Annotated in this window: 51 protein-coding genes (1 of these 51 only partly in view); 36 read left to right on the forward strand and 15 right to left on the reverse strand. The window is 68.8% G+C overall.

The features are described from left to right. Together U4Z64_RS17740 and U4Z64_RS17745 are read right to left on the reverse strand one after the other, a co-directional pair. Positions 1-1,886, reverse strand: the 5' portion of a protein-coding gene (locus U4Z64_RS17740) for a beta-galactosidase (protein WP_321809955.1). It extends 109 nt beyond the left edge of the window; the window shows 1,886 of its 1,995 coding nt (coding positions 1-1,886); the start codon lies at positions 1,884-1,886; the stop codon falls past the left edge of the window. 9 nt (positions 1,887-1,895) lie between these two features. Further along, positions 1,896-3,044, reverse strand: coding sequence for a sn-glycerol-3-phosphate ABC transporter ATP-binding protein UgpC (locus tag U4Z64_RS17745; RefSeq protein WP_321809954.1), 1,149 nt, complete (start codon positions 3,042-3,044; stop codon positions 1,896-1,898). A gap of 190 nt (positions 3,045-3,234) precedes the next feature. On the opposite strand from U4Z64_RS17745, the gene U4Z64_RS17750 reads away from it, so the two are divergent. Continuing rightward, positions 3,235-4,293 (forward strand): LacI family DNA-binding transcriptional regulator, encoded by a 1,059-nt coding sequence (locus tag U4Z64_RS17750; protein WP_321809953.1) that lies wholly within the window; start codon positions 3,235-3,237, stop codon positions 4,291-4,293. Between the two features lie 8 nt (positions 4,294-4,301). Then, positions 4,302-4,442, forward strand: a complete 141-nt coding sequence (locus U4Z64_RS17755; RefSeq protein WP_321798052.1) for a hypothetical protein — start codon at positions 4,302-4,304, stop codon at positions 4,440-4,442. Between the two features lie 54 nt (positions 4,443-4,496). On the opposite strand, the gene U4Z64_RS17760 is transcribed toward U4Z64_RS17755, so the two are convergent. Further along, positions 4,497-5,153, reverse strand: a complete 657-nt coding sequence (locus U4Z64_RS17760; RefSeq protein ID WP_321809952.1) for a GntR family transcriptional regulator — start codon at positions 5,151-5,153, stop codon at positions 4,497-4,499. Positions 5,154-5,247: 94 nt separating this feature from the next. Between U4Z64_RS17760 and U4Z64_RS17765 the strand changes: the two genes are divergently transcribed. Then, positions 5,248-5,724, forward strand: coding sequence for an OsmC family protein (locus U4Z64_RS17765; protein WP_124485997.1), 477 nt, complete (start codon positions 5,248-5,250; stop codon positions 5,722-5,724). Between the two features lie 118 nt (positions 5,725-5,842). Here U4Z64_RS17765 and U4Z64_RS17770 read toward each other — a convergent pair whose 3' ends face one another. Continuing rightward, positions 5,843-6,793 (reverse strand): LysR substrate-binding domain-containing protein, encoded by a 951-nt coding sequence (locus U4Z64_RS17770; protein WP_044847384.1) that lies wholly within the window; start codon positions 6,791-6,793, stop codon positions 5,843-5,845. 114 nt (positions 6,794-6,907) lie between these two features. Here U4Z64_RS17770 and U4Z64_RS17775 point away from each other — a divergent pair, with 114 nt between their 5' ends. From U4Z64_RS17775 to U4Z64_RS17850, 16 genes are all read left to right on the forward strand, one after another. Beyond that, complete coding sequence (locus U4Z64_RS17775; RefSeq protein WP_321809951.1) at positions 6,908-8,659, forward strand: IlvD/Edd family dehydratase; 1,752 nt, start codon at positions 6,908-6,910, stop codon at positions 8,657-8,659. 280 nt (positions 8,660-8,939) lie between these two features. Beyond that, positions 8,940-10,298, forward strand: a complete 1,359-nt coding sequence (locus U4Z64_RS17780) for an MFS transporter (protein WP_321809950.1) — start codon at positions 8,940-8,942, stop codon at positions 10,296-10,298. 50 nt (positions 10,299-10,348) lie between these two features. Continuing rightward, positions 10,349-11,278 carry a dihydrodipicolinate synthase family protein gene (locus U4Z64_RS17785; protein WP_044847381.1) on the forward strand — a complete coding sequence of 310 codons (930 nt, stop codon included), beginning with the start codon at positions 10,349-10,351 and terminating at the stop codon, positions 11,276-11,278. A gap of 24 nt (positions 11,279-11,302) precedes the next feature. After that, a complete protein-coding gene (locus U4Z64_RS17790; protein WP_321809949.1) occupies positions 11,303-12,232 on the forward strand; it encodes a Gfo/Idh/MocA family oxidoreductase in 930 nt (309 codons plus the stop codon). Between the two features lie 87 nt (positions 12,233-12,319). Next, entirely contained in the window at positions 12,320-13,333 is a 1,014-nt protein-coding gene (locus U4Z64_RS17795) for an arabinose ABC transporter substrate-binding protein (RefSeq protein WP_321798033.1), read from the forward strand. Between the two features lie 20 nt (positions 13,334-13,353). Continuing rightward, entirely contained in the window at positions 13,354-14,916 is a 1,563-nt protein-coding gene (gene araG / locus U4Z64_RS17800) for an L-arabinose ABC transporter ATP-binding protein AraG (protein ID WP_321809948.1), read from the forward strand. Positions 14,917-14,946: 30 nt separating this feature from the next. Then, positions 14,947-15,966, forward strand: a complete 1,020-nt coding sequence (gene araH, locus U4Z64_RS17805) for an L-arabinose ABC transporter permease AraH (protein WP_044847378.1) — start codon at positions 14,947-14,949, stop codon at positions 15,964-15,966. 51 nt (positions 15,967-16,017) lie between these two features. Beyond that, positions 16,018-16,920 carry an SMP-30/gluconolactonase/LRE family protein gene (locus U4Z64_RS17810; protein ID WP_321809947.1) on the forward strand — a complete coding sequence of 301 codons (903 nt, stop codon included), beginning with the start codon at positions 16,018-16,020 and terminating at the stop codon, positions 16,918-16,920. Positions 16,921-17,101: 181 nt separating this feature from the next. Continuing rightward, on the forward strand, positions 17,102-17,605 hold the full coding sequence (locus tag U4Z64_RS17815; protein ID WP_044847376.1) for a MarR family winged helix-turn-helix transcriptional regulator: 504 nt from the start codon (positions 17,102-17,104) through the stop codon (positions 17,603-17,605). 230 nt (positions 17,606-17,835) lie between these two features. Then, positions 17,836-18,666, forward strand: coding sequence for a p-hydroxycinnamoyl CoA hydratase/lyase (locus tag U4Z64_RS17820; protein ID WP_044847375.1), 831 nt, complete (start codon positions 17,836-17,838; stop codon positions 18,664-18,666). A 59-nt stretch (positions 18,667-18,725) separates the two neighbouring features. Further along, positions 18,726-20,174: an aldehyde dehydrogenase gene (locus U4Z64_RS17825; protein WP_044847374.1), complete on the forward strand. Its 1,449-nt coding sequence runs from the start codon at positions 18,726-18,728 to the stop codon at positions 20,172-20,174. Continuing rightward, positions 20,171-22,072, forward strand: coding sequence for a feruloyl-CoA synthase (locus tag U4Z64_RS17830; RefSeq protein ID WP_321809946.1), 1,902 nt, complete (start codon positions 20,171-20,173; stop codon positions 22,070-22,072). Before U4Z64_RS17825 ends, U4Z64_RS17830 begins: the two co-directional genes overlap by 4 nt. A 214-nt stretch (positions 22,073-22,286) precedes the next feature. Next, positions 22,287-23,492, forward strand: coding sequence for a 3-(3-hydroxy-phenyl)propionate transporter MhpT (gene mhpT, locus U4Z64_RS17835; protein WP_044847372.1), 1,206 nt, complete (start codon positions 22,287-22,289; stop codon positions 23,490-23,492). Positions 23,493-23,558: 66 nt separating this feature from the next. After that, the gene (locus tag U4Z64_RS17840) at positions 23,559-24,707 is read left to right on the forward strand and encodes a porin (protein WP_321809945.1); all 1,149 of its coding nucleotides are present in this window, start codon (positions 23,559-23,561) and stop codon (positions 24,705-24,707) included. A gap of 28 nt (positions 24,708-24,735) precedes the next feature. Next, positions 24,736-26,460 (forward strand): tannase/feruloyl esterase family alpha/beta hydrolase, encoded by a 1,725-nt coding sequence (locus U4Z64_RS17845; RefSeq protein ID WP_321809944.1) that lies wholly within the window; start codon positions 24,736-24,738, stop codon positions 26,458-26,460. Between the two features lie 231 nt (positions 26,461-26,691). Next, complete coding sequence (locus U4Z64_RS17850) at positions 26,692-27,309, forward strand: 3'-5' exonuclease (protein ID WP_321809943.1); 618 nt, start codon at positions 26,692-26,694, stop codon at positions 27,307-27,309. Positions 27,310-27,319: 10 nt separating this feature from the next. Here U4Z64_RS17850 and U4Z64_RS17855 read toward each other — a convergent pair whose 3' ends face one another. Then, entirely contained in the window at positions 27,320-27,796 is a 477-nt protein-coding gene (locus U4Z64_RS17855) for an Lrp/AsnC family transcriptional regulator (RefSeq protein WP_044847368.1), read from the reverse strand. A 181-nt stretch (positions 27,797-27,977) separates the two neighbouring features. On the opposite strand from U4Z64_RS17855, the gene U4Z64_RS17860 reads away from it, so the two are divergent. Continuing rightward, the gene (locus tag U4Z64_RS17860) at positions 27,978-29,312 is read left to right on the forward strand and encodes a pyridoxal-phosphate dependent enzyme (protein WP_321820586.1); all 1,335 of its coding nucleotides are present in this window, start codon (positions 27,978-27,980) and stop codon (positions 29,310-29,312) included. Between the two features lie 38 nt (positions 29,313-29,350). Next, positions 29,351-30,535: a M20 aminoacylase family protein gene (locus tag U4Z64_RS17865; RefSeq protein ID WP_321820587.1), complete on the forward strand. Its 1,185-nt coding sequence runs from the start codon at positions 29,351-29,353 to the stop codon at positions 30,533-30,535. Positions 30,536-30,594: 59 nt separating this feature from the next. Here U4Z64_RS17865 and U4Z64_RS17870 read toward each other — a convergent pair whose 3' ends face one another. Beyond that, positions 30,595-31,308, reverse strand: coding sequence for a GntR family transcriptional regulator (locus tag U4Z64_RS17870; protein ID WP_321809940.1), 714 nt, complete (start codon positions 31,306-31,308; stop codon positions 30,595-30,597). Positions 31,309-31,480: 172 nt separating this feature from the next. Here U4Z64_RS17870 and U4Z64_RS17875 point away from each other — a divergent pair, with 172 nt between their 5' ends. The 4 genes from U4Z64_RS17875 to U4Z64_RS17890 all read left to right on the forward strand — a co-directional run bounded on the left by U4Z64_RS17875 (position 31,481) and on the right by U4Z64_RS17890 (position 36,254). Continuing rightward, complete coding sequence (locus U4Z64_RS17875; RefSeq protein ID WP_044847365.1) at positions 31,481-32,779, forward strand: MFS transporter; 1,299 nt, start codon at positions 31,481-31,483, stop codon at positions 32,777-32,779. A 51-nt stretch (positions 32,780-32,830) separates the two neighbouring features. Then, positions 32,831-33,559 carry an aspartate/glutamate racemase family protein gene (locus U4Z64_RS17880; RefSeq protein ID WP_044847364.1) on the forward strand — a complete coding sequence of 243 codons (729 nt, stop codon included), beginning with the start codon at positions 32,831-32,833 and terminating at the stop codon, positions 33,557-33,559. 10 nt (positions 33,560-33,569) lie between these two features. Beyond that, positions 33,570-34,985 (forward strand): dihydropyrimidinase, encoded by a 1,416-nt coding sequence (gene hydA, locus U4Z64_RS17885; RefSeq protein WP_321809939.1) that lies wholly within the window; start codon positions 33,570-33,572, stop codon positions 34,983-34,985. Positions 34,986-35,054: 69 nt separating this feature from the next. Beyond that, on the forward strand, positions 35,055-36,254 hold the full coding sequence (locus U4Z64_RS17890; protein ID WP_321809938.1) for a serine hydrolase: 1,200 nt from the start codon (positions 35,055-35,057) through the stop codon (positions 36,252-36,254). A gap of 163 nt (positions 36,255-36,417) precedes the next feature. Here the strand turns inward: U4Z64_RS17890 and U4Z64_RS17895 are convergent, their stop codons facing one another. The 4 genes from U4Z64_RS17895 to U4Z64_RS17910 form a co-directional block, all read right to left on the reverse strand. After that, on the reverse strand, positions 36,418-37,776 hold the full coding sequence (locus tag U4Z64_RS17895) for an aspartate aminotransferase family protein (protein ID WP_321809937.1): 1,359 nt from the start codon (positions 37,774-37,776) through the stop codon (positions 36,418-36,420). A 577-nt stretch (positions 37,777-38,353) separates the two neighbouring features. Further along, positions 38,354-38,860: a GNAT family N-acetyltransferase gene (locus tag U4Z64_RS17900; RefSeq protein ID WP_257772781.1), complete on the reverse strand. Its 507-nt coding sequence runs from the start codon at positions 38,858-38,860 to the stop codon at positions 38,354-38,356. After that, positions 38,857-39,135 (reverse strand): hypothetical protein, encoded by a 279-nt coding sequence (locus U4Z64_RS17905; RefSeq protein ID WP_321797996.1) that lies wholly within the window; start codon positions 39,133-39,135, stop codon positions 38,857-38,859. Before U4Z64_RS17905 ends, U4Z64_RS17900 begins: the two co-directional genes overlap by 4 nt. A gap of 375 nt (positions 39,136-39,510) precedes the next feature. Next, complete coding sequence (locus U4Z64_RS17910; RefSeq protein ID WP_321809936.1) at positions 39,511-40,125, reverse strand: glycine zipper 2TM domain-containing protein; 615 nt, start codon at positions 40,123-40,125, stop codon at positions 39,511-39,513. A gap of 451 nt (positions 40,126-40,576) precedes the next feature. Here U4Z64_RS17910 and U4Z64_RS17915 point away from each other — a divergent pair, with 451 nt between their 5' ends. From U4Z64_RS17915 to U4Z64_RS17925, 3 genes are all read left to right on the forward strand, one after another. Further along, positions 40,577-41,776 carry an amidohydrolase family protein gene (locus U4Z64_RS17915; protein ID WP_321809935.1) on the forward strand — a complete coding sequence of 400 codons (1,200 nt, stop codon included), beginning with the start codon at positions 40,577-40,579 and terminating at the stop codon, positions 41,774-41,776. An 88-nt stretch (positions 41,777-41,864) separates the two neighbouring features. Beyond that, entirely contained in the window at positions 41,865-43,049 is a 1,185-nt protein-coding gene (locus U4Z64_RS17920) for an amidohydrolase family protein (RefSeq protein WP_321797992.1), read from the forward strand. Between the two features lie 65 nt (positions 43,050-43,114). Beyond that, positions 43,115-43,612, forward strand: a complete 498-nt coding sequence (locus U4Z64_RS17925) for a nuclear transport factor 2 family protein (protein ID WP_321809934.1) — start codon at positions 43,115-43,117, stop codon at positions 43,610-43,612. 61 nt (positions 43,613-43,673) lie between these two features. Here U4Z64_RS17925 and U4Z64_RS17930 read toward each other — a convergent pair whose 3' ends face one another. Further along, complete coding sequence (locus U4Z64_RS17930) at positions 43,674-44,540, reverse strand: LysR family transcriptional regulator (protein ID WP_321809933.1); 867 nt, start codon at positions 44,538-44,540, stop codon at positions 43,674-43,676. Positions 44,541-45,142: 602 nt separating this feature from the next. Between U4Z64_RS17930 and U4Z64_RS17935 the strand changes: the two genes are divergently transcribed. Further along, positions 45,143-45,946, forward strand: a complete 804-nt coding sequence (locus tag U4Z64_RS17935) for an ABC transporter substrate-binding protein (RefSeq protein ID WP_321809932.1) — start codon at positions 45,143-45,145, stop codon at positions 45,944-45,946. A gap of 55 nt (positions 45,947-46,001) precedes the next feature. Beyond that, positions 46,002-46,850, forward strand: a complete 849-nt coding sequence (locus tag U4Z64_RS17940) for a phytanoyl-CoA dioxygenase family protein (RefSeq protein WP_321809931.1) — start codon at positions 46,002-46,004, stop codon at positions 46,848-46,850. A 171-nt stretch (positions 46,851-47,021) separates the two neighbouring features. Here the strand turns inward: U4Z64_RS17940 and hutC are convergent, their stop codons facing one another. Then, positions 47,022-47,759: a histidine utilization repressor gene (hutC, locus tag U4Z64_RS17945; RefSeq protein ID WP_044844967.1), complete on the reverse strand. Its 738-nt coding sequence runs from the start codon at positions 47,757-47,759 to the stop codon at positions 47,022-47,024. Positions 47,760-47,803: 44 nt separating this feature from the next. Next, a complete protein-coding gene (locus U4Z64_RS17950; RefSeq protein ID WP_124486033.1) occupies positions 47,804-48,568 on the reverse strand; it encodes an SDR family oxidoreductase in 765 nt (254 codons plus the stop codon). Positions 48,569-48,968: 400 nt separating this feature from the next. Here U4Z64_RS17950 and U4Z64_RS17955 point away from each other — a divergent pair, with 400 nt between their 5' ends. After that, on the forward strand, positions 48,969-49,679 hold the full coding sequence (locus U4Z64_RS17955; protein ID WP_257772772.1) for a YceH family protein: 711 nt from the start codon (positions 48,969-48,971) through the stop codon (positions 49,677-49,679). Positions 49,680-49,738: 59 nt separating this feature from the next. Here U4Z64_RS17955 and U4Z64_RS17960 read toward each other — a convergent pair whose 3' ends face one another. Then, complete coding sequence (locus U4Z64_RS17960) at positions 49,739-50,293, reverse strand: hypothetical protein (protein WP_321809930.1); 555 nt, start codon at positions 50,291-50,293, stop codon at positions 49,739-49,741. A gap of 433 nt (positions 50,294-50,726) precedes the next feature. Here U4Z64_RS17960 and U4Z64_RS17965 point away from each other — a divergent pair, with 433 nt between their 5' ends. The 5 genes from U4Z64_RS17965 to trhA all read left to right on the forward strand — a co-directional run bounded on the left by U4Z64_RS17965 (position 50,727) and on the right by trhA (position 56,113). Further along, positions 50,727-51,857, forward strand: coding sequence for a 3-deoxy-7-phosphoheptulonate synthase (locus U4Z64_RS17965; RefSeq protein ID WP_014900794.1), 1,131 nt, complete (start codon positions 50,727-50,729; stop codon positions 51,855-51,857). 395 nt (positions 51,858-52,252) lie between these two features. Then, positions 52,253-52,681, forward strand: a complete 429-nt coding sequence (locus tag U4Z64_RS17970) for a PRC-barrel domain-containing protein (protein WP_044844971.1) — start codon at positions 52,253-52,255, stop codon at positions 52,679-52,681. A gap of 284 nt (positions 52,682-52,965) precedes the next feature. Further along, entirely contained in the window at positions 52,966-55,044 is a 2,079-nt protein-coding gene (locus U4Z64_RS17975) for a carbon starvation CstA family protein (protein ID WP_124520108.1), read from the forward strand. Between the two features lie 12 nt (positions 55,045-55,056). Continuing rightward, complete coding sequence (locus U4Z64_RS17980; RefSeq protein ID WP_011881067.1) at positions 55,057-55,263, forward strand: YbdD/YjiX family protein; 207 nt, start codon at positions 55,057-55,059, stop codon at positions 55,261-55,263. 229 nt (positions 55,264-55,492) lie between these two features. Then, on the forward strand, positions 55,493-56,113 hold the full coding sequence (trhA, locus tag U4Z64_RS17985) for a PAQR family membrane homeostasis protein TrhA (protein ID WP_044844973.1): 621 nt from the start codon (positions 55,493-55,495) through the stop codon (positions 56,111-56,113). A gap of 90 nt (positions 56,114-56,203) precedes the next feature. On the opposite strand, the gene U4Z64_RS17990 is transcribed toward trhA, so the two are convergent. Beyond that, entirely contained in the window at positions 56,204-56,635 is a 432-nt protein-coding gene (locus tag U4Z64_RS17990) for a nuclear transport factor 2 family protein (protein WP_321809929.1), read from the reverse strand. Between the last annotated feature and the right edge of the window lie 87 nt (positions 56,636-56,722).

Below are 56,722 nucleotides of genomic sequence, written 5' to 3' on the forward strand. Positions count from 1 at the left end.
TTGAATACGTAGGTCAGGCCGCCGCGCCGGCTCACGCGCACGCCGTCGCCGAGCGGCGACGGTGTCAGGCCGGCTTCGGCCGCGACGTCGGCGAACAGGCGCGCGGTGGTCGCGTCGTCGAACAGCGCGGCCCAGTAGTGCAGCGTGCCGTGCGACACGCAGGCCGGATGACCGTCGGCGAAACGCGCGCGCACGACGCTGCGCGCGTCGTCGTCGCGCAGTTCGACGAGGTCGCGCCAGTGACGCGCGTCGCCGGTGAGCGGCGCGCCGTCGCGCAGCGTGCCGTCGATCCGCTCGGTCACGTTCGGCCGCAGCGATTCGACGCGCCACACGCGTACCGGCAGGATCGACGCGAGCGGGCCGGGCGGCAGCGTCGGCGGAATCCGCAGGTCGGCGGTCTTCGAGCCGGTGCGTGGGCCGAACACCGCATGCGCGCCGGATGCGGCGAGCCGTGCCGCGAAGTCGTCCGGCACGACCGGCAGCGGCGGCACGACGACGAGCCGGTAGCCGTCGAGCGGCGCGTGCGCGGATACGATGTCGACGTCGAGGCCGAGCGAACGCAGCGCCGAGTAGTACTCGAACGCGAAGCGCGGGTAGTGGAAATCGGCGCCTTGCGGCTGCACTTCGAACAGCCACTTCGCTTCGTAGTCGAACACGAGCGCGACGGGTGCACGCACCGCGCCGTTCGCGTCGGCATCGGCACCTGCGTCGAGCACGCCGGCGATCTCCTGCGCGACGCGCTGCGCTTCGCGGCCGCCTTCGTCGAGCCGGTCGTCGGGCGTGTGCAGGCCCGCATGCATCTGCTCCTGCGCGAACGGCGCCTGCCGCCAGCGGAAGTACGACACGCAGCCGGCGCCGTGCGCGAACGCTTCCCAGCTCCACAGCCGCACCATGCCCGGCAGCGGCGCGGGGTTCCACTGCGCCCAGTTCACGGGGCCCGGCTGCTGCTCCATCACCCAGAACGGCAGCTTCGACATGCCGCGATAGAGGTCGTGATTGAACGACGCGAAATCCGGATGGCCGGTGCGCAGCCAGCGCGCCTTCACGTCGGGCGCGAACCATTGCTCCTCGAGCGCGCCGAGCGGATAGCTGTCCCAGGTCGCGACGTCGAGGTCGCGCGCCACGTCGTAATGATCGAACTCGGTGAAGAGCTGCATGAAGTTGTGCGCGACCGGGCGGCCCGGCGAATGCGCGCGGATCACGTCGACCTGCATCCGGTGATAGCGCGCGACTTCATCCGACGCGAAGCGCCGGTAGTCGAGGCGGTGCGACGGATGCGCTTCGGTCACGGTGCCGACCGGCGCATCGATTTCGTCGAAATGCCGGTACTCCATGCTCCAGAACACGGTGCCCCACGCACGGTTCAGCGCGTCGATCGTGCCGTAGCGCGCCTGCAGCCATGCGCGAAAACGCACGAGCGCGGCGGGCGAGTAACTGACGACAGTCTGGTGGCAGCCGAGCTCGTTGTCGGTCTGCCAGTAGCGCACGGCCGGGTGGCGGCCGTAGCGTTCGGCGACCGCGGTGCAGATGCGGCGCGACGCTTCCAGATAGGTCGGCGACGAGAAGTCGTAGTGGCGGCGCGAGCCGAACTTGCGCGGCCGGCCGTCCGCGCCGATCGCGAGGATGTCGGGGTGACGGTCGACGAGCCATTTCGGCGGTGTCGCGGTCGGCGTGCACATCACGATCTCGAGGCCGGCCGTGCCGAGCACGTCGATCGCGCGGTCGAGCCAGCCCCAGTCGTATTCGCCCGGCGACGGCTCGATGCGGCTCCATGCGAATTCGGCGATCCGCACCTGCGCGATGCCGAGGGCCTTCATCCGGCGGGCGTCGTCGGCCCACATCGATTCCGGCCAGTGTTCCGGGTAGTAACAGACTCCGAGGCGCATGCCCGATCCTTATGCGTAGTGGTGGACGGGAAGGTCGGCGCACGCGGGCACCGCGCGGCCGTCTTCGGTGAAGAGATGGCAGGCGGCGGCCGGCGCATGCGCGTGCACGCGTTCGCCGCGGCGCAGCGGGGCGTCGCCGGGCACCTTCGCGATCAGCGGCGTGCCGCCGGCCTGGTCGAGGTGCACGTAGGTCTGCTCGCCGAGGCGTTCGACGAGCGCGACGTCGCGCGCGAGCGTCGTCGCGTCGTGCGCGGCGCCGAGCGTCAGGTGTTCGGGGCGGATACCGAGCGTGACGGCCGCGCCGACCGCGAGCGCGGAACCGTCGCGCGGCAGCGTGAAGGTTTCGCCGGACAACACGACGGTGACGATCGTGCGCCGCGCGTCGCAGGCGGTGACGACGGCCGGCAGGAAGTTCATCCGCGGCGAGCCGATGAAGCCGGCGACGAAGCGGCTCGCCGGATGGTGATAGAGGTCGAGCGGCGCGCCGACCTGCGCGATGCTGCCGTGCCGCGCGGTGTCCGCGCCGGCGTGCAGCAGCACGATCTTGTCGGCGAGCGTCATCGCTTCGGTCTGGTCGTGCGTCACGTAGACGACGCTCGCGCGCTCGAACTGCCGGTGCAGCTTCGCGATCTCGATGCGGGTCTGACCGCGCAGCGCCGCGTCGAGGTTCGACAGCGGCTCGTCGAACAGGAACACGCCGGGCTCGCGCACGATCGCGCGGCCGATCGCGACGCGCTGCCGCTGGCCGCCGGACAGCGCCTTCGGCTTGCGCTCGAGCAGCGTGTCGAGCTGCAGGATCCGCGCGGCGTCGCGCACCTTCCGGTCGATCTCGGCCTTCGGCACGCGCGCGAGCTTCAGCCCGAACGCCATGTTCTCGTAGACCGTCATGTGCGGAAACAGCGCGTAGCTCTGGAACACCATCGCGACGCCGCGCTCGGCGGCCGGCACGTCGTCGACGCGGCGGCCGTCGATCGACAGCTCGCCGTCGCTCAGGTCCTCGAGGCCCGCGATCATCCGCAGCAGGGTCGACTTGCCGCAGCCGGACGGGCCGAGGAACACGCAGAACTCGTGCGCGCCGATCTCCAGATCGACGTCGCGAATGACCGGCGCGTGCTCGCCATAGGCTTTCTGCACGCGTCGCATCGAGATGCTCGCCATTGTCTCCGCTCCATGTTCTAATGCGCCTTCGTCGATGCTTAAGCGCTTAAGCAACGCGATCAAAAAAAGAGCCGATCGCGATCGCGGCCGAGTCGCGCCCGTCGGTCGGGCGGCAGGGTGTGCGGCGATAGTGCGCCGCTTCGGTGAGCGAAGCAAATACTGGATCGACGTTTCATATAGTGGGCAAATCATGGCGACACTGGATGAAGTGGCCCGTCGCGCCGGCGTGACGGCCGCGACGGTCTCGAACGTGCTGCGCGACCGCGGCCGGGTCGGCGAAGCCACCCGCGCGCGGGTGCTCGAAGCGGTGCAGGCGCTCGGCTACCGGCCGCATCTGGCCGCGCGGGCGCTGGCGGAAGGGCGCGCGCCGACGGTCGCGCTGATGGTGTCGAGCATCGCGAACCCGTTCTATCCGGAGTTCGCGCTCGCGGTCGAGCGCGCGGTGCGGCGCAACGGGCAATTCCTGATCGTCTGCAATACGAACGAAGATCCGTTGCAGGGGCGCGCGTATCTCGACCAGATCGCCGGCACGATTTCCGAGGGGATTCTCGTGACCAACGCGAACCTGCACCTGCCGGATCTGGTCGACGTCGCGCGGCGCGGCGTGCCGGTCGTGCTGTGTCTGTGGGAGCGGCCCGATGCGCCGCCTGAAGGCTTGCCGTGCGTCGCGGTGGATTTTCGCGAGGCGGGGCGGATTGCGACGCGGCATCTGGTCGAACTCGGGCACAAGACGATCGGCGTGATCGTCGGCGGCTCGGCGAGCGGCGTGCAGGCGGCGCGCTACGACGGCTTCGTCGACGTGATGCGCGATGCGGGGCTCGACGCGTCGATCGTCGCGGCCGAGCCCGATTCGATCGAAGGCGGTGTGCGTGCGGCGGGCCGGCTGCTCGACGCGCATCCCGGGCTGACCGCGCTGGTCGCGACCAACGACCTGCCCGCGATCGGCGCGCTGCACGCGGCCGCCGATCGCGGCCGGCGTGTGCCCGACGATCTGTCGATCGTCGGCATCACCGATATTCATCTGGCGAGCGATACGCGTCCTACGTTGACGACCGTCGCGATTCCGACCGCCGAGGCCGCGGGGCTCGCGGTCAAACTGCTCAACGCGTTGCGCGAGGCGGGCGGTCAGGTCGACGATGCATCGCGCGTGCGGACGGCGTCGGTGCCGCGGCTGGTGGTGCGCGGGACGACGGGGGCGGTGCGCGATGGCTTAGCGGGAGAAGGCGGCCACGCGGGGCGTGTCGCGTAGTGTCATGCTTGCCGAAGCCGAAGCCGAAGCCGAAGCCGAAGCCGAAGCCGAAGCCGAAGCCGAAGCCGAAGCCGAAGCCGAAGCCGAAGCCGAAGCCGAAGCCGAAGCCGAAGCCGAAGCCGAAGCCGAAGCCGAAGCCGACGGGCTAAGCCTGAGTAGAGGCCGGCCGCGGGCCGGTAGATGGAATCGCAAGAGTGGCGCGATCACGCCCCAAGGCGCAGATCGTCCTCGACGAGCCGCATCACGATGCGCCGGGCCGAATCGAGGTGCGCGACCGTCATCGCGCGCGCGCCACGTGCGTTGCGTTCGCGGCACGCGTGCAGGATTTCTTCATGCTCGACCTGGAATGACGGCGTATCCGCGAGCAACGTTGTCTGAAGTCGCTCGTAGCGCTCGACCTGGCTGCGCAGCTCCGCGATCGCCTTCAACTGCCGCTCGTTGCCGCAGCATGAATACAGCAGCGCATGGAATTCGCGGTTCAGCTCGCCTTGCCGGCGCGGCACGTTCGATTCGCCGAGCAGCCTGTGCACGAGTTCGGCGCGCGCGAGTGTTTCGTCGTCGAGCCGCTTCACGCTGCGGTAGATCGCGTCGCCTTCGAGCAGCGTGCGCATGTCGTAGATCTCCTGCACGTCGGATGCGCTCAGCATCCGCACGACCGCGCCGCGATTCCTGAATATATCCAGTAATCCTTCGCGTTCGAGGCGCTGGATCGCCTCGCGCATCGGAATCCGGCTGATGCCGAAGCGTTCGGCGAGGTCGCGCTCGACGAGCCGCTCGCCTGCCTGCAACTCGCCGTTGATGATCATCTCCCGCAACGATGCAGCCACCGCGTCCGCCGTCGAATCGAGTCTGGCTTCCATGTTCCTGCGCTCCTCATTTTGGAATAATGGTATACCAAACCGCATTCCGGTGCCACAATGATGACCTCACGTTCCGATATCGAAGGAGAGCGAGATGGCGCATGGCGAACACAAGTACCGCGTGGCAGTGGAGTGGACCGGCAACCGGGGAACCGGCACGTCGGGGTATCGCGAATATGGCCGCGATCATGTGATCCGCGCGGGTTCGAAGCCGGACATTCCGGGCTCGTCGGACGCGGCGTTCCGCGGCGATGCGGCGCGCTGGAATCCGGAAGACTTGCTGCTCGCGTCGGCCTCGGCGTGTCACAAGCTCTGGTATCTGCATCTGTGTTCCGATGCGGGAATCCGCGTGCTGGCGTATGTGGACGATGCGGAAGGGACGATGCTCGACAGCCCCGGGCCGGGGCGCTTCACCGAAATCGTGCTGCACCCGCGCGTGACGATCCAGGCGGGCGACGATCGTGCGCTCGCCGAGCGGCTGCATCACGACGCGCATGCGAAGTGCTATGTGGCGAACTCCGTGAACTTCCCGATCCGGTGCGAGCCGGTGATCGAGGTCGCGGAAGCGTGATGCATGCCGCGGAACGGGCGGGGTTCGCTGCGTACCGGGCGTAACCGAAACGCGGGACGCGAGCGCACGCGTGTCTTTCGACAGGCGAGCAGGCTCGACGAAACCGGGCCGCGTCGCCTCACAACACGACCCCGTACACCTCCCGAGCCGCCGCCCGAATCGCATCGGCCATCACCTCGACAGCCGGCGACGGCAGCCGGTCCGTGCGCGTGATGATCCCGAAATCGTCCATCCGGCAATCCATCTCCAGCGGCAGCACCGTGACGATCCCGTGGCGCGCGTAGTACAGCGCGACGTCCTCCGCGAGCACCGCGATCATGTCGCTCTGCTCGATCAACTGCGTGATGAACAGCAGCGCGGCCGTCTCGACCACGTTCGCGGGCGGCGCGAGGCTCGCGCGCTGGAACACCAGCTCGAAGCGGTGACGCAGCACGCTGCCGGCCGGCGGCATGACCCAAGCGGCGCGCTGCACGTCGGCGAGCGACAGCGGCGCCTGCGCGAGCAGCGGATGGCCCGGCCGCACGACCGCGGCGACCGGCTCGCCGGTCAGCGGCTCGTAGCGCAGGTGCAGCTTGTCGTGTTCGGCGGACAGCCGGCCGAGCACGATGTCGAGCTTGTCCTGCGCAAGGTGTTCGAGCAGCACGTTGCTCGTGTCGATCGTCACCGACACGCGCACGTTCGCATGCGTCCCCTTGACGGCCGCGACGGCCGGCGGCACGAGCCGCAGCCCCGGCGACGTGATCGCGCCCACCGCCACATGCCCGAGATGGCCGGCCTTCAGCGCGGCCAGCTCCTCGCGCGCCTGGTCGAGGCTGCCGAGCGCCGCGCGCGCGTGGCGGATCAGCGCATCGCCGTACAGCGTCGGCCGCATCCCGCGCGGCAGCCGCTCGAACAACACCGCGCCGATCGATTCCTCGAGTTCGCGCAGCAGCTTCGACGCGGCCGGTTGCGTCATGCTCAGCGCGGCCGCCGCGCGGTGGATGCTGCCTTCGTCGGCGAGCGCGACGACCAGCAGGAGCTGGCGGGTCTTCAGGCGGCTGCGGTTTCCCCACGGGCTGGCTTCGGGCATCGTACGGGTTTATATCGATATCGGAATCGATATCGTAATCGCCTAAAACGTCATTAGCCAGTTATCAAAATTCTGCCTAGACTCCGCCGGTATCCCGTCACCACAGGACTGACGATGTCGGCAACGAAACCCAGGCTGCGCTCCACCCAATGGTTCGGCACCAACGACAAGAACGGCTTCATGTACCGGAGCTGGATGAAGAACCAGGGCATCCCCGATCACGAGTTCGACGGCCGGCCGATCATCGGCATCTGCAACACGTGGTCCGAACTGACGCCGTGCAACGCGCACTTCCGCAAGCTCGCGGAGCACGTGAAGCGCGGGATCTCCGAGGCGGGCGGGTTCCCGGTCGAGTTCCCGGTGTTCTCGAACGGCGAATCGAACCTGCGGCCGTCGGCGATGCTCACGCGCAACCTGGCGTCGATGGACGTCGAGGAAGCGATCCGCGGCAACCCGATCGACGCGGTCGTGCTGCTAGCCGGCTGCGACAAGACGACCCCCGCGCTGCTGATGGGCGCGGCGAGCTGCGACGTGCCGGCGATCGTCGTGTCGGGCGGCCCGATGCTGAACGGCAAGCTCGAAGGCAAGAACATCGGCTCGGGCACGGCCGTGTGGCAGCTGCATGAAGCGCTGAAGGCGGGCGAGATCGACCTGCACCACTTCCTGTCGGCCGAGGCCGGCATGTCGCGCTCGGCCGGCACCTGCAACACGATGGGCACCGCGTCGACGATGGCGTGCATGGCCGAGGCGCTCGGCGTCGCGCTGCCGCACAACGCGGCGATTCCGGCGGTCGATTCGCGCCGCTATGTGCTCGCGCACATGTCGGGCATCCGCATCGTCGAGATGGCGCTCGAAGGGCTCGTGCTGTCGAAGGTCCTGACGCGCGCCGCATTCGAGAACGCGATCCGCGCGAACGCGGCGATCGGCGGCTCGACCAACGCGGTGATCCACCTGAAGGCGATCGCGGGCCGCATCGGCGTGCCGCTCGAACTCGAGGACTGGATGCGCATCGGCCGCGACACGCCGACGATCGTCGACCTGATGCCCTCGGGGCGCTTCCTGATGGAGGAGTTCTATTACGCGGGCGGGTTGCCGGCCGTGCTGCGCCGGCTCGGCGAAGGCGGGCTGCTGCCGCATCCGGACGCGCTGACGGTCAACGGTAAGTCGCTGTGGGACAACGTGCGCGAAGCGCCGAACTACGACGACGAGGTGATCCGCCCGCTCGACCGGCCGCTGATCTCCGACGGCGGGATCTGCATCCTGCGCGGCAATCTCGCGCCGCGCGGCGCGGTGCTGAAGCCGTCGGCGGCGAGCCCCGAGCTGCTGAAGCATCGCGGCCGCGCGGTGGTGTTCGAGAATCTCGATCACTACAAGGCGACGATCAACGACGAAGCGCTCGACGTCGACGCGAGCTCGGTGCTGGTGCTGAAGAACTGCGGGCCGCGCGGTTATCCGGGGATGGCCGAGGTCGGCAACATGGGGCTGCCGCCGAAGCTGCTGCGCCAAGGGGTGAAGGACATGGTGCGGATCTCGGATGCGCGGATGAGCGGCACCGCATACGGCACGGTCGTGCTGCACGTCGCGCCGGAAGCGGCCGCGGGCGGGCCGCTCGCAGCCGTGCGCAACGGCGACTGGATCGAGCTCGACTGCGAGGCCGGCACGCTGCATCTGGACATTTCGGATGACGAACTGCAGCGGCGCCTGTCGGACGTCGATCCGACCGCGGCGCCGGGCGTGGCCGGGCAGCTCGGCAAGGGCGGCTATGCGCGGCTGTATATCGATCACGTGCTGCAGGCCGACGAAGGGTGCGACCTCGACTTCCTGGTCGGCACGCGCGGCGCGGACGTGCCGAGCCATTCGCATTGAGCGACGCATAGCCGTGCAGGGACGCGGATTGTGGCGGGGCCTGAGGGAAACGAGTTGACGCGGCGGCCTTGGTCGAGCGGGAAGCATGGGGCCCCGCAAGCGCGAAGCGCTAACGGGGGCGACCGCGAAGCATGGGGCGCACGTAAGCGCTAAAGCGCCGACGTACGCCGACCGCGAAGCATGGGGCGTACGTAAGCGCTAAAGCGCCAACGTACGCCGACCGCGAAGCATGGGGCCCCCGTAAGCGCTAAAGCGCCAACGGTGGTCGACAGGAGACAAGATGACGACGCAGTACCCCCCCGCGCACGCCGTGGCGGACCAGTCCGATTCGCCGACAGCCGTCGACGAACGGCAACTGACCCGCCTGCTCACGCGCAAGCTCGTGCCGTTCCTCGCGCTGATCTACGTGGTCGCCTACGTCGACCGTACCGTCGTCGGCTTCGCGAAGCTGCACATGAACGCGGCGATCGGCCTCGGCGATGCCGCATACGGACTCGGCGCCGGACTGTTCTTCATCGGCTACTTCCTGTGCGAGGTGCCGAGCAACCTCGCGCTCGGACGCTTCGGCGCGCGCGTCTGGTTCGCACGCATCCTCGCGACGTGGGGCGTGATCACGATGGCGATGGCGCTGGTACAGGGACCGACCAGCTTCTACGTGCTGCGCTTCCTGCTCGGCGCGGCGGAAGCCGGCCTCTATCCCGGCATCCTGTACTTCCTCACACAATGGTTCCCGATGCGCGACCGTGCCCGCGTGATCGGCCTGCTCGTCCTTGCGCAGCCGCTCGCCGGCATCGTGACGGGCCCGCTCGCCGGTTGGCTGCTGTCGACGCACGGGCTGTTCGGCCTGTCGGACTGGCAGACGCTGTTCGTCGTCAGCGGCCTGCCGGCCGTGCTGCTCGCGTGGCCCACGCTGCTGCTGCTGCCCGAATCGCCCGTGCATGCGCGCTGGCTGAACGACGACGAGCGCCGCTGGATCGCGCGGCAGCTCGCCGCCGATCGCGACACGTATCGCCCCGATTCGCACGGCAATCCGCTCGCCGCATTGCGCGACCGCCGCGTACTGCTGCTCGCCGCGCTGTTCCTGCCGTTTCCGCTGTGCATCTACGGGCTGTCGCTGTGGCTGCCGACGATCATCCACGCGTTCGGCACCGGCGATGCGGCGACGGGGCTGCTGTCCGCGGTGCCGTACCTGTTCGCGGTGGTCGGCCTGCTCGTCGTGCCGCGTCATTCGGATCGCAAGCGCGAGCGTTACTGGCACATCGTCGTCGTGTCGGCGGCCGCCGCCGTGACGATGGCCGCGAGCGCGTGGGTGCGCGAACCGGCGCTGCAGTTCCTGTTCATCTGCCTGACCGCGTTCTCGCTGTATTCGATCCAGGCCGTCGTGTGGGCGCTGCCCGGCGAATTCCTCACCGGCACGAGCGCGGCGGTCGGCATCGCCGCGATCAATTCGCTCGCGAATCTCGGCGGCTACCTGGGGCCGTACGGCATCGGCCTGATCAAGGCGTCGACCGGCAGCCTCGCGGCCGGCCTGTACTTCCTCGCGGCGACGTTGCTGTTCGCGGTGCTGATGACGTTCGTGGTGCGCGCCGCGCTGCGCGCGCCCGAGCCGGCCGCGGGCACATTCGCCGGCGAATCCTGAACCCCGTGTTTTCCGGCTGAACGCCGCTTCGACCGACGCAGGACCGAACCATGACATCGAGCAGCACGCCGCGCTATCGCGGCATCTTCCCCGTCGTCCCGACGACGTTTTCCGAGACCGGCGAGCTCGACCTCGCAAGCCAGAAGCGCGCGGTCGACTTCATGATCGACGCGGGCTCGGACGGGCTGTGCATCCTCGCGAACTTCTCCGAGCAGTTCGCGATCACCGACGACGAACGCGACGTGCTCACGCGCACGATCCTCGAACACGTCGCCGGCCGCGTGCCGGTGATCGTCACGACGTCGCACTACGGCACGCAGGTGTGCGCGGCGCGCAGCCTGCGTGCGCAGCAGCTCGGCGCGGCGATGGTGATGGCGATGCCGCCGTATCACGGCGCGACGTTCCGCGTGCCCGAAGCGCAGATCTTCGAGTTCTTCGCACGCGTGTCGGACGCGATCGACATCCCGATCATGATCCAGGATGCGCCCGCGAGCGGCACCGCGCTGTCCGCGCCGTTCCTCGCGCGCATGGCGCGCGAGATCGAGCAGGTCGCGTACTTCAAGATCGAGACGCCGGGTGCGGCGAACAAGCTGCGCGAGCTGATCCGGCTCGGCGGCGACGCGATCGAAGGGCCGTGGGACGGCGAGGAGGCGATCACGTTGCTCGCCGACCTGCATGCCGGCGCGACCGGTGCGATGACGGGCGGCGGCTTTCCGGACGGCATCCGGCCGATCCTCGAAGCATTCCGCGAAGGGCGGCACGACGAGGCGTTCGCGCGCTATCAGACGTGGCTGCCGCTGATCAATCACGAGAACCGCCAGTCCGGGATCCTCACCGCGAAGGCGCTGATGCGCGCCGGCGGCGTGATCGCGTGCGAGCGGCCGCGGCACCCGATGCCGGAACTGCACCCGGACACGCGCGCGGAGCTGCTCGCGATCGCGCGCCGGCTCGATCCGCTCGTGCTGCGCTGGGCGCACTGAGCAAGTGGCGAAGGAGAAACGCAGATGAGCGACGTGATTTCACTGGGCGTGATCGGGATCGGCAAGATCGCGCGCGACCAGCATTTGCCGGCGATCGCCGCCGAACCGGGTTTCATGCTGACCGCGTGCGCGAGCCGTCATGCGGAAGTCGACGGCGTGCGCAACTACCAGGACCTGGGCGCGCTGCTGGCCGCCGAGCCCGAGCTCGACGCCGTGTCGCTGTGCGCGCCGCCGCAGGTGCGCTACGCGCAGGCACGTGCCGCGCTCGAGGCCGGCAAGCACGTGATGCTCGAGAAGCCGCCGGGCGCGACGCTCGGCGAAGTGGCCGCGCTGGACGCGCTCGCGCGCGAACGCGGCCTCACGCTGTTCGCGACCTGGCATTCGCGCTGCGCGAGCGCGGTGGAACCGGCGCGCGCGTGGCTCGCGACGCGCACGATCCGCGCGGTCCAGGTGCGCTGGAAGGAGGACGTGCGGCGCTGGCATCCGGGCCAGCAGTGGATCTGGGAGCCCGGCGGCCTCGGCGTGTTCGATCCCGGCATCAACGCGCTGTCGATCGTTACGCGGATCCTGCCGCGCGAGCTCGTGCTGCGCGAGGCGACGCTCTACGTGCCGAGCGACGCGCAGATGCCGATCGCGGCCGACCTCGAATGCGCCGATACGCACGGCGTGCCCGTGCGCGCGGAATTCGACTGGCGGCACGGCCCCGTCGAGCAATGGGAGATCGCGGTCGACACGTCGGACGGCGTGCTCGCGATCAGCCGCGGCGGCGCGCAATTGTCGATTGCGGGCGAGCCGGTCGAGCTCGGGCCGCAGCGCGAGTACCCGGCGCTGTATGCGCAGTTCCGCGCGCTGATCGCGCGCGGCGCAAGCGACGTCGACGTGCGGCCGTTGCGGCTCGTCGCCGACGCATTCCTGTTCGGGCGGCGCGTCGGGACCGACGCGTTCGGCCGCTGACACCGTGCCGCCGCGAGCGCGACCGCGCACGACGAAATGCGCACGACGCAAGTTGAAGACCCAAGCCAACAGACAAGGAGACACCGCATGAACCGCACGACCCACACGATCCGCCGCCACACGCTGCGCGCGCTGCTGGCCGCGCTTTGCCTCGCGCCGCTCGGGATGCAGGGCGCCGCGCACGCCGACGCGCCGCTGAAGATCGGCTTCCTGGTGAAGATGCCCGAGCAGGCATGGTTCATCAACGAGCAGAACGCGGCGTCCGCGCTCGGCCAGAAGGAGAACTTCTCGGTCGTGAAGATCGGCACGCCGGACGGCGAGAAGGTGCTCGCCGCGATCGACAACCTCGGCTCGCAAGGCGCGCAGGGCTTCGTGATCTGCGCACCCGACGTGCGCCTCGGGCCGGCGATCGCGTCGCGCGCGAAGCGCTACAACATGAAGTTCGTGACGGTCGACGACCAGCTCGTCGACTCGACCGGCAAGCCGCTGCCGAACGTGCCGCACCTCGGGATGTCGGCGACCAAGATCGGCAACCAGGTCGGCCAGGCGATCGCCGACGAGATGAAGCGGCGCGGCTGGAAGCCGGAGGAAGTCGGCGCGCTGCGCGTCACCAACTACGAGCTGCCGACCGCGAAGCTGCGCACCGACGGCGCGACGCAGGCGCTGCTCGCGAACGGCTTCCGCAAGGAAAACATCTTCGACGCGCCGCAGAAGACGACCGACGACGAAGGCGGCTTCAGCGCGGCAGCGCCCGTGCTCGCGCGCCATCCGAACATCAAGAAGTGGGTGGTCTACGCGCTGAACGAGGAAACCGTGCTCGGCGCGGTACGCGCGACCGAACAGCTGCACATCCCGGCCGCGGACGTGATCGGCGTCGGCATCAACGGCGCGGGCGAGGCGTTTGCCGAGTTCCAGAAGAAGGAGCCGACCGGCTTCTACGGGACGATCGCGGTCAGCTCGACGAATCACGGCAAGGACAGCACGCAGAACCTCGTCGACTGGATCCGCAACGGCAAGGCGCCGCCGGCCGACACGCAGACGAGCGGCAAGCTGATGACGCGCGCGAACTGGCAGGCCGTGCGCGCCGAGCTCGGCATCTGAACGTGCGGGGCGACGACGCGATGACGATGCAGATGATGACGGCCAGTTCGCGCCACGACGACGTGGCCACGCCCGGCACCGCGCCGCCGCCGCCCGGCGGCGCGCTGCTCGCGCTCGACGGCATCACGGTGACGTTCCCGGGCGTGCGCGCGCTCGACGGCGTGTCGCTGTCGGTGCGCGCGGGCGAGGTGCACGGGCTGATGGGCGAGAACGGCGCGGGCAAGTCGACGCTGCTGAAGGTGCTGTCCGGCGTGAACCAGCCGCAGGCCGGCACGCTGACGCTGAACGGCACGGTGCAGCGCTTCGCGTCGACGCGCGCCGCGCTCGAGGCCGGCATCGCGATCATCTACCAGGAACTGCATCTGGTACCCGAGCTGACGGTCGCCGAGAACCTGATGCTCGGCCAGCTGCCGAGCCGGCTCGGCGTGGTCGACGAGCGCGCGCTTGCCGTGCGCGCGCTCGATGCGCTGGAGCGGCTCGGCGAGCACATCGATCCGGACATCCCGGTGAAGTATTTGTCGATCGGCCAGCGCCAGATGATCGAGATCGGCAAGGCGCTGATGCGCGACGCGCGCGTGATCGCGTTCGACGAGCCGACGAGTTCGCTGTCCGCGCGCGAGACGACGCAGCTGTTCCGCATCATCCGTTCGCTGCGTGCCGAGGGACGCGCGATCATCTACGTCACGCACCGGATGGAGGAAGTCGACGCGCTGTGCGATCGCGTGACGGTGTTCCGCGACGGCCGCCGGATCGAGACGTTCGAATCGGTCGCCGAGCTCGACCGCGACCGGCTGATCGGCTGCATGGTCGGCCGCTCGATCGAGGACGTGTACGGCTACCGGCCGCGCACGGCCGGCGACGTGCTGATCGAGGCGAAGGGGCTCGTCGGGCCCGGCCTGTCCGAGCCGGTGTCGTTCGCCGCGCGGCGCGGCGAGATCGTCGGCTTCTTCGGGCTCGTCGGCGCGGGCCGCTCGGAGCTGATGAAGCTGCTGTACGGCGCGGCGCGGCCCACGGGCGGGCATGTCGAGCTGGGCGGCAAGCGCGTGGCGTTCGCGAGCCCGCGGCACGCGGTGCGCGCCGGCATCGCGCTGTGCCCCGAGGACCGCAAGCAGGAAGGCATCGTCGCGATCGCGTCGGTGGCCGACAACCTGAACATCAGCGCGCGCCGTCATTTCAGCCCGGCGCGCGTGCTGCTCGACACGCGGCGCGAACGCGAGCTGGCGCAGCAATACATCGAGCGGCTCGCGATCAAGACCCGCGACGGCGAGACGCCGATCGGCGCGCTGTCGGGCGGCAACCAGCAGAAGGTCGTGCTCGCGCGCTGGCTGGCCGAGCGCATCGACGTGTTCCTGATGGACGAGCCGACGCGCGGCATCGACGTCGGCGCGCGCGCGGAAATCTACAACCTGTTCTACGAACTCGCGGAAGCGGGCCGCACGGTGATCATCGTGTCGAGCGATCTGGCCGAGGTGATCGGCGTGGCGGACCGCGTCATCGTGATGAAGGAAGGACGGATCGCGGGCGAGGTCGCGAAGGCGCAGGCGACGCCCGACGCGCTGATCAAGCTCGCGCTGCCGCGCTAGCGGCCTGCAGTCAACCGGAAAGCAAACGTTATGAGCCAGGCAATGCAACCCCAACGCACTTCCCCGTCCCCCGATGCCGCAGCCGCGCCCGCGCGAGCGCGCGGCGGCGTGTGGCAACTGATCAACCGCTCCGGCATCGTGATGGTGTTTCTCGTGCTGTTCGCGACGCTGTCGCTGACCGTGCCGGACTTCCTCACGCCGCGCAACATCCAGGGCCTGCTGCTGTCGGTCACGCTGATCGGCTCGATCGCGGTGACGATGATGTTCGTGCTCGCGCTCGGCGAAGTCGACCTGTCGGTCGCGTCGATCGTCGCGTTCTCGGGCGTCGTCGCGTCGACGCTGATCACCGCGACGCACAGCGTCGTGCTCGGCATTGCCGCCGGCGTGCTCGCGGGCGGCGCGGTCGGGCTCGTGAACGGCGTGCTGATCGCGCGCTGGCGGATCAACTCGCTGATCGTCACGCTCGCGATGATGGAAGTCGTGCGCGGGCTCGCGTTCATCACGTCGAACGGCGACGCGGTGATGATCTCCGAGGAGCGCTTCTTCGATCTCGGCGGCGGCTCGTTCCTCGGCATCTCGTATCCGATCTGGAGCAACATCGTCGGCTTCGTCGTGTTCGGCTTCCTGTTGCGCAAGACCGTGTTCGGCAAGAACGTGCTGGCGGTCGGCGGCAACGGCGAGGCCGCGCTGCTCGCGGGGCTGCCGGTGATGCGCATCAAGATCGCGGTGTTCGTGCTGCAGGGCCTCGTGACCGGCTTCGCCGGCGTGATGCTCGCGTCGCGGATGAGCCTCGGCGACCCGAAGACGTCGGTCGGTCTCGAACTCGGCGTGATCTCCGCGTGCGTGCTCGGCGGCGTGTCGCTGACGGGCGGCGTCGCGACGATCTCCGGCGTGCTGGTCGGCGTGCTGATCATGGGCTCCGTGCAGGATGCGATGAGCCTCTTGAACGTGCCGACCTTTTACCAATATCTGATACGCGGCGGAATTCTGTTGCTCGCGGTGCTGTTCGACCAGTATCGTCGCAACCAGCGGCGCGCGATGAAGATCTGACCCTGACGCACGCGCGGCCGCCTGCGAATGCGAAAGACATCGGGAGACGGCATGCAACAGACTCATCCGGGCACGGCGGCGGCGCTGCTGGTCGACAGCCGCAACACGCTCGGCGAAGGCGCGACGTGGTGCGACGCGACGCACGCGCTGTACTGGACGGACATCGAAGGCGCGCGGCTGTGGCGCTGCCGCGCGGACGGCTCGGACCTCGCGCGGTGGCCGATGCCCGAACGGCTCGCGTGCTTCGCGCTCACGCATGATCCCGACGTGCTGCTGGTCGGGCTTGCGACGCATCTCGCGTTCTTCGATCTGCGCAGCGGCGAATTCACGCGGATCGTCGACGTCGAACCCGACCTGCCGACGCGGCTGAACGACGGCCGCTGCGATCCGTTCGGCGCGTTCGTGTTCGGGATGAAGGACGAAGGCGGCGATCCGCCGCGCGCGGTCGGCGGCTTCTACCGGCTCAATCCGGACCTCACGCTCGAACGGCTTGCATTGCCGGCGGCCGCGATCGCGAACAGCATCGCGTTCTCGCCGGACGGCGCGAAGATGCATTTCTGCGATTCGATGGTGCGCGAGATTCTCGTCTGCGATTACCGCGCGGGCGGCGACGTGGCCAACGTGCGGCCGTTCGCGCGACTGACCGATGCTGATGGCGACCCGGACGGCTCGACGATGGATCGCGACGGCGGGCTGTGGAACGCGCAATGGGGCGGCCGGCGCGTGGTGCGTTACGGGCCGGACGGCATCGAGACGGATCGCATGGCCGTGCCGACCGCGCAGCCGAGCTGCGTCGCAATCGATGGTGAAGGCCGCTTGTACGTGACGAGCGCGCGCGTCGGGTTGGGCGACGACGCGCTGGCGAGCGATGCCGATGCCGGCGGCGTGTTCGTCGCCCGGACGCGCCATGCGGGGTTGCCGACCGCGCGATTCGCGGGCGCGCCGCGCAACTGATCGCGCATTCGCGCACTGTAAGGATCCCGTTCATGGGATGCCGCTGACGCGGCGGCGTCGCGTTCAGGCCTGCGGTTTGCCGCGCTTGCGTGCGCGCGCCGTGCCGTTCCGGCTTCGCGGAACGCCCGTTCCGCCGCCGACCTGCTGGTAAGATGGCCCGCAATCCCATCCCGCCCGCACCATGAGCTCCACCCCGACCAAGCCCGCGAACCCGAAAAACGCCGCGAAGAACGCTGCCCGCGCGACGGGCGACAAGCCGAAGGCGCGCGTGCAACAGCGCCTGACCTACGTGATCGGCGGCCTCGACCGGCTGCTGCGCCGTCACATGACCGACGCGCTCGCGCCGCTCGGCATCACGCTCGCGCAATACACGGCGCTGTCGGTGCTCGAGGCGCGCGGCGCCTCGTCGAACGCGCAACTGGCCGAGCGCTCGTGGATCACGCCGCAATCGGCGAACGAGGTGATGAGCGTGATGGCCGCCCGCGGTTTCGTCACGCGCGAGGCCGACCCGTCGCACGGCCGCATCATCCTGCTGACGCTGACCGACGCAGGCGCGGCGATGTTGCGTGAATGCGAAGGCGTGCTGCGCCCGCTCGAGGCGCGCATGCTCGGCGACATCTCCGCCGACGACGCCGCGCACGTGCAGCGCGCGCTCGAACTGTTCTCGCGCAACCTGCGCGGCTGATCCGTTTCCGAACCTGACGGCGCGGGCCCGTGCGGCCCGCGTTGGCCGTGCACGCGCCGTCGCCGGTCGCCCGACCGTGCCCCGATTCCGTGGTCACCGCCGCTTTCCGCTCCGGGTTTACACCGGCGCTCATGTCGCTTGCAATATCAGGTAGCCTGATATTAAATGAAGCCGTCCGCAGCAGGAATGCTGCGCACCGAATCGCACAGGAACGAACGACAGGAACAGACATGAGCAAGTACGACAACCGCTGGCAGACCGTGAAAGTGAACGTGGAGGCCGGCATCGCGTGGGTCACGCTGAACCGCCCCGAGAAGCGCAATGCGATGAGCCCGACGCTGAACCGGGAGATGCTGGAGGTCCTCGACGCGGTCGAGTTCGACGACGAGGCGAAGGTGCTGGTGCTGACCGGCGCGGGCGCCGCGTGGACGGCCGGCATGGATCTGAAGGAATATTTCCGCGAGATCGACGGCGGCTCCGACGCGCTGCAGGAAAAGGTGCGGCGCGACGCGTCGGAATGGCAGTGGCGCCGGCTGCGGATGTACAACAAGCCGACGATCGCGATGGTGAACGGCTGGTGCTTCGGCGGCGGGTTCTCGCCGCTCGTCGCGTGCGACCTCGCGATCGCGGCGGACGAAGCGGTGTTCGGGCTGTCGGAGATCAACTGGGGCATCCCGCCGGGCAACCTCGTCAGCAAGGCGATGGCCGATACGGTCGGGCATCGCCGCGCGCTGCACTACATCATGACCGGCGACACGTTCACTGGCGTGGAAGCGGCCGAGATGGGCCTCGTGAACAGCAGCGTGCCGCTGGCCGGCCTGCGCGACGCGACGATCGCGCTCGCCGCGCGGCTGATGGACAAGAACCCGGTCGTGCTGCGTGCCGCGAAGCACGGCTTCAAGCGCTCGCGCGAACTCACGTGGGAGCAGTGCGAGGATTACCTGTATGCGAAGCTCGACCAGGCGCAGCTGCGCGATCCGGAGCGCGGCCGCGAGCAGGGGCTGAAGCAGTTCCTCGACGACAAGACGATCAAGCCGGGCCTGCAGGCATACAAGCGCTGATACAGGCGCCGAAGCAATCGCCAACGCAGCCGCAAGAGACAGGCAAGGCAGGAGACGACATGACCGACAGACGGATGCTGATCGCGGGCGAGTGGTGCACCGCCCGCGACGGCCGAACCTTCGACCGATTCAACCCCGCGACGGGCGCGCTTGCGTCGCGCGCGCCGGCGGCCGGCCCGGTCGATGCCGACGCGGCGATCGACGCCGCGCACCGCGCATTCCCCGCGTGGGCGGCGCTCGCGCCGACCGAACGGCGCCGCCGGCTGCTGAAGGCGGCCGACCTGATGGACGCGCGCATCGACGAGATCATCGCGACCGGCGTCGCCGAAACCGGCGCGACGCCCGGCTGGCTCGGCTTCAACGTGACGCTCGCGGCGAACATGCTGCGCGAGGCCGCGTCGATGACGACGCAGATCGACGGCGACGTGATCCCGTCCGACGTGCCCGGCAATCTGGCGCTCGCGATGCGCGTGCCGTGCGGCGTCGTGCTCGGCATCGCGCCGTGGAACGCGCCGGTGATCCTCGGCACGCGCGCGCTGGCGATGCCGCTCGCGTGCGGCAACACCGTCGTGCTGAAGGCGTCCGAGGCGTGCCCGGGCGTGCACGCGCTGATCGGCGCGGTGCTGGACGAAGCGGGGCTCGGCGCGGGCGTGGTCAACGTGATCACGCACGCGGCCGCTGATGCACCCGAACTCGTCGAGCGGATGATCGCGCATCCGCACGTGAAGCGAATCAACTTCACCGGGTCCACGCACGTCGGGCGCATCATCGCGCGCCATGCGGCCGCGCACCTGAAACCCGTGCTGCTCGAACTCGGCGGCAAGGCGCCGGTGCTCGTGCTCGACGATGCCGATCTCGATGCGGCCGTCGACGCGATCGCATTCGGCGCATTCTTCAACCAGGGGCAGATCTGCATGTCGACCGAGCGCGTGATCGCCGCGCGACCGATCGCCGATGCGCTCGTCGAACGGCTCGCCGCGAAGGCGCGCACGCTCGTCGCGGGCGATCCGCTCGCAGGCCATCCGCTCGGCACGATGGTCGACGCGGCGGCCGCCGCGCGCGCGGCGTCGCTCGTAGAGGACGCGCGTTCGCATGGCGCGCAGCTGCCGCTCGGCTGCCGCGTCGAAGGCGCGACGATGCAGCCTGCGATCGTCGACGGCGTGACGCACGACATGCGGCTCTACCGCGAGGAATCGTTCGCGCCGGTCGTCGCGATCCTGCGCGCGGACAGCGACGACGAAGCGGTCGCGCTCGCGAACGACAGCGAGTTCGGGCTGTCGGCGAGCGTGTTCAGCCGCGACATCGCGCGGGCGATGACGGTCGCGCGCCGGATCGAATCGGGGATCTGCCACATCAACGGGCCGACCGTGCACGACGAGGCGCAGATGCCGTTCGGCGGCACGAAGGCGAGCGGCTACGGTCGCTTCGGCAGCCGCGCGTCGATCGCCGAATTCACCGAGCTGCGCTGGATCACCGTGCAGACCACGCCGCGTCACTACCCGTTATGAGCGAGCCGACGATGAATGTTGCGACGCCCGCCAGCGGGCAGGTAAATGAAACGGGCGGCGTGCGTTATCGCGCGGCGGCCGTCGCGGTCGGCGCGGCCGAGATTCGCCGCGCGGACAACGGCGCGTGGTACCTGCGCTCGCGCGAACCGCTCGGCGACTACCCGACGCGCGTGACCGACTGCCTCGTGCGCGGCGCGCAAGCGCACCCCGACCGCGTACTGGCGGCACGCCGCGGTGCCGACGGCCGCTGGATCGCGCTCACCTACGCGCAGATGCTCGAACGCGCCCGCGCGATTGGACAGGGCCTCGTCGATCTCGGGCTGTCGGTCGAGCGTCCGCTCGCGGTGCTGTCCGGCAACGATCTCGAGCATCTGCAGCTGATGTTCGCGGCGATGCTGGCCGGCGTGCCGTACTCGCCGATCTCGCCCGCGTATTCGCTGGTGTCGACCGACTACGGCAAGCTGCGTCACACGCTCGGCGTGCTGCGGCCGGGCGCGGTGTTCGTCGCGGAACGCGCGCCGTTCGCGCGTGCGCTCGACGCGACGTTGCCGGCCGATGCGGCGCTGATCGTCGCGCAGGATGCGGACGTCGACGCCGAAGGGCGAGCGGTGCCGCTGTCGCGCCTGCTCGCGACCGTCCCGCGCACGATCGACGCGATCCATGCGGCGCTCGGCCCCGACCATCTCGCGAAGATCCTGTTTACGTCGGGTTCGACGAAGCAGCCGAAGGCCGTGCCGACCACGCACCGGATGCTGTGCAGCAACCAGCAGATGCTGCGCCAGACGATGCCCGAGCTGACGCGCGAGCCGCCGGTGCTGGTCGACTGGCTGCCGTGGAATCACACGTTCGGCGGCAGTCACAACCTCGGCATCGCGCTGTACAACGGCGGTTCGCTGTACATCGACGACGGCCGCCCGGTGCCGGGCCGCTTCGACGAAACCGTGCGCAACCTGCGCGAGATCGCGCCGACCATCTACTTCAACGTGCCGAAAGGCTGGGAAGAACTGACCGCCGCGCTCGAACGCGATTCGGCGTTGCGCGACACGTTCTTCTCGCGCGTGAAGCTGTACTTCTTCGGCGGCGCGGGGCTGTCGCAGGCCGCGTGGGACCGGCTCGACCGCGTGACCGAAGCGCATTGCGGCGAGCGCATCCGGATCATGGCCGGCCTCGGGATGACGGAGGCGTCGCCGTCGTGCCTGTTCACGACGGGGCCGCTGATGCGCGCCGGCTATATCGGCCTGCCCGCGCCCGGCTGCGACGCGAAGCTCGTGCCGTGCGGCGACAAGCTCGAGCTGCGTTTCAAGGGGCCGAACGTGATGCGCGGCTACTGGCACGCGGACGTCGATCCGCGCGACGTGTTCGACGACGAAGGCTATTACCGCAGCGGCGATGCGGGGGTTTTCGCCGATCCGCAGCGGCCGGAACTCGGGCTGCTGTTCGACGGCCGGCTCACCGAGGATTTCAAGCTGAGCAGCGGCACCTTCGTCAGCGTCGGGCCGTTGCGCGCGAACGCGGTGTCGAGCGGCGCGCCGTACGTGCAGGACGTGGTCGTCACCGGCATCGATCGCGACGACATCGGCCTGCTGGTGTTTCCGCGCGTCGAAGCGTGCCGCGCGCTGGCGGGGCTCGCGGCCGATGCGTCCGTGACCGACGTGCTGCGCGCGCCGGTCGTGCGCGCGGCGTTCGCGGCATGGCTTGCCGTGCTGAACCGGCATGCGAGCGGCGGCTCGACGTTCGTCGCGCGCATCCGGCTGATCGATACGCCGCCTTCGCTCGATCTCGGCGAAGTGACCGACAAGGGTTCGCTGAACCAGGCGGCCGTGCAGAAGCATCGCGCGGCGACGATCGACGCGCTGTACGACCCGGCGCGACGCGATCCCGACGTGATTTACGCGTAAGCAGAAGCAGACCGAAGCAAACCGAAGCAAGCAGGCACGACGACCGGCCGGCCACGATACCGGCAGGCATTCTTGCGGCCAGCGAATCAGGCTGCCTGATAAGGGAGGCCGTTCGGACGACACCGCGCGCGCCGCTCCGCCACTGGCCGGCGGCGGCGCGCGGCGGCCGTTGCAGGGCCGACGACTACAAGACATGGGATTGGAGACAGACACGATGAACACTTACGTTGCCGAAAAACCCACGGTCGCGACCACGCTCGCGCTGTGTTTCGCGATCGCCCTTCTCGAAGGGCTCGACCTGCAGTCGGTCGGCGTCGCCGCGCCGCGCATGGCGCGCGAATTCGGGTTGAGCGTGTCGCAGATGGGCATCGCGTTCAGCGCGGGCACCTTCGGGCTGCTGCCGGGCGCGATGCTCGGCGGGCGGCTCGCCGACCGGATCGGCCGCAAGCGCGTGCTGATCGCGTCGGCCGTGCTGTTCGGGCTGCTGTCGATCGCCACCGCGCAGGTCTCGACCTTCGCGATGCTCGTCGTCGTGCGCGTGCTGACCGGCATCGGCCTCGGCGGCGCGATGCCGAACCTGATCGCGCTGTCGTCCGAAGCGGTCGAGCCGCGCTCGCGCAGCAGCGCGGTGGCGACGATGTACTGCGGCATCCCGTTCGGCGGCGTGATCGCGTCGCTGATCGGCGTGCTGCTCGCCGGCGACACCGAATGGCGGCACATCTTCTACGTCGGCGGCGTGGGGCCGCTGCTGCTCGTGCCGCTGCTGGTGTGGTTCCTGCCGGAATCGCGCGCGTATCTCGACGTCGCCGGCACGCCGGCCGCGCGCACGAGCGTCGCGCGCACGCTGTTCGGCGACGGCCGCACGACGTCGACGGTCGCGCTGTGGATCAGCTACTTCTGCACGCTGATCGTCCTCTACTTCCTGCTGAACTGGCTGCCGTCGCTGATGGCCTCGCGCGGGCTCGATCGCGCGCACGTCGGCCTCGTGCAGATCGCGTTCAACGTCGGCGCGGGGCTCGGCGCGCTCGGCATCGGCGCGGCGCTCGACCGGATGCGCGCGTCGCGCGTGGTTGGCGGCATGTACGTCGGGATCGTGCTGTCGCTCGCCGCGCTCGCGGCCGCGCCGGGCTTCGCGTCGCTCGCGGCAGCCGCGTTCGCGGCCGGGATGTTCGTGGTCGGCGGGCAGTCGGTGCTGTATGCGCTCGCGGCGATCTATTACCCGACCGCGATGCGCGGCACGGGCGTCGGCGCGGCGGTGGCCGTCGGCCGGCTCGGTTCCGTCGTCGGGCCGCTCGCGGCCGCGACGCTGCTGGCCGCCGGCCGCAGCGCGCCCGTCGTGATCGGCGCCAGCATCCCCGTCACGCTCGTCGCGGCCTTCGCCGCATTCGTGCTGATTCGCCGCCCGCAAGCCGGCGACTGAGCTTTCGTTTTTTTCGATGCGCGCCGTCAGAGCGCGCGATTCAACACGGTCTGGAGACGCAACGACATGAAGACGAAGACAAGGAACGGCCTGCTGGCCGCCGGCGCGTGCTGCGCGCTTGCCGCGCCGGGCGCGCACGCGCAGTCGAGCGTGACGCTGTACGGGATCATCGATACGGGCGTCGAGTTCGTGTCGCACGCGAACGCGGCTGGCGACCACGTCGTGCGCATGCCGGGCGTGACGGGCGAGCTGCCGTCGCGCTGGGGCCTGCGCGGCACCGAGGATCTCGGCGGCGGCTACCAGGCGGTGTTCACGCTCGAAAGCGGCTTCAACGTGCGCGGCGGCGATCTCGGCCAGGGCGGCCGGCTGTTCGGGCGGCAGGCGTTCGTCGGGCTGAAGAGCGGCTTCGGCACGCTCGCGTTCGGCCGTCAGTACACGATGACCTATCTCGCGCTGCAGGGCGCGGACATCATCGGCCCCGACATCTACGGGCTCGGCTCGTTCGACGCGTACGTGCCGAACGGCCGCGCCGACAACGCGGTGACCTACGTCGGCACCTATCGCGGCGTGACGCTCGGCGCCGCGTATTCGTTCGGCCGCGACGGCGCGGGCACCGGCAACTCGCCGGGGCAGGGCACCTGCGCGGGACAGGTGCCGGGCGATGCCGTCCAGTGCCGCAACTGGTCGGTGATGCTCAAGTACGACAGCGCGTATTTCGGCGCGGCGGCGTCGTACGAGGAGCAGCGCGGCGGCACCGGCGCGGCCGCGAACTTCTTCGATGGCGTGGCGCCCGTTCCTTTCACGAGCAGCGGCGGCAAGGACGCGCGCACGCACGTGAGCGCGTATGCGCAGGCGGCGGGCGCGCGGATCGGCGCGGGCTGGATCGGGCGGCGCGTGTCGACCGGTTCGCCGGCCGCGCCGGGCGCGCATTCGGACCTGTTCTTCGTTGGCGCGTCGTATGCGGTGAAACCCGATTTCGTCGTCGACGGCGAAGGCTACCGGATCGTCAACAGCGCGCACGACACGCGCGCGACGATGGCCACGCTGCGCGCGACCTATCTGCTGAGCAAGCGCACGGCCGTCTACGCGCAATCGTCGTATCTGTGGAACAGCGCGCATGCTCGCTACGCGGTCAGCGGCGGCGGGCCCGGCACGACGCCCGGCGCGGGGATGGGGCAGCTCGGCGCGATGGTCGGCGTGCGGCACATGTTCTGATCCGGCAGCCAGACGAACGGGAGCTATCTTGAACAGGAAATCTGCATTCCTCTGTATTGCGCCGCTGTCCGCGGCGGCCATGCTCGCCGGCTGCGGCGGCGACGATTCGGTCAGCGCCACGCCGACGCACCTGAGCGCCGCGACGCCGGCCGCGATGGCGCAGACGTGCGACGCGCTCGCCGCGAAGCTCGCGTATGCGAACACATCGTTCACGTCGGTGACGACCGCGGCCGCCGGCACGCTGACGGTGGCCGGCAAGCCGATCGCCGAGCACTGCGTGATCGAAGGGAAGATGAACGAGCGCGTGAGCGCGGTGGACGGCAAGACTTACGCGATCGGCTTCGAGATGCGCTTGCCGAAAGCGTGGAACGGTCGCTTCTTCTACCAGGCGAACGGCGGGCTCGACGGCAACGTCGTGACCGCGACCGGCGAGGTCGGCGGCGGCGGGCCGCTGACCGATGCGCTGAACATGGGCTTCGCGGTGATCAGCTCGGATTCCGGGCACAGCGCCGCGCAGAACCCGCTGTTCGGCCTCGATCCGCAGGCGCGCATCGATTACGGCTACGGCGCGGTCGACGCGCTCACGCCGATGGCGAAGCAGGTGATCCGGCTCGCATACGGGAAGACGCCCGACCGCAGCTATTTCGGCGGCTGCTCGAACGGCGGCCGGCACGCGATGGTCACGGCCGTGCGCAACGCGGGCGACTACGACGGGATCATCGCGGGCGATCCGGGCTTCCATCTGCCGAAGGCGGCGATCGGCGAGATGTACGGCGCGCAGCAGTTCGCGAAGATCGCGTCGGCGACCGGGACGAACGGGCTGCCCGACATCCGCAGCGGCTTCACCGATGCGGAGCGCCGGTTCGTCGGCGCGAAGATTCTCGACAAGTGCGATGCGCTCGATGGCGTGGCCGACGGGATGGTGCAGGACGTCGCCGCGTGCCAGGCGCATTTCAGCGTCGAGACGGACATCCCGACCTGCGCGAACGCCACGCGCACCGGCGCGTGCCTCACGACCGCGCAGAAGAGCGCGCTCGAGAACGTGTTCGCGGGCGCGCGCAACAGCGCGGGCACGGCGCTCTATGCGAGTTTTCCGTACGATCCGGGCATCTCGGGCCCCGGCTGGGCCGCATGGAAACAGTCGAATTCGGTCATGCTCGACCCGGCCGCGATGGCGTTCACGTTCATGACGCCGCCGAAAACCGCCGCGACGCTCGCGAACCTCGCCGGCTTCGCGCTCGGCTTCGACATGGACAACGACGCGCCGGCGATCTTCGCGACGAACGGCGTGTACACGCAATCGTCGTGGTCGTTCATGACGCCGCCCGACGAGACCAACCTGTCCGCGCTGAAATCGCGCGGCGCGAAGCTGCTCGTCTATCACGGCACCGGCGACCCGGTGTTCTCGTTCAACGACACGAGCGACTGGTACGGGCGGCTCGCGCAGGCGAACGGCGGCGACGCGTCGGGCTTCGCGCGCTTCTATCCGGTGCCGGGCATGAACCACTGCTCGGGCGGGCCGGCGGCCGACCAGTTCGACATGCTGACGCCGCTCGTCGCGTGGGTCGAGCAGGGGCAGGCGCCCGCGGCGATCGTCGCCACGGCGCGCGACACGACGAACGCGGTGCCGAACGCGGACGTGCCGACGTCGTGGGGCGCGGGACGCACGCGGCCGTTGTGCCCGTATCCGCAGGTCGCGCGCTACAACGGCTCGGGCGACGTGAATTCGGCGGCGAGCTTCAGTTGTCGATGATGTAGGGAAGGGGGATGTACCGACGCGCGGAAGCTTCGGTACATTCGCCGCTGTTCGGCGGCGGATGGCGCGAGCGTGCCGGTCCGTCCGGATGGAAACGGCGGTGCGCCGCGCACGATGATCGAGTTTGGGGCCCGACGTGGCATCCGGGGATACACTGTGGCGCTTTCGCGTCGGCGAGACACGTCCCGGCCGACGTGCGCCGCCAGGTATCTTTCCTCTGATTCGACCATGCAAACCGTAGCGGTACTCGACTTCGAAACAACCGGGCTTTCTCCGAACATGGGCGACAGGGCAACCGAGATCGCCGTGATCCTGCTGCGCGACGGCCAGATCGTCGACCGCTACCAGAGCCTCATGAACGCGGGACGCCGCATTCCGTCCGACGTCGTCGCGCTCACGGGGATCACGAACGACATGATCGCGTCGGCACCGCCGGTGTCGAAGGTCATGAAGGAAGCCGCGGCATTCGTCGGCAGCCATCCCGTCGTCGCGCACAACGCCGGCTTCGACAAGCGGTTCTGGCAGGCCGAACTCGGGATGCTCGGGATGGCGGCCGAGCATGCGTTCGCATGCACGATGCTCGTCGCGCGGCGCCTCTACCCGCACGCGCAAAGTCACCGGCTGTCGAGCCTGGCCGACATGCTGCGCTTGCCGCAGACGGGCCGTGCCCACCGCGCGATGGTCGACGCGGAGATCGCGAGCCATCTGTGGTGCCGGATGCAGCGCGACATCGGCGAGACTTACGGGTTGCGGCAGGTCGATCACGGGCTGATGTCGCGATTGCAGACGACGAGCAAGGCGAAGGTCGCGACGTTTTTCGGTTCATTGGCTGCCGACAGGCGCTGACGTTCGAGCGTCACTCGCCGGGATCCACCGGCACCTCGAGCCCGACCTTCACGCGGCTCATGCTCACGAGCGTCTTGAAGCGCTTCACGTTGTTGTTCGCGAAGAACAGCTCGCGCGTGAGCGCGTTGTACTGATCCATGTTGCGCACGGCGAGGATCAGCACGAAATCCCATTCCCCCGTCACGTAGTAGCACTGCTGGATCTGCGGGCAGCGCTCGAAGGTCCGCTTCATCGCGTCGAGCTGGTCGATCTGCTCGCGCTCGACCTCGACGTTCACGACGATCGTCAGCGGATGATCGACCTTCTCCGGCGCGACGACCGCCGTGTAGCGCTCGATCACGCCGTCTTCCGCGAGCCGCCGCAGGCGGCGGTTCACGGCGGCGGTCGACAGGTTCACGCGGGCGCCGAGTTCGGTCTGCGGCGTGTGCGCGTCGCGCTGGACTTCCATCAGCAGCTTGCGATCGAACGCATCGAGTGGGGTGGGCATGATGGTGCGGCAGCCTCGAAAGAATGAGAAATTTTTGCGTCCGGAGCGCCGATTTGGCGATTTTTTTGACCGGGACGCGCAATATTATTTTTCGGACCGACGGCGCGCGCAACCCGTATGCGCCCGCACCGCATCCACCGCCGGGCCGCCCGCGCGGCCCATTTCCGGAGCCCTTCCCGCCATGCTGATCGCCAATCCCCGCGCGTCGCGCACCGACTATCCCGACACGCTGCGCCGCATCATGAACATCGCCGCGGCCGACGAGAGCGGCGCGTGGCTCGCGCACTGGCCGCTCGTCGGCACGGCGCGTACGCCGTTGCGTGCGCTGCCCGACCTGGCCGCGCGGCTCGGCGTCGCGAGTGTCAGCGTGAAGGACGAAGCGTGCCGTTCGCCGCTCGGCAGCTTCAAGGCGCTCGGCGCGCCGATCGCGCTGATGCGGCTCGTGAAGCGGTTGCGGCGCAACGAGGCGCTCGATCCGCAGGGGCTCGTCACGGGCCGCTACGCGGCGTCGCTGGCCGACCTGACGGTGATCAGCGCAACCGACGGCAATCACGGCCGCGCGCTGGCCGCCGCCGCGCGCGCGATCGGCTGCCGCTGCGTGATCGTGCTGCATGCGCACGTCGACGCGGAGCGCGAGCATGCGATCGCCGCGCACGGCGCACGGATCGTGCGGATCGCCGGCAACTACGACGAATCGGTCGTGCACGCCGCGCAGCTCGCGGACGCGAACGGCTGGCACGTGGTGTCGGATACGTCGTACGACGGCTACGAGGCGATTCCGCGCGACGTGATGCAGGGCTACGGCGTGATCGCGGCCGAGGCGCTCGCGCAGGCGGCGGGAGAGGGCAACCTCGGCGATGGCGATGGCGATGGCGATGGCGATGGCGATGGCGATGGCGATGGCGACGGCGACGGCGACGGCGACGGCGGCGGCAGCGGCGATCATCGGCCGTTCACGCACGTGTTCCTGCAGGGCGGCGTCGGCGGCCTTGCGGCCGGTGTCGCGAGCTATCTGTGGGAGCATGCCGGCGCACGGCGGCCGCATTTCATCGTCGTCGAGCCGCACCAGGCCGATTGCCTGTACCAGAGCGCGCTCGCCGGGCGCGCGACGAAGGCGACTGGCAGCGTCGACTCGGTGATGGCGGGGCTCGCGTGCGGCGAGGCGTCGCCGCTCGCATGGGACTTTCTCGAGCCGAGCATCGATCACTTCATGCTGATCGACGACGACGACGCCATGCAGGCGATGCGCGCGCTGGCCGCCGGCAGCGAACGCGACGTGCCGTTCGTGTCCGGCGAATCGGGCGCGGCGGGCATCGCGGGGCTGACCGTGCTGATGCGCGATCCGGCGCTGGCGCGGCAGGCGGGGCTCGATGCGAACGCGCGCGTGCTGGCGATCAACACGGAAGGCGCGACCGCGCCGACCGTCTACCGGCGGTGTGTCGGCGAGACGGCCGACGCGGTGCTGGCGCGCCAGCGCGACTGGCTGACGCGAACCCGCGCGGCCGCGGAAGCCTGAGCGACCCGAACGACCCGACGACCGACGAGGCAAGCACGATGGACGCACTGGACGCAATGGCGGAAAGCACGCTGCAGGGCCGGCTGAAAACCTGGCGCCGGCATCTGCACCAGCACCCGGAGACGGGCTTCGAGGAAGTGAACACGTCGGACTACGTCGCGCGGATCCTGACGACGCTCGGGCTCGACGTGCAGCGCGGGATCGGCGGCACGGGGCTGGTCGCGAACCTGACGGTCGGCACCGGCACGCGCGCGATCGGCATCCGCGCGGACATGGACGCGCTGAACATCGCCGAGCACGCGCCGGGCCGCGAACATGCGTCGCGCACGCCGGGCAAGATGCACGCGTGCGGGCACGACGGCCACATGTCGATGGTGCTCGGCGCCGCGCAACTGCTGGCCGAGCGCAAGGACTTCGACGGCACGGTGCGCTTCATTTTCCAGCCGGCCGAGGAACATGGCCGCGGCGCGAAGGCGATGATGGCCGACGGGCTGTTCGAGCGTTTCCCGGTCGATGCGATCTTCGGCGCGCACAACATGCCGGGCATGTGCGCCGGCACGTTCGCGACGCGCGCGGGCGGCATCATGGCGAGCGAGGACAACTTCGTGATCCGGATCGATGGGCGCGGCACGCATGCGGCGCGCCCGCACATGGGCATCGATCCGATCGTGATCGGCTCGCAGATCGTGCTCGCGCTGCAGACGATCGTGTCGCGCAATCTCGATCCGGGCCTGCAGGCGGTGATCTCGTGCACCGAGTTCATCACCGACGGGCTGCGCAACGTGCTGCCGTCGACGGTGACGATCAAGGGCGACACGCGCAGCTATGCGCGCGACGTGCAAACGCTGCTCGAAACGCGGATGCGCGAGATCAGCGAAGGGATCTGCCGCACGCACGGTGCGACCTGCACGTTCGAATACACGCACGAGTTCGCGCCGACGGTGAATTCCCCGGAATGGGTCGACACGGCTGTCGAGGCCGCGGCGCACGTCGCGGGCGCCGACGCGGTGAACGCCGACGTGCAGCCGATGATGATCTCGGAAGACTTCGGTGCGTTCCTGCAGGCGGTGCCCGGCAACTTCGTGTTCATCGGCAACGGCGAAGCGGCCGCGCGCGGCGGGGTGCCGCTGCACAACGCGGCGTACGATTTCAACGACGAGATTTTGCCGGTCGGCGCGCGGTATTTCGCGGAGGTGGCGCGACGGGCGTTGAAGGCGGCGTAGCAGGCCGTCGACGGTCTGTTCGCAGGCCCCCGCTACGTGTTCGGTTCGTCGGCAGGCCGTTACGCTTCGGCCGCCCGCCTGGCCGACACGTCGGCCGTGCCGGTGCGATCGAGGATCGCCAGCACTTCGCGCGCGGTGTTCTCCGAATGGCTGCGCAGCACCTGCGGCAGCCGCGCGTGGTCGGGATCGGCGAGCGCGGCCATGATCGCTTCGTGCTCGTGCAGCGATTCGGCCCAGCGCAGCGTGTCCGCGTTCGCGGCGCCGCGCGCGCGGTGCACCTTCGACATCAGCGACGCATAGATGCCCGACAGCACCGGGTTGCCGGCCGCGTCGATGATCATCTGATGAATCTGCTGGTTCAGCCGGAAATACTCGACCCGCTTGCCGGCCTCGTGACACTCGACCATCCGCCGGTGCTTCGCCTGCAGCGCGGCGAGCGTCGACGTGCCGATCCGCTTGCGCAGCAATTCGCCCGCCATCGCCTCGAGGCCGTGCAGCAGCTCGAACGTCGACACGAGATCGTCGATGTCGATCGACGCGACGCGATAGCCGATGTACTGGCGATGCGTGACGGCGCCTTCCGCGACGAGCACCTTCAGCGCTTCGCGCAGCGGCGTCTTCGACACGTCGAACGCGAGGCTCAGTTCCTTTTCGTCGATCCGCGCGCCGGGCGGCAGTTCGCCCTCGTCGATCATCACGCGCAGGCGCGCGGCGATCTCAGCGGCCATGCCGCGCGTGCGCAGAAGCAGGGGGTTGCGGGGTGTCTGGCTCATGATGGCGCAAGCTTATCACGATATCGGGGCTTGCCCTGCACCACGATAGTGATAAAACAAATTCAATGAAACCAAGCGTTTACGCTAACGGTAATTATAAATTTCTAATCCTATACTCGGCTCAACGTTGCGCGACGTCCTGACCATCCTCGTTCACCCCTGGAGTCCGTTCATGTCTTCAACCTCCGGTGTCGCTGCCCTGACGGTCGGCAAGTCCGCCGTCCGCTGGAAGATATTCGTCGTCATGCTGAGCCTCATCGCGATCAACTACGTCGATCGCGCGTCGCTGTCCGTCGCCATGCCTTACATCTCGCAGGAGTTCAAGATCGGGCCGGCAATGGAGGGCCTGATCCTCAGTTCATTTTTCTGGACCTATGCGGTGATGCAGATCCCGGGCGGGATGCTGGCCGACCGGTTCAAGCCGCGTATCGTGATTGCGACGGCGACCGTGTTCTGGGGCTTCTTCCAGGCGATCGCCGCGCTGTGCACGAACGCGCCGTCGCTGCTGCTCACGCGCCTCGGCCTCGGCGCATCCGAAGCGCCGATCTATCCGGCCGGCGGCAAGCTCAACGCGATCTGGATGACGCAGACCGAGCGCGGCCGCGGCGCCACGCTGCTCGACGGCGGCGCGCCGCTCGGCGCGGCCCTGGGCGCGGTGCTGATCGCCGGCCTGATCGCGCTGCTCGGCTCGTGGCGGCTCGCGTTCGCGGTGGCCGGCGTCGGCACCGTGCTGGCCGGTTTCCTCGCGTGGTACTACATCCGCAACACGCCGCGCGAGCATCCGGGCGTCAACGATCTCGAGGCCGACTACATCGAGGCGTCGCACGCGAGCGACCTCGCGGCCGAGCCGGCCGGTGCATCGGGGCGCTCGCGCGACTTCTTCAAGTACCGCTCGGTGTGGTGCATGTTCTTCGGCTGGATGTGCTTCAACAGCGTGTTCTACGGGCTGCTCACGTGGATGCCGAACTACCTGCACAAGGTGCACGGCTTCGACATCAAGCAGATGGGCGGGTCGACCTTCATCATCTTTTTCTGCGGCTTCGTCGGCGAGCTGCTCGGCGGCTGGATCGCCGACAAGTGGAAGGCCGCGGGCGGGCGTCCGAACGTCGTGATGCGCACGCTGTTCGGCATCGCCGCGGTGATCGCGACCGTGTCGATCTTTTCCGTCGCCTACGTGAAGAGCCCGGTCGTGTGCGTCGCGCTGCTGTCGACGACGCTGTTCTTCCTGCGCTGGTGCGGGCTGTACTGGTGCATCCCGTCGTCGCTCGGCACACGCAACAAGATCGGCTTCCTCGGCGGCCTCATGAACCTCGGCGGCAACATCGGCGGCATCACCGTGCCGATCCTCGTCGGCGCGATCGTGCAGTTCACCGGTTCCTACTTCCTTGCGCTGATGGTGTTCGCGGCGGCCGGCGTCGGCCTGCTCGTGTGCTCCAGCGCGATCGACTACGAAAACAAGCTCCCCGTCTGACCGACCCCTTTCACTGCATCGACTGCATTTACTGGTAGAGAGAAAACCACCATGAAGAAACGTACCCTGCTCGGCATGCTCACCCCTTCGTCCAACACGTCGCTCGAACCGCTGACGAGCGCGATGGTCGCCGGCCTGCCGGGCGTGTCCGCGCACTTCGCGCGCTTTCCCGTCACCGAAATCTCGCTGACGGGCCAGGCGCTCGGCCAGTTCGACGACGACAAGATCATCCAGGCCGCGATGCTGCTCGCCGACGCGAAGGTTGACGTGATCGCGTGGAACGGCACGTCGTCCGGCTGGCTCGGCTTCGAGGCCGACGAGCGGCTGTGCCAGCGCATCACCGCGGCGACCGGCATTCCGGCCACGACGTCGGTGCTCGCGCTCAACGAGATCCTGAAGAAGACGAACGCGCACGAGTTCGGCCTCGTCACGCCGTATCTCGACGACGTGCAGACGAAGATCGTCGACAACTATCGCCGCTCGGGGCTGAACTGCATCGCCGAGCGCCACCTGAACCTGAAGGTCAATTTCTCGTTCTCCGAAGTGACGGGCGACCAGATCGGCGGGATGGTGCGCGAAGTGGCGAAGGCCGGCCCGCGCGCGATCTCGATCTTCTGCACGAACCTGAACGCCGCGCACCTGGTGCCGGCGCTCGAGGAAGAGACGGGCATTCCGATCTACGACACGATCTCGACCGTCGTGTGGAAGTCGCTGCAGCTCGCCGACTACGACACGCGGCAGGTGAAGGGCTGGGGGCGTCTCTTCAGCGACGTGATCTGAGGCGCGCGCCATGTCGAACGATCTCGATTTCGTGATCCGTCACGCGGACATCGTGACGGCGGCGGACCGGTTCTCGTGCGACATCGGCATTCGCGCGGGGCGCGTGGCCATGCTCGGCGACGGGCTGCCGCGCGCGCCGCGCGAGCTCGACGCGAGCGGGATGCTCGTGCTGCCGGGCGGCGTCGATGCGCACTGCCACCTCGACCAGCCGATGCCCGACGGGCTGAAGATGGCCGACGATTTCCTGTCCGGCACGCGCTCCGCGCTGTGCGGCGGCACGACCACCGTCGTGCCGTTCGCCGCGCAGGCGAAGGGGCAGTCGCTGCAGGCGGCCGTCGACGACTATCACCGGCGCGCGGAAGGGCGCGCGCTGATCGACTATGGTTTTCACCTGATCGTCGCCGATCCGACGCCGCACGTGCTGGCCGAGGAGCTGCCGCGGCTGATCGCGAACGGCTACACGTCGTTCAAGGTGTACATGACCTACGACGACCTGAAGCTGAACGATCGGCAGATGCTCGACGTGCTGTCGGTCGCGCGCGAGCACGGCGCGCTCGTGATGGTGCATGCGGAGAATTCGGACTGCATCGGCTGGCTGACCGAGCGGCTGCTCGGCGACGGCCACGTCGCGCCGCATTTTCATGCGCACGCGCGGCCGGCCGTGGTCGAGCGCGAGGCGACGCATCGCGCGATCGCGTTCGCGGAACTCGTGGACGTGCCGATCCTGATCGTGCACGTGTCGGGCGCCGAGGCGATCGAGCAGATCCGCTGGGGACAATCGCGCGGCCTGCCGATCCTGGCCGAAACCTGCCCGCAGTACCTGTATCTGACGGCCGCCGATCTCGGTCATCACGGTCACGACGGCTACGAGGGCGCGAAATGCGTATGCAGCCCGCCGCCGCGCGATCCGGCCAACCAGCAGGCGGTGTGGAAGGCGCTGAAGCAGGGCGTGTTCTCGGTATTCTCGTCCGATCACGCACCGTTCAACTACGACGATCCGTGCGGCAAGCATCCGGGCGGGCAGGCCGTCTCGTTCGACCATATCCCGAACGGGATTCCCGGTCTCGAGACGCGGCTGCCGTTGTTGTTCGATGGCGTGCGCAAGGGGAAGCTGTCGCTGCATCAGTTCGTCGAGCTGACGTCGCTGCGGCCCGCGAAGCTGTACGGGCTGTATCCGCGCAAGGGGACGATCGCGGTCGGCGCCGATGCGGATATCGTCGTGTGGGATCCGGACAAGCGCGTGCGGATCGCGAATGCGTCGCTGCATCATGCGGTCGACTACACGCCTTATGAAGGGATCGAGGTGACGGACTGGCCGCGTCATTGCCTGTCGCGCGGCGAGCTGCTCGTCGAGGACGGCCGGCTGCTCGCCGCGGAGCCGGGGCGCGGGCAGTTCCTGCCGGCCGGCAAGCCGTGTCTTGATTGACGTCGCGCGATGCGATTGCGATATGAGCGCCCGCGCGACGCGGCGGGCGCCGTTTCAACAGGAGCTACGATGAGCGTTTCCCTCGCAATGCGCGGCCTCGCGGCCGCGGCAATCGTCGCCGGATCATGCGGCGGCGGCCCGGCGCTGGCTGCAGGCGGCGCGCCGCAGGACCCGCCGAGCGTCGTGCCCGAAGCGGCCGGCGTCGATTCGGCGCCGCTCGTGCGGCTGTCCGAATGGCTGCGCCGCGACCGGATGGACGTGCGCAGCCTCGTCGTCGTGAAGGACGGCAAGCTGATCTTCGAGCGCTACGGCGCGAACGCGTCGCGCGACTCGACGTACGAGCTGTACTCGGTGACGAAGGCCGTGACGTCGCTGGTCGCGGGCATCCTGGTTGATCAGGGCGCCGTGCATGTCGACGAGCCGGTGGCCGCGCGGCTCGCCGCGTGGCGCCCCGAACTCGGCGGCGCGTTCGCGGACAAGCGCGGCATCGCGCTGAAGCACGTGCTGTCGATGGCGAGCGGGCTGCATTACGACTTCAGCCCGAAGAACGATCCGATCTACTACACGGCGCCGGACCGGCTGAAGCTCGCCGCGTCGGCCGCGCCGAAGGTCGCGCCGGGCACCGCATTCGAGTACACCGACGTGAACCCGATTCTCGCGTCGGCGATGTTGAGCGCGGCGGCCGGCGAACCCGTCGAGCGCTATGCGCGCACGCACCTGTTCGGCCCGCTCGACATGAAGCGCGCCGCATGGGAGCGCGCGGACCGCACGGGGCTCGTGTCGGCCGGCTGGGGGCTGCGGCTGCGTGCCGTCGACATGGCGAAGATCGGCATGCTCGTGCTCGACGGCGGGCGCTGGCAGGGGCGGCAGGTGGTGCCGCAGGCGTGGATCGCGCAGATGACGGCGCCGCGCGTGTCGCCGCACTTCGGCTACTACTGGTGGATCAATAACATCGTCGACAGCGAGCCGGAATTCGACGCGATGGGCTTCAAGGGGCAATTCATCACGGTGCTGCCGAAGCGCAATACGGTGATCGTGATGACGGGCGTGCTGCCTGTGGACGGCGGCCTGCGCGACGCGGAGAACGTGAAGCTGTTCCGGCGGATGGTGAACGGTTACATCCTGCCGTCGCTCGATGGCGGTGCGGTGTCGGGGCAGGGCGGCGGCACCGGCGATACGCTTGCGGCGCTGCGCGACGAACTCGAAGTGAGTGCGCGCACCGCGGGCGTGCCCGGCACGCAGGTCGATCCGACCGATCTGCCGAAGTAGGCGCGTCGATACGTGTGCGGCGCTGCGTGTGGAGCTGGAAGTGAGTGCGCGCTCCGTGGGCGTGCCCGGCGCGCAGGTCGATTCGACGGATCTGCTGAAGTAGCGTCGGGCATGCGTCCGGTCGGCCCGATGCAGGCGAGCCGGACGCACCGCGTGTCTCACATCACACCAGTTCACCCAGGCACGCGTCGAACTGCGCGACGAGCGTGTCGACATCGTCGGCCGTCGTCTGCGGACATACGAGCATCATGTTGTGGAACGGCGTGATCAGCACGCCGCGGTTCAGCAGATACAGATGCACGATGTGCTCGAGCTCGCTGTCGAGCTGCTCGCCCGCGATCGTGCCGTTGCGTGGCGGCACGGGCGTGAACTGGAATTCGGTGCGTGCGCCGATGCGCGTCACGCACCACGGCAGCTCGTGTTTTGCGATCGCCTGGTCGAGCCCGGCCGCGAGCCGCGCGGCGAGCGCGAACATATTCGCATACGCGGCATCGGTCGCGACGTCGGCGAGCGTCGCGCGCATCGCATGCATCGCGAGCATGTTCGCGGTGAGCGTCGTGCCGATCCCGGAATGGCCGGGCGGTGCGTTCAGCTTCGCCTGTTTCGCGCGTTCCGCGAAGTCGGCGCTGAACCCGTACACCGCGCACGGCACGCCGCCCGCGATCGGCTTGCCGACCACCAGCGCGTCCGGCTCGAGACCGTGCGCGGCCGCGTAGCCGCCCGGGCCGCTGCTGATCGTGTGGGTTTCGTCGATCACGAGCAGCGTGCCGTAGCGACGCGTGAGTTCGCGCGCCGCCTCCCAGAAGCCCGGCTCGGGCAGCACCATCCCGATGTTCGTCATCGCCGGCTCGGCGAGCACGCACGCGACGTCGCCATCCTTCAGCGCCGCCTCGAGCGCGGCCAGATCGTTGAACTCGACCACGCGTGTGTTCGCGAGCAGGTCGTAGGACTGCCCGAGCAGGCTGTCGCGCTGCACCGGGCGGCCGTCGACGAGATCGACGAACACGTCGTCGACCGTGCCGTGATAGCAGCCGTTGAACACGACGATCGAGTTGCGGCCGGTGGCCGCGCGCGCCCAGCGCAGCACGAAGCGATTCGCGTCGCTCGCGCTCAGCGCGAACTGCCAGACCGGCAGCCTGAAGCGGCGCGCGAGTTCGCGCGACACCCAGGCGGCGTCCTCGCTCGGCAGCATCGTCGTGTAGCCGCGCGTCGCCTGTTCGGCGAGCGCGCGTGCGACCGGCTCGGGCGCATGGCCGAACATCGCGCCCGTGTCGCCGAGACAGAAGTCCGCGTAACGATGACCGTCGACGTCGGTGAAGGTCGCGCCGCGCGCCTCCTTCACGACCAGCGAGAACGGGGTCGACCAGTCCTGCATCCAGTGCAGCGGCACGCCGAACAGCAAATGCTCGGACGCTTCCGCGGACAACGCGCGGGAGATCGGCATGGCTTCGGTGAATGCACGGCGCTCGCGATCGAACAGCGCGCGGGCGCGGATGAGGTCGACTCCGTGGCGGGTCTGCAATTGAGGCTCCTGTGACGGTTTGAATGGAATGTTGACGTCTCCGCGAGCTTGTCATATTCCATGCGCGCGGTCGATTCGGACTCGACCGTGTATCCGTCAGACGTGGAGTTTTTGCGCATAAACATACGACAACGGATATCTATGTAGGTCGATCAGGAAGTGAGTGTGCGCACACATACGGGGCGAGGTATCAGCAAAAGTGGGGTAAACGACCGTCATGTACGCGGTGGCGACCACGTCTGGACTTCGCAATGTAGTGTGACGACGTATGAGTAGAGATATGCCGTCCGGCGTGTCGATACCTGGACCGCTGAAGGAGTCGCGCCCACGGCCGCAAGCCGCCGCCCTTCGTCTTCACCCGTCCGATCGCTCGCGTCGCGCCTTCATCGGCTGGACCGGCGCGCTCGCCGACCGTCACGTCGCCGGGGCCGATCCAGCATTCAACGTGAGCGCGATGACGCTGACGAACGTGTCGATCGCGGGCAGGCGGTCACCACGACGATCGGCGACAAGCGGTGACGTAACGGGGCAGGAGAGCGATCGCGTGCGGACGGCCGATGCATGCGATCGCGACGCATCATGCGAGCGTCTTGACCATGTGGTGTTCATCGTAGAAGCGGCCGTCGACGAACAGCGAGCGCGGTTCCGTGCCGAACCGGACGAACCCCTGCGACGCATACAGCCGTTCCGCGGTGCCGTTGATCTCGTTGACGCACAGCATCAGTTGCCTGCATTCCCACGCCTGTGCCGCGTGCGCGGTCGCGCCGTCGAGCAGCGATTGCGCAATGCCGCGGCCGCGGTACGCGGGGTCGACGAACACGCCCCAGATCGTCGCCTTGTGCGCGACCTTGGCGCGCGCGTCGCGGCGCACGCCCGTGATGCCGACGAGCGATGCATCGTCGAATGCGCCGAACACGGCGCGCTCGTGGGTGGGCGTGATGCGCGTCGCGAATTCGTCGACCGGGACGCCGGCTTCCTCGTCGCGGGTCGGCAGGAACGAAGTTGGCGACGTGGCGACCGCGCGCAGGCGGACGGACTGGAATTGCGCCGCGTCGGCGGCATCGAGCAGGCGGATCGTGATCATCGGTCGGTGTTGTCGTTGGTGTGCCGGAAGGTCGGAATCTGCGGCGCGGTGCGTGGCAGGGCATCGACCATGCTAATCGGAAACACACGCATTTGCTGGTGCGATCGACACGCCGCATCGACAGGCGTGAAGCGCTGTACCGAGGCGCGAATGATGGCGGGGATGATGCGTGGAGAATCGATGCGTGTTCGCGAAGTCTGCGGGCAATCGCACGCGGCGCCGAACGCATGCACGCGGAAATGTGCCGGATGATGCGAACGCACCTGCCGTTGCATTGGATGCGACCGCGACCGCGGGTGGCGCGCGACGTGAGGAACGTGACGACGCAGTGCCGTGCGCGGCAGACATGCCGCGCCGACTCGTGGAAGGGGGATGAAGTGAAGCGCGTGCCCGCCGTTGCGCCGAAGCGCCGCTGAGCACGCGAAATACGTCCGCGACGTGAAGTGTCCGCGATATATGTGATGCACCCGATCAACTCAGGCGCATGCGACCCGCATCGACACCGCCTCCGCGACGTGCGGTGTCCGCGATACGTGTGATGCACCCGATCAACTCAGGCGCATGCGACCCGCATCGATACCACCTCTGCGACGTGAGGTGTCCGCGATACGTGTGATGCGTCCGATCAACTCAGGCGCACGCGACCCGCATCAATACCGCGACAACTGATTCCCGTTGATCTGCACGCGATCGCCCGGGCGCAGGTCGCCCGGCGACTGCACGTCGAACGAGCGCGTCGAGCCGTCGCTCACCCGCACGTCGATCCGGTAGCCGCTCGGCGGCTGGGCCGCACCCATCTGCTGACCGATCTGGTTGCCGGCGACGGCGCCGCCGAGCGCGCCGATCACGGTGGCCGCATCGCGGCCGTGGCCGCGGCCGAACTGGTTGCCCACCAGGCCGCCGACCAGCGCACCGACGACGGTGCCGGCGACGCCCGACGTGCCGACCGAGCCGTTGATCGGCTGGATGTTCGCGACGGTGCCGTATTGCGTGCCGTAGCCGTTGCCGTACTGGCCGCCGTAAGGCTGCGGGTTGCCGTACTGGTCGTACTGCGGCGCCTGGTTCGGATAGGCCGGCTGCTGCGGCTGCACGTAACCCGGTTGCGAATACGCGGGCTGCGCGTAGCCGGGCGTCGCGTACTGCTGCTGCGGATAGCCCGGTTGCGCGCCGTAGTAGCCTGGCGCGACACAGGCGGTCAGCGGAAGCGCCGCCACGGCGACGAGCGTGGCGAACAGAACGGTCTTCGTGGAAGGCATGCGCATCATGATGTTTCCTGCATCGGCAACGTGTTCGCCGACGAATACCGGGACGGGTGGCGAACTCGGCGTGAGTATAAGGAAAGGGCGGATGCACGTCCGGTGCGGCCGGGTAACAACGTGTAAAGTCTGTTGCCGCGCAAATCGCGGTGCGGCGAGGCCGAGATTCGACGATGCGGTTCGCCGTCCGGCAGCCGCGTGAGGGCGCCGATTGCGCGACGATCGGCACCGGCGCACGCCCGCGCGGTGATCACGCCCCATCTTCGCGCCACGCCCGCCAGGCAGCTCGCCCGCATATCGCGAAATCGAATGCGCGGCATCGCGACATTTAATTGGCCACTGGCCGCCCCGTCCGATATCGTGACCGCACATCCCTGCCAACGGTCGCGCCGTGCCGGCTGCGGTGCCTTCCCCTGTCCGCGTCGGCGTCGCGCAGCGGCCGCCCCACTCGTTCCGACTCATGACCGATCGTTTCTTCACCAACGCCGTCGATGCCGGCGGCCGGCCCGTCAACCTCGTCGTCCATGACGGCCGCTTCGTCGCGATCGGCGCCGCTTGCACTGCCGCGCCCGGCGCCGAAACGATCGACCTCGGCGGCCGCGTCGTGCTGCCCGGCTTCGTCGACGGCCACATCCATCTCGACAAGAGTTTCGTCGGCGACCGCTGGGTGCCGCACCAATCGGTCGACTCGCTGCGCGAGCGGCTCGTGGTCGAGAAGCGCCAGCTCGCGGCTGCGCCGCCGATCGTCGAGCGCGCGAATGCACTGATCGCGCAGGCCGCCGCATTCGGCACGATCGCGATGCGCAGCCACGTCGACGTCGACGCGACGACCGGCCTGTCGAACCTGCACGCCGTGATGGCCGCGCGCGAACAGTGGCGCGGGATCGTCGACATCGAACTGGTCGCGTTTCCGCAGGCCGGCGTGGTGACGTGCCCGGGCACCGCCGCGATCCTCGATGCGGCCGTGCGCGAAGGCGCGGACGTGGTCGGCGGGATCGACCCGACGACGCTCGACGGCGACGCGGACGGCCAGCTCGACATCGTGTTCGGCATCGCCGAGAAGCGCGGCGCGAAGATCGACATCCACCTGCACGAACCGGGCGAGACCGGCGTCGCGCAACTGCTGCGGATCGCGGCGCGCACGCGCGCGGCCGGCCTCGGCGGCCGCGTGAACGTGAGCCACGCGTATGCGCTCGGCCAGGTCGAACATGGCGACGTCGAGCGTGCGGCCGCCGCACTCGCCGACGCCGGCGTGTCGATCCTGACCAACGCGCCGGGCGACTGCGCATTCCCGCCGGTTCAGCAACTGCGCAACGCGGGCGTCCACGTGTTCGCCGGCAACGACAACATTCGCGACGCGTGGTGGCCGTACGGCAACGGCGACATGCTGCAGCGCGCGATGATGGTCGGCTACCGCTCGGGCTTCTTTACCGACGAAGCGCTCGGCATCGCGCTCGACATGGCGACGCACGCCGGCGCGCGCGCGCTCGGCCTCGCGCACTACGGCATCGCGGTCGGCTGCGACGCGAGCTTCGTCGCGGTGCGCGCGCCGAATGCGGCGGCCGCCGTCGCCGGCGTGCCGGCCGAACGCTGGGTGTTTCGACGCGGCGAAAGCGACACCGGCGCGCCGTTCGCGCCGGCGCTGCGTTTCACGCGCTGACGACCCGACCGCCGTCGCGGTGCGTGCATCGCGGCTGCTTCGTACTGACTGACCGATTGACCGACTGACCGACCACACCGGAACCGACATGACGAACCTGCTGATCCGCAACGTCCGCACGCACGCAGACGAAGCGCTCGACATCCTGATCGACGGCGAGCGCATCGCGCGCGTCGGCCCGTCGCTCGACGCGCCCGCCGGCTGCGCGATCGAGGACGGCGCGGGCGCGCTCGCGCTGCCCGGCCTCGTCGAAGGCCACACGCACCTCGACAAGACCCACTGGGGGATGCCGTGGTATCGCAACGCGGTGGGGCCGCGCCTCGTCGACCGCATCGAGAATGAGCGTCACTACCGCGCGACGAGCGGCCATGACGCGGGCGCCGCGTCGCTCGCGCTGTCGCGCGCGTTCCTCGCGGCCGGCACGACGCGCATCCGCACGCACGTCGACGTCGACACCGAAGCCGGGCTGCGCCATCTGCACGGCGTGCTCGCGACGCGCGAGACACTGCGCGGCCAGGTGGAGATCCAGATCGTCGCGTTTCCGCAGTCGGGCGTGCTCAAGCGGCCCGGCACGGCCGCGCTGCTGTCCGACGCGCTCGGCGCGGGCGCCGACCTGCTCGGCGGCCTCGACCCGTGCGCGATCGAAGGCGATCCGGTCGAAGCGGTCGACGTGCTGTTCGGAATCGCAGAGCGTCATGGCCGCGGCCTCGACCTGCATCTGCACGAGCGCGGATCGATGGGCGCGTATTCGCTCGATCTGATCCTGCAGCGCACGGCTGCGCTCGGCATGCAGGGCAAGGTCACGATCAGCCACGGCTTCTGCCTCGGCGACATCGCCGAGCGCGAGCGCGACGCGCTGCTCGCGCGGATGGCGGAACTCGGCGTCGCGATCGTCACGACCGCGCCGGCCGCGGTGCCGGTGCCGTCGGTCGTTGCGTGCCGCGCGGCCGGCGTGACCGTGATCGGCGGCAACGACGGCGTGCGCGACACGTGGACGCCGTACGGCTCGCCCGACATGCTCGAACGCGCGATGCTGATCGGCATGCGCAACGATTTCCGCCGCGACGACGCGCTCGAAGTCGCGCTCGACTGCGTGACGCACGGTGCGGCACGCGGTTGCGGCTTCGCCGACTATGGTCTGGAAGCAGGCAAGCGCGCGGACGTCGTGCTGGTCGATGCGCTGACGTTCGCCGAGGCCGTCGTCGCGCGGCCGACGCGGCGACTCGTCGTGTCGTCGGGGAAGATCGTCGCGCGCGACGGCGCGCTGGTCTGAACCGGGCGCCGCATCGTGCCGGTTATGATCGGGCTTCCTTCAGCCTGATCTTCCGGGAGACGACGATGCGACGCACACGCACGATGGCCGCACGGGCCGCAGGATGGATCGCCGCGGCGACGTTCGCAGCGGCGGCCGCGCACGCAATGGCGGCCGGCCAGGATGGTGCGGGCGGTGCGGACAGCGCGCAGCAGGAAGCGAATCGCCGCACGGTGCTCGCGTTCTACGAGAAAGGCCTGAACGAGAAGGATGCGGATGCCGCCCTCGCGTACGTCGGCGACCGGTACGTGCAGCACAACCCGAACGCGGCCGACGGCCGCGACGGTTTCCGCAAGTTCGTCGCGTTCCTGCGCGACAAGTATCCGCAGTCGCACAGCGAGATCAAGCGCTCGTTCGTCGACGGCGACTACGTGATCCTGCACGTGCACGCGGTGCGCGAACCCGGCACGCGCGGCAGCGCGATCGTGGACATCTTCCGGCTCGAACACGGCAAGATCGTCGAACACTGGGACGTGAACCAGCCGGTGCCGGAGCAGGCGGCGAACGGGAACACGATGTTCTGACGGGCGTCGGTTTTCTCGACATGCGCCGCCGCCCGGTCGATGCCCGCCCGCATCGCTGCGCTCATTCCTGCTCGTGCTCCAGCATCGTTGCGAGCGCCTTCGTCAGTTCGCTGACCATCGGATCGGCGGTCGGCCGATGCAGGATCGCGATGTCCATGTGCTCGATCGGCGCGAAGCCGCCGTGCGCGTCGGTCAGCACGACGTGCTCGTCGGTCACCACGCGCGCGGGCAGCACGCTGATGCCGAGCCCGTCCGCGACGGCTGCCTGGATCCCGCTCAGGCTCGACGTCGTGAAGCTGATCCGCCAGCGGCGGCCGCGTTCCTCGATCGCCTTGATCATGTCGTCGCGATAAAGCCCGCGCGGCGGGAACACGACGATCGGCACCGGATCGAGGTCGATCGTCGGATGCTGCGCGCTGTCGATCCAGCGCAGTTTCTCCGGCCAGCGCACCACCGCCTCGCGGCTGTCGCGCCGCTGCTTGATCAGCACGAGATCGAGCTCGCCGCGATCGTAGGCCGCGCAGATGTCGCGGCTCAGCCCGCACGTCACCTCGAGCTTCACCTGCGGATGATCGCGCTTGAACGCGGCGAGCGCATGGGTCGTGCGGCCCGCCGCGAAATCGTCGGGCACGCCGAGCCGGATCGTCAGCGCGACGGTCGCGCCCGACAGCGCTTCCAGCATCTCGTCGTTCAGCGCGATCATGCGCCGCGCGTAGCTGAGCACCGTCACGCCGGCGTCGGTCGGCCGCACGTCGCGCGTGCCGCGGTCGAGCAGGCGATGCCCGGCGATCTCCTCCAGCCGCCGCACCTTCTGGCTGACCGTCGACTGCGTCGAATGCAGGCGCGCGGACGCGGTCGTGAAGCTGCCGCAGTCGGCGACCATCACGAGCGCGCGCAACAGGTCGAGGTCGAACAAAGGTCTATTCATTTCTGCACTTTTGCGGATTCGAGCATTTCATTTTCAAATGTGTGCGACGACTTTTAACATGGCCCGAGACCGCGGGCAATCGCGGTTTCGCCGGACCCGGCGCGGCCGTGCGGGCGGACCTGCTTTTCAAACGGATGGCGATCGTCGGCACGCTCGGCGGCGCTGCGCGGCCTGATGGCGGCGGGAGCGCGGTAGCGTCGAGGTGGTATAGATCGGAAGGCCGCTTTTCGGCAGCCAGCGATGGGTGGCGGTCTGATTCACCGTGAAATTTGGACCGCCACGGCTTGTGGATATCGAATCGAACCTACTCTCGGCCGACTGTGCGCATTATCGGGTAAACGCCTGAGCATCAGAAAAATTACCGTAAATTGTTGCATATGTCGCGTTACATCGCTCTTTTTTGGCGATCTCTTCGTCCAATTCTCCTGGTCGGCCGCACCTCCATTCCTTCCGCTTGCGCTTGAAAATCAAGCGGTCTAGACTGCATCGCAGATTCATCGAAGTCCCTGTCTTTCGCGTACCGCGCCGGGCCAGCCGGCACGACGCTCCCCAACGGACGCCCGGCGCCTTCCCACGCCACGTCGAGACCAAAAGGACACACCATGAGCCGCACTGCAAGGCTTCTCGCTTCCGCGCTGGCGTTCGCGCCGCTCGTCTCGTTCGCGCAGGACACGGCGACGATCCGCTGGGGCATCGATCCCACCTATCCGCCGTTCGAGGCGAAGCAGCCCGACGGCTCGCTCGCCGGCTTCGACATCGACCTGCGCAATGCGATCTGCGAGCAGCTGCGCGCGAAATGCGTGTGGGTCGAGCAGGGTTTCGACGGGATGATTCCGGCGCTGCGCGCGCGCAAGTTCGACGTGATCATGTCCGCGATGACGGCCACCGACGAGCGGCTCAAGCAGATTGACTTCTCGAACAAGCTGTATGCGTCGCCGGGCGCGCTCGTCGCACCGGCCGGCTCGAAGCTGCTGCCGACCGCGGCGTCGCTTGCCGGCAAGCGCGTCGGGATCGACCAGGGCACGACGCAGGAGGCCTACGCGAAGGCCGAATGGGCGACCAAGGGCGTGACGATCGTGTCGTACCAGAACCAGGACCAGGTGTATCAGGATCTGGTGAACGGCCGTCTCGACGCGACCTTCCAGGACAAGACGCAGGCCGGCTATTCGTTCCTGAAGACGCCGCGCGGCAAGGGCTACGCGTTCGCGGGCCCCGACGTGACCGACGTGCGCATCACCGGCTACGGCGTCGCGATGGGCGTGCGCAAGGGCGACGCCGACATGAAGAAGCGGCTGAACGACGCGATCGTCGCGATCCGCGCGAATGGCACGTACCAGAAGATCGCCGCGAAATACTTCGACTTCGACATCTACGGCGCGAAGCAGCAGCTGACTTCCGCGCCGTGAACCCGTGACCCTGCCATTCCATGACCCCGTGGCTCAATCAATCGACAGGCAACCCATGACGAGTATCCAGGAACGCGTCGCGAAAGCCGTGACGCCCGAACTGATCGCCGCCTTCCGCGACGAAGGCGCCGTATGCATCAAGGGCATCTTCTCGCCCGACGAAGTGGCCGCGCTGCGTGCCGGCATCGACGCGAACCTCGCGCAGCCGAGCGCGCGCGCGAAGGTCGCGAGCCGGCCCGACGATCCGGGCTGGTTCTTCGAGGACTTCTGCAACTGGCAGCACAACGACGCGTATCGCGACTTCATCGTGCGGTCGCCCGCGCCGTCGGTGGCCGCGGCGCTGATGGGCACGCAGACGGTGCGGCTGCATCACGACCACCTGCTCGTGAAGGAGCCCGGCACGCGGCAGCGCACGCCGTGGCACCAGGACCAGCCGTACTACAACATCGAAGGCGACGACAACGTCAGCATGTGGATTCCGGTCGATCCGGTGCCGCTCGAATCGACGCTGGAATTCGTCGCGGGTTCGCACCAGGGGCCGTGGCTGATGCCGCGCACGTTCATGGACAAGGAGGCGAAGTGGTTCCCGGAAGGCAGCCTCGCCGACCTGCCCGACATCGAAGCCGACCGCGCGGCGTTCCCGATCCGTCACTGGGCGCTCGAGCCGGGCGACATGGTGTGCTTCCGGATGCTGACGCTGCATGCGTCGGGCGGGACGCAGAACCGCCGGCGCGCGTTCTCGATCCGCTTCGTCGGCGACGATATCTGTCACGCGCCGCGCCGCTGGAAGACGTCGCCCGATTTCCCGGGACTGGCCGACGAACTGCCCGACGGCGCGCCGCTCGAGCATGCGCTGTTTCCGGTCGTGTGGTCGCGCGGCGCGGGACAGGTCGGGGCGATCTGAGCGGCGCGGATCGACGACGTCACGCGACATCGAGCGACGTCAAGCCACGTCAAGCCACGTCAAGCCACGTCAAGCCACGTCAAGCGACATTCAGCGACGTCTTGCGCGCGGTGACCGTTTCTTCGCGAAGCGGCGCGCCGCGCATGGTCTCTTACCCGCGCTGAAGAAGGTTCAGGTCTGGTGACGTCCGGCGCCCGGCTTGAAGCGCGAGCCGAGCCGGTAGCGGTTGCCCGGATGCAGGAAGTGCACGAACGTGACGGGTAGCCCGTTCGTCCAGGTGCGGCGCGTGAGCGTGAGGCACGGCTCGTCGGCGCGCATGTCGAGCAGCCGCGCCTGTTCACCGGACGGCAGCGAAGCGTCGACCACGTGCTCGATCTCCAGTTCGTAGTGCGACACGTTGTTGAACAGGTATTCGGACGGCGGCTCGGCCTGGAAATCCTGATCGATGAATTCGGGCGCGGCGGCCGGGTTCACGTAGCGATCCTCGAGCTGGATCGGGCGGCCGTTTTCCTCGTGCACGCACACCACGTGAAAGACCGGCGTGTTGACCGCCAGCCCGAACGCGGCCGCGACGTCGAACGACGCGGGCTCGCGCGACTGGCTGAGCACGCGGCAGCGGTACTCGTGGCCGCGCGCGCGGATCTCGTCGCGGATGTGCGCGATCATCAGCAGGTTCGACTGCGGCTTCACCTCGGCGACGAAGGTTCCGACGCCGGCGATGCGCTTCAGCACGCCTTCCTCGGTCAGCTCGCGCAGCGCGCGGTTGACCGTCATGCGCGCGACGCCGAACTGCGCGGCGAGATCGAGCTCGGACGGAATGCGGTCCCCCGGGCGCCAGTCGCCCGCATCGACGTTCTGGCGAACGAGCGTCTTGATCTGCTGGAACGGTGCGGTGGTCTTCGTGACCATCGGGGGATCCTCGGGGAAGGGCAATCGCGAAATTCTATCCCGGATCAGGACGCGGGCAGTTCGCGAACGTCGGCCGTCGGCACGGATCCGAACGCATCGCTCAGCGCATAGCCGATCAGTTGCCGCGCGGCGGCCTCGGGTGTCGACAGCGCGCCGCTCGACTTCAGTTCGTCGAATTTCTCGCGCATCGGGAAGTTCGCTTCGCTGGTCGAGCGGATCGTCGCCTGCATGCCCGTATCGACGACGCCCGGCGCGACGCTGCAGATCCGCAGCGCGCGGTTCGCATCGAGCGCGACGGCGCGCGCGTGATGATCGAGCGCGGCCTTGGTCGCGCAGTAGACGCTCCAGCCCGCGTACGCGTTGCGCGCGGCGCCGCTCGACACGTGCAGGATCCGGCATTCGGTCGGCGCCGCTGCCGCCTGCACGAGCGCGGCCGACAGCATCAGCGGCGCCGCGACGTTCAGGCCGACCGCGCGCGCGACGAGCGCCGGATCCTGCGCGTCGAGCGGCCCGATCGGATCGACGATGCCCGCGTTGTTGAAGAGCAGCACGATCGACGCGCCATCGACGAAGCGGCGCAGCGTGTCGCCGGCGAGCCAGGTCGCGACGGCCGACGTGTCCGACAGGTCGAGTTCGATTTCGGCGAAACGGTCGCCGGCCTGCGCGGCGAGCGACGGATGACGGCTGCGCGACACGCCGAGCACGGCGATGCCTTCCTGCAGCAATTGTTCGGCAAGCGACGCGCCGAGGCCGCGCGTGTGTCCGGTGACGATGGCGCGCACGTGCGGCGCGAGAGACGAGGCGATCATGGCGGTGAACGAGTGAACGGTTGAAGCGTGTCGACAGGCGCGGCGCGCAGGCGTGCGGGACGGGCGATGCACGGTATCGACCTGGCGGACGGATCCGGCCGAGCGCCGCGCCGCGTGTCCGGGTGAACGCGTATCGTAGCGCCGGCCTGCGCGGCGCGCAAACGCGGGACGATGCCGCGCGCGAGCGTGGAGCCTGCGTTCGTGCGGCCGAATGCAGGCGTCGTCGTGCGCCACCGCACGGCCGAACCGTTGGACGAAAACCGGCCGCGGCAAGTGCGCGCGCCGTGGCGGCGAGTGGCGCCGGGCCTCACGTCGCGAGCTATCATATGGCTCGCCCGTTCGCGACGCCGGACGGGCCGCGACCGTTTCCCTTCACCCGCTGCACGCTGCGACGCCATCCATGAACACCACGCCGGACATGCCCACGCCCCGCGCCCTGCGCGAACTCACGCCCCTCGAGGCCCGCATTCTCGGGGTGCTCGTCGAGAAGCAGCACACGGTGCCGGACACCTATCCGTTGTCGCTGAATGCGCTGACCGCGGGCTGCAACCAGAAAACCGCGCGCTCGCCGGTGATGAACGTCAGCGAGGACGAAGTCACGACCGCGCTCGACGGGCTCAAGCACCTGAGCCTCGTGATGGAGGGCAGCAGCAGCCGCGTGCCGCGTTTCGAGCACAACGTGAACCGCGTGCTCGGGATTCCGAGCCAGGCGATCGCGCTGCTGACGATCCTGCTGCTGCGCGGCCCGCAGACGGCCGCCGAACTGCGCCTGAACAGCGCACGCCTGCACGGCTTCGCGGACATCTCGTCGGTCGAGGCGTTCCTCGACGAACTCGCGACGCGTGCGCAGCCGCTCGTCGTCCGGCTGCCGCGCGCGCCCGGTGCGCGCGAGAACCGCTGGATGCACCTGATGTGCGGCGAGGTGAACGTCGCCGACTACGCCGGTGCGGACGCGGGCGGCGGCGCGGATTCCGTTCCGCCGTCGGAGTTCGAGGCGCTCAAGGCCGAGCAGAAGCGGCTTGCGGATGAAGTGGCGCGGCTGAACGCACTCGTGCAGCGGATGGCGACCGAACTCGGGATCGACGTCGATACCCCGGGCGACGCCGGCTGATTGCCCGACCGAGCCAACTCGACACCGGCGCGCATGGGAGTCGTGGATGGAGAAGCGATTCAGCCGATGCTGATTCGCGTGGCACCTGCGTCGACGAGCCGGAACAGCAGATCCTCGACGGCCGCGCCCGGCGCCGAGCCCAGGTCCGCATTGACGCGCCATCCTTGCTCCGTGCCCGCCGGTTCCGACAGATAGTGAACGATGCCGTGCAGGCCGTCCTCGGCCGGCTCGCCTGCGTCGTCGGCGTCGAACCATGCGAAGAACCATGTCCTGAACGCGTCGGTGGCCGCGGCCTCGCCGATGCCGTCGGCTTCGATCGTCGCCCAGTCCCACACGAACGGCCGGATCGTCACGGCCGCCGTTTCGAGTTCGAACGCGAACGGCTCGAAGTCCAGTTGCGCGGTCGAGTCGACCATCGCCGGCTGGCCGGCCGATTCGCCTTCGGTGTGGACGATGTCGGCGCGGCACGGCAGTGCGAGCGGGCCTTCGGTGGCCAGCGTGCCGTCGGCTTTCCGGTAGGCCGGTTCGACGACGGCCGCCGGTTGCGCTGCCGCTTGTGCGAGCAGGTCGACGTAGGGCTGGCGGATGGCGCTGAGCAGTTCGGATACGGTCATCGTGGCGTGTCGGGTCATGTTGCGAACGATCAATCACAGACAGGTGGTGCGTCGTGCCGCCTGCGCCGAAGGCGAGGCGCCATCGGCAGCGGACAGCCATGATCGTACGGTACGTCGGCCACACGCGACCACTCGGCCAAACGGCCGGCGCCCCGGGTCGCGTTGCGGCTGGCGACCGGCGGCGCCTGCATGACGCCCGTTCCAGGAAGCCCTGTCGACAGGCCCGGAAACGTCGGCAGGCGCGCGCCCGCAGCGTGCGGCATCGGCGCAACGCGCCGAATGCCCGGGCGATCCGTTGCGGATCGCCGTTCTTTCGTCCGGCCGCCCGGCCTCTTGACGCAGATCGCATGCCCCCGGCGCGCCTCGCTGCCGCCTTGCGCGAGTGCCATAATCGAGCCTGCACCTCATTCCAGACGTCCCCCGGAGAATCACCATGCAGAACCTCGACAATCCTTCCCATGATCGCGAGGTAGGCAGTGCCGACGCGACGCAGGACACCACGCGTATCGACGACGTCCGCATCGGCGCCGTGCGTCCGCTGATCTCGCCGGCGCTGCTGCAGGACGAACTGCCGGTGCCGGCCGCCACGCAGACGCTCGTCGAGGACACGCGCCGCGCGATCGGCGACATCCTGCACGGCCGCGACGACCGGCTGCTGCTCGTCGTCGGCCCGTGCTCGATCCACGATCACGACCAGGCGCTCGAGTACGCCCGCCGCCTGAAGGCCGCCGCTGATGCGCTGAAGGACGACCTGCTGATCACGATGCGCGTGTACTTCGAGAAGCCGCGCACGACGGTCGGCTGGAAGGGCTACATCAACGATCCGCGCCTCGACGGCAGCTTCCGCATCAACGAAGGGCTGCGCGCGGCGCGGCAACTGCTGCTCGACATCAACGCGCTCGGCCTGCCTGCGTCGACCGAATTTCTCGACCTGCTGAGCCCGCAGTACATCGCGGACCTGATCGCGTGGGGCGCGATCGGCGCGCGCACGACCGAGAGCCAGAGCCATCGTCAGCTGGCATCGGGGCTGAGCTGCCCGATCGGTTTCAAGAACGGCACCGACGGCGGCGTGCAGGTCGCATCGGACGCGATCGTCGCCGCGCGCGCGAGCCATGCGTTCATGGGGATGACGAAGATGGGCATGGCCGCGATCTTCGAGACGCGCGGCAACGACGACGCGCACGTGATCCTGCGCGGCGGCAAGAACGGGCCGAACTACGACGCCGAGCACGTCGAGGCGAGCTGCGCGGTGCTGCGCAAGAGCGGGTTGCGCGAGCAGGTGATGGTCGATTGCTCGCATGCGAATTCCAACAAGTCGCACGAGCGGCAGATCGAGGTCGCGCAGGATCTCGCGCGGCAGCTGTCGCAGGGCGAGCACCGGATCGTCGGCGTGATGGTCGAGAGCCATCTCGAGGCCGGGCGCCAGGATCTGAAGCCGGGCGTGCCGCTGCAGTACGGCGTGTCGATCACCGATGCGTGCCTGAGCTGGACGCAGACGGAGCCGGTGCTCGATGTGCTGGCGGAGGCAGTGCGGCATCGCAGGGTGTATTCGCGCAACGCGTAAGGCGGTGTGACTGCGCGGCGGGGCCGGGGGGCATCCGCCGCATGGTCCGTGCGCCGGTGACGAGCGGATGCCCGTCTCCGATGTTCTCCCGATCGACATGCCGCGGCGCGCGCTTTTCTCCGCCGCGCGCACATCCTGTCCGCACGGACATTGATCTCCATCCGTGTCGCCCCGCCTGTCACGTCGCACTCCGAACGCACGATCCGGCGAATGCCGCTACCATGAAGCCGTGTTGCACGCTGCGGTCCGGCCACGCCGGTCCGTCATGCACACACGCAGTGGCGGCGCGGCTGGCCGCCACGCGACCGACGAAGCGCGGGGCGCTCACCGATCAGCCGTTGCGCCCGCGTCGCTTCGCTCCCGGAATCAACAACAACCGAACCGGAGTGCAATACATGAAGTTCTACAAGACCCTCATCGCGGCAACCGTCCTCGCATCGAGCGTCAGCGCGCACGCGCAGATCGCCGGCGCGCAGCCGCTCAGCGTGACCGTCGAGCAATCGCAGGCGCTGCTCGAAGGCTGGAGCGTGAAGAAGAGCGTGCTCGGCAAGGCCGTATACAACGACCAGAACCAGAAAGTCGGCACGGTGCGCGACCTGATCGTCGCGCCGGACGGCTCGGTGTCGGCGGCGATCGTATCGGCCGGCGGCTTCCTCGGCGTGGCCGCGCATGACGTCGCGGTGCCGATCGCGTCGCTCGACGTGCGCAACGGCAACATCTACCTGCCGGGCGCGACGAAGGACGCGTTGAAGGCCACGCCGGCGTTCCAGTACGCGAAAGTGCCGTCGCCGCCGAAACCGAAGAAGGCCGACGACAAGCACTGATCCACGCGGCCCGGCGCGCGACCTGCGATGCCCGGCCGGCCGGCGCCGGGCCGCGCCACGTCGCGCGTCGATCCATCTCGGGCGCGGCGCGCGCCCGCGCTCGGCCTACGTAATTCTACGTAGCCCCGCATACGTAGTTGTGCGCTTGTAAGCTGCCCCCGTCGCGCGGAATACTACGGCCCATCGCCGCGACATCCACGAGACGCGGCACGACGCATCGACGTCACGCGGGTTCGGCGCCTGGCCGGATCCACTCAAAACCACATTGGAGACCAGGAGACGCCATGAATCGGGCTTCCAGTACCCTGCTATGGATCGCCGTCGCGCTGCTCGGCGCATTCGCGTTCGGGACGATCGCACTCGCGCACGGCGAACGCGTCAGCGCGCTGTGGATCGTGATCGCCGCAGTTTGCGTATATCTGATCGCATATCGCTTCTACAGCCGTTTCATCGCCAGCAAGGTCATGCAGCTCGACGGGCTGCGGATGACGCCGGCCGTCCGGCACAACGACGGCCTCGACTACGTGCCGACCAACAAGTACGTGCTGTTCGGCCATCACTTCGCCGCGATCGCCGGCGCCGGGCCGCTCGTCGGCCCCGTGCTCGCCGCGCAGATGGGCTACACGCCCGGCATGCTGTGGATCCTGGCCGGCGTCGTGTTCGCCGGCGCGGTGCAGGACTTCATCGTGCTGTTCATCTCGACGCGCCGCGACGGCCGCTCGCTCGGCGACCTCGTCAAGATGGAGCTCGGCACGGTGCCCGGCGTGATCGCGCTGTTCGGCGCGTTCCTGATCATGGTGATCATCCTCGCGGTGCTCGCGCTGATCGTCGTGAAGGCGCTGACGAATTCGCCGTGGGGCACGTTCACCGTCGCCGCGACGATTCCGATCGCGCTGTTCATGGGCGTCTACACGCGCTACATCCGTCCGGGCCGCATCGGCGAAGTGTCGATCATCGGCTTCGTGCTGCTGATGGCGTCGATCGCGTTCGGTCAGACCGTGCACGATTCGCCGGCGCTCGCCGCGTGGTTCACGTTCAGCGGCACGCAGCTCACGTGGATCCTGATCGGCTACGGTTTCGTCGCATCGGTGCTGCCGGTGTGGCTGCTGCTCGCGCCGCGCGACTACCTGTCGACGTTCCTGAAGATCGGCACGATCCTCGGCCTCGCGATCGGCATCCTGGTCGTCGCGCCGGAACTGAAGATGCCCGCGCTGACGAAGTTCGTCGACGGCACGGGCCCGGTGTGGTCGGGCAACCTGTTCCCGTTCCTGTTCATCACGATCGCGTGCGGCGCGGTGTCGGGCTTCCACGCGCTGATCTCGTCGGGCACCACGCCGAAGCTGATCGACAACGAAACCAACGCGCGCTTCATCGGTTACGGCGCGATGCTGATGGAATCGTTCGTCGCGATCATGGCGCTGGTCGCCGCGTGCGTGATCGAGCCGGGCATCTACTTCGCGATGAACGCGCCGGCCGCCGTGCTCGGCTCGACGCCGGAAGCCGTCGCGAACACGGTCACGCAATGGGGCTTCGTGCTGACGCCGGACATGCTGACGCAGACCGCGAAGGCCGTCGGCGAAACGACGATCATCGCGCGTGCGGGCGGCGCGCCGACGCTGGCCGTCGGCATGGCGCACATCCTGCACCAGGTGATCGGCGGCGAAGCGATGATGGCGTTCTGGTATCACTTCGCGATCCTGTTCGAGGCGCTGTTCATCCTGACGGCGGTCGACGCCGGCACGCGTGCGGGCCGCTTCATGCTGCAGGACCTGCTCGGCACGTTCCACCCGGCGCTCAAGCGCACCGAGTCGCTGCCCGCGAACCTGGTCGCCACCGCGCTGTGCGTGGCCGCGTGGGGCTACTTCCTGTACCAGGGCGTGGTCGATCCGCTCGGCGGCATCAACACGCTGTGGCCGCTGTTCGGCATCTCGAACCAGATGCTCGCCGCGATCGCGCTGGTGCTCGGCACCGTCGTGCTGTTCAAGATGAAGCGCGAGCGCTACGCGTGGGTGACTATCGTGCCGACCGCATGGCTGCTGATCTGCACGCTGACGGCCGGCTGGCAGAAGATCTTCGATGCGAACCCGAAGGTCAGCTTCCTCGCGCACGCGGCGAAGCTGCAGGCCGCGGTGGACGAAGGCAAGGTGCTCGCGCCGGCGAAGTCGATCGCGCAGATGCAGCGGATCATCTTCAACGACTACATCGATGCGGCGCTGGCCGGCCTGTTCATCTTCGTCGTCGTGGCGATCGCGGGGTACGGGCTGCTCGCCGTGCTGCGCGCGCGCCGCGAGTCGAAGCCGACCGTGCGCGAGACGCCGTACGAAGCAATGCCGGCCGCGCAGGCGCTCGGCAGCGGACGTTAAAGGGAGGCCGCGATGTTCACCGATCTCGGCAGCGACCTGCGCAGCGCGGGGCGTTACCTCGGGCAGGCGTTGCGGCTGATGGTCGGCCTGCCCGACTACGACACCTACGTCGCGCACATGCGCGACACCCATCCGGACCGCGAGCCGATGACGTATGAGGAATTCTTCCGCGAGCGTCAGAATGCACGGTACGGGTCGGGGGCAGGGAAGTGTTGCTGAAGCGGGCCGGCGAAGCCGGCCGGTAAGGGCACCACCAAGTGCAGTCCGGTGACGGACCAGGAAGCGCCGCGAAGGCATTCGCGGCGCTTTTTTATTTGGCGGGCCGGGGCGGGCATGTTTGCTGCCTGTCGTGGTTGCGGCGGTTGGCCGGCTTCAGCGCGGCTTGATCCGGCCGCCGGTATCATAGGGCTCTACTTTTTTCCGATGAATCCGCGCAGGAGAACCCGTCGTGCATGTCGGTGAGCGTTTCAACAGCATTTCCCATCTCGTCGGCGCGGTATTGTCGGTGGCAGGGCTGGTCGCGCTGGTGACGATGGGCGCGCTCGACCGCGATCCTTACAAGATCGTGAGCTTCAGCGTGTACGGCGCGATGCTGATCCTGCTGTACGGGATCTCGACCGCGTATCACAGCGTGCGCAACCCGCGGCTCAAGGCGATCCTGCAGAAGTGTGACCATTCGGCGATCTATCTGTTGATCGCGGGCAGCTACACGCCGTTCACGCTTGTCACGCTGCGCGGCCCGTGGGGCTGGTCGCTGTTCGGCGTGAGCTGGGGGCTCGCCGCGTTCGGGATCGTGCAGGAGCTCACGCTCGGACGGCGCACGCGCATCGTGTCGATGATCCTGTACGTGCTGATGGGCTGGCTCGCGCTCGTCGCGATCCGCCCGCTGATCCATGCGTTGCCGCCGGTGGGTACCGCATGGCTCGTGGCCGGCGGCGTCATCTACAGCGCCGGGATCTACTTCTTCATCAACGACGAACGCATCCGCCACGGGCACGGTATCTGGCACCTTTTCGTGCTGGCCGGCAGCCTGTGCCAGTTCGTCAGTGTCGCGATGTATGTCGCGTGAGCGACGCAGGACGGAGCCGAAGGCGCGGCCGCATGCGGCGCCCGAGTCAGCCGGAGCAGGCGCGCCGCGCGTTCTTCGTGGTCGTCGGCATCAGGTGCGACCGGCCGCTGGCGCGACGTCGCGCAGCGCGTTGAACCCGACCCACCCCCAGTAGACGCGATGATGCGCGATCAGCCCGTCGCGCAGATCCATCACCTCGACGAGATCGACCTGATCGCCGTCCGGCGTTTCGCGCGGATATTCCCACGTGAGTTGCTTGCCGTTCGAAAAGAACAGGCCCGTGCGGTACCAGCGTCCGAGCCGGTTGCCCGGATTGCGCAGCCCTGCCGCGAAGAACGCGCCGATCGCGGGCTTGCCGTGCAGCACGCCCGAGTCGTGATCGGGCAGCGTGGCGACGATCAGCGGCGTTTCGAGGATCGCGTCGTCCGCGTACAGCGACATCAGCGCATCGAGGTCGCGTGCGACGACGGCGGCGTGCCAGTCTCGATGGATGCGGTGCGCATCGGTGTCGGCGTGGGTCATGGCGGGTTCCGGCAAGCGTGGATAACGGCACCACTGTATTGATGCAACGCTGTCGGACGTTTCACCGCAGGCCGAAACGTGGATGTT

Origin of the sequence: Burkholderia sp. BCC1996, from assembly GCF_905339955.1 — a bacterium.
Classification (GTDB): Bacteria; Pseudomonadota; Gammaproteobacteria; order Burkholderiales; family Burkholderiaceae; genus Burkholderia.

Excerpts from the sequence above, each read along its gene's own strand:
- U4Z64_RS17745 (WP_321809954.1), bottom strand. The coding sequence starts at position 3,044 with ATGGCGAGCATCTCGATGCGACGCGTGCAGAAAGCCTATGGCGAGCAC.
- U4Z64_RS17750 (WP_321809953.1), top strand. The coding sequence starts at position 3,235 with ATGGCGACACTGGATGAAGTGGCCCGTCGCGCCGGCGTGACGGCCGCG.
- U4Z64_RS17760 (WP_321809952.1), bottom strand. The coding sequence starts at position 5,153 with ATGGAAGCCAGACTCGATTCGACGGCGGACGCGGTGGCTGCATCGTTG.
- U4Z64_RS17765 (WP_124485997.1), top strand. The coding sequence starts at position 5,248 with ATGGCGCATGGCGAACACAAGTACCGCGTGGCAGTGGAGTGGACCGGC.
- U4Z64_RS17770 (WP_044847384.1), bottom strand. The coding sequence starts at position 6,793 with ATGCCCGAAGCCAGCCCGTGGGGAAACCGCAGCCGCCTGAAGACCCGC.
- U4Z64_RS17775 (WP_321809951.1), top strand. The coding sequence starts at position 6,908 with ATGTCGGCAACGAAACCCAGGCTGCGCTCCACCCAATGGTTCGGCACC.
- U4Z64_RS17780 (WP_321809950.1), top strand. The coding sequence starts at position 8,940 with ATGACGACGCAGTACCCCCCCGCGCACGCCGTGGCGGACCAGTCCGAT.
- U4Z64_RS17785 (WP_044847381.1), top strand. The coding sequence starts at position 10,349 with ATGACATCGAGCAGCACGCCGCGCTATCGCGGCATCTTCCCCGTCGTC.
- U4Z64_RS17790 (WP_321809949.1), top strand. The coding sequence starts at position 11,303 with ATGAGCGACGTGATTTCACTGGGCGTGATCGGGATCGGCAAGATCGCG.
- U4Z64_RS17795 (WP_321798033.1), top strand. The coding sequence starts at position 12,320 with ATGAACCGCACGACCCACACGATCCGCCGCCACACGCTGCGCGCGCTG.
- araG (WP_321809948.1), top strand. The coding sequence starts at position 13,354 with ATGACGATGCAGATGATGACGGCCAGTTCGCGCCACGACGACGTGGCC.
- araH (WP_044847378.1), top strand. The coding sequence starts at position 14,947 with ATGAGCCAGGCAATGCAACCCCAACGCACTTCCCCGTCCCCCGATGCC.
- U4Z64_RS17810 (WP_321809947.1), top strand. The coding sequence starts at position 16,018 with ATGCAACAGACTCATCCGGGCACGGCGGCGGCGCTGCTGGTCGACAGC.
- U4Z64_RS17815 (WP_044847376.1), top strand. The coding sequence starts at position 17,102 with ATGAGCTCCACCCCGACCAAGCCCGCGAACCCGAAAAACGCCGCGAAG.
- U4Z64_RS17820 (WP_044847375.1), top strand. The coding sequence starts at position 17,836 with ATGAGCAAGTACGACAACCGCTGGCAGACCGTGAAAGTGAACGTGGAG.
- U4Z64_RS17825 (WP_044847374.1), top strand. The coding sequence starts at position 18,726 with ATGACCGACAGACGGATGCTGATCGCGGGCGAGTGGTGCACCGCCCGC.
- U4Z64_RS17830 (WP_321809946.1), top strand. The coding sequence starts at position 20,171 with ATGAGCGAGCCGACGATGAATGTTGCGACGCCCGCCAGCGGGCAGGTA.
- mhpT (WP_044847372.1), top strand. The coding sequence starts at position 22,287 with ATGAACACTTACGTTGCCGAAAAACCCACGGTCGCGACCACGCTCGCG.
- U4Z64_RS17840 (WP_321809945.1), top strand. The coding sequence starts at position 23,559 with ATGAAGACGAAGACAAGGAACGGCCTGCTGGCCGCCGGCGCGTGCTGC.
- U4Z64_RS17850 (WP_321809943.1), top strand. The coding sequence starts at position 26,692 with ATGCAAACCGTAGCGGTACTCGACTTCGAAACAACCGGGCTTTCTCCG.
- U4Z64_RS17855 (WP_044847368.1), bottom strand. The coding sequence starts at position 27,796 with ATGCCCACCCCACTCGATGCGTTCGATCGCAAGCTGCTGATGGAAGTC.
- U4Z64_RS17860 (WP_321820586.1), top strand. The coding sequence starts at position 27,978 with ATGCTGATCGCCAATCCCCGCGCGTCGCGCACCGACTATCCCGACACG.
- U4Z64_RS17865 (WP_321820587.1), top strand. The coding sequence starts at position 29,351 with ATGGACGCACTGGACGCAATGGCGGAAAGCACGCTGCAGGGCCGGCTG.
- U4Z64_RS17870 (WP_321809940.1), bottom strand. The coding sequence starts at position 31,308 with ATGAGCCAGACACCCCGCAACCCCCTGCTTCTGCGCACGCGCGGCATG.
- U4Z64_RS17875 (WP_044847365.1), top strand. The coding sequence starts at position 31,481 with ATGTCTTCAACCTCCGGTGTCGCTGCCCTGACGGTCGGCAAGTCCGCC.
- U4Z64_RS17880 (WP_044847364.1), top strand. The coding sequence starts at position 32,831 with ATGAAGAAACGTACCCTGCTCGGCATGCTCACCCCTTCGTCCAACACG.
- hydA (WP_321809939.1), top strand. The coding sequence starts at position 33,570 with ATGTCGAACGATCTCGATTTCGTGATCCGTCACGCGGACATCGTGACG.
- U4Z64_RS17890 (WP_321809938.1), top strand. The coding sequence starts at position 35,055 with ATGAGCGTTTCCCTCGCAATGCGCGGCCTCGCGGCCGCGGCAATCGTC.
- U4Z64_RS17900 (WP_257772781.1), bottom strand. The coding sequence starts at position 38,860 with ATGATCACGATCCGCCTGCTCGATGCCGCCGACGCGGCGCAATTCCAG.
- U4Z64_RS17905 (WP_321797996.1), bottom strand. The coding sequence starts at position 39,135 with ATGCAACGGCAGGTGCGTTCGCATCATCCGGCACATTTCCGCGTGCAT.
- U4Z64_RS17910 (WP_321809936.1), bottom strand. The coding sequence starts at position 40,125 with ATGATGCGCATGCCTTCCACGAAGACCGTTCTGTTCGCCACGCTCGTC.
- U4Z64_RS17915 (WP_321809935.1), top strand. The coding sequence starts at position 40,577 with ATGACCGATCGTTTCTTCACCAACGCCGTCGATGCCGGCGGCCGGCCC.
- U4Z64_RS17920 (WP_321797992.1), top strand. The coding sequence starts at position 41,865 with ATGACGAACCTGCTGATCCGCAACGTCCGCACGCACGCAGACGAAGCG.
- U4Z64_RS17925 (WP_321809934.1), top strand. The coding sequence starts at position 43,115 with ATGCGACGCACACGCACGATGGCCGCACGGGCCGCAGGATGGATCGCC.
- U4Z64_RS17930 (WP_321809933.1), bottom strand. The coding sequence starts at position 44,540 with ATGAATAGACCTTTGTTCGACCTCGACCTGTTGCGCGCGCTCGTGATG.
- U4Z64_RS17935 (WP_321809932.1), top strand. The coding sequence starts at position 45,143 with ATGAGCCGCACTGCAAGGCTTCTCGCTTCCGCGCTGGCGTTCGCGCCG.
- U4Z64_RS17940 (WP_321809931.1), top strand. The coding sequence starts at position 46,002 with ATGACGAGTATCCAGGAACGCGTCGCGAAAGCCGTGACGCCCGAACTG.
- hutC (WP_044844967.1), bottom strand. The coding sequence starts at position 47,759 with ATGGTCACGAAGACCACCGCACCGTTCCAGCAGATCAAGACGCTCGTT.
- U4Z64_RS17950 (WP_124486033.1), bottom strand. The coding sequence starts at position 48,568 with ATGATCGCCTCGTCTCTCGCGCCGCACGTGCGCGCCATCGTCACCGGA.
- U4Z64_RS17955 (WP_257772772.1), top strand. The coding sequence starts at position 48,969 with ATGAACACCACGCCGGACATGCCCACGCCCCGCGCCCTGCGCGAACTC.
- U4Z64_RS17960 (WP_321809930.1), bottom strand. The coding sequence starts at position 50,293 with ATGACCGTATCCGAACTGCTCAGCGCCATCCGCCAGCCCTACGTCGAC.
- U4Z64_RS17965 (WP_014900794.1), top strand. The coding sequence starts at position 50,727 with ATGCAGAACCTCGACAATCCTTCCCATGATCGCGAGGTAGGCAGTGCC.
- U4Z64_RS17970 (WP_044844971.1), top strand. The coding sequence starts at position 52,253 with ATGAAGTTCTACAAGACCCTCATCGCGGCAACCGTCCTCGCATCGAGC.
- U4Z64_RS17975 (WP_124520108.1), top strand. The coding sequence starts at position 52,966 with ATGAATCGGGCTTCCAGTACCCTGCTATGGATCGCCGTCGCGCTGCTC.
- U4Z64_RS17980 (WP_011881067.1), top strand. The coding sequence starts at position 55,057 with ATGTTCACCGATCTCGGCAGCGACCTGCGCAGCGCGGGGCGTTACCTC.
- U4Z64_RS17990 (WP_321809929.1), bottom strand. The coding sequence starts at position 56,635 with ATGACCCACGCCGACACCGATGCGCACCGCATCCATCGAGACTGGCAC.